Annotated in this window: 49 protein-coding genes, 3 pseudogenes and 1 riboswitch (1 of these 53 running past the window's edge); of the genes and pseudogenes, 34 read left to right on the top strand and 18 right to left on the bottom strand. The window is 55.5% G+C overall.

The window, feature by feature from the left end:
- From A6F49_RS02735 to A6F49_RS02705, 7 genes are all read left to right on the top strand, one after another.
- On the top strand, window positions 1-253 hold the end of the coding sequence (locus tag A6F49_RS02735) for a DUF1028 domain-containing protein (protein ID WP_043056897.1). 419 nt of this gene lie to the left of the window's left edge; the window shows 253 of its 672 coding nt (coding positions 420-672); the start codon falls outside the window, past its left edge; it ends in the stop codon at window positions 251-253.
- 3 nt (window positions 254-256) lie between these two features.
- The gene (locus tag A6F49_RS02730; protein WP_327019933.1) at window positions 257-1,417 is read left to right on the top strand and encodes a M20 family metallopeptidase; all 1,161 of its coding nucleotides are present in this window, start codon (window positions 257-259) and stop codon (window positions 1,415-1,417) included.
- A 365-nt stretch (window positions 1,418-1,782) separates the two neighbouring features.
- Window positions 1,783-1,883, top strand: a riboswitch (SAM riboswitch).
- 5 nt (window positions 1,884-1,888) lie between these two features.
- Window positions 1,889-2,743, top strand: a complete 855-nt coding sequence (locus tag A6F49_RS02725; protein ID WP_043056899.1) for a methionine ABC transporter ATP-binding protein — start codon at window positions 1,889-1,891, stop codon at window positions 2,741-2,743.
- Entirely contained in the window at window positions 2,743-3,405 is a 663-nt protein-coding gene (locus A6F49_RS02720) for a methionine ABC transporter permease (RefSeq protein ID WP_043056900.1), read from the top strand. The genes A6F49_RS02725 and A6F49_RS02720 overlap by 1 nt, the downstream gene beginning before the upstream one ends.
- Window positions 3,406-3,451: 46 nt before the next feature.
- On the top strand, window positions 3,452-4,369 hold the full coding sequence (locus A6F49_RS02715; RefSeq protein ID WP_043056901.1) for a MetQ/NlpA family ABC transporter substrate-binding protein: 918 nt from the start codon (window positions 3,452-3,454) through the stop codon (window positions 4,367-4,369).
- 17 nt (window positions 4,370-4,386) lie between these two features.
- Window positions 4,387-5,286: a MetQ/NlpA family ABC transporter substrate-binding protein gene (locus A6F49_RS02710; RefSeq protein ID WP_043056902.1), complete on the top strand. Its 900-nt coding sequence runs from the start codon at window positions 4,387-4,389 to the stop codon at window positions 5,284-5,286.
- A gap of 43 nt (window positions 5,287-5,329) precedes the next feature.
- Complete coding sequence (locus tag A6F49_RS02705; protein ID WP_043056903.1) at window positions 5,330-6,787, top strand: NtaA/DmoA family FMN-dependent monooxygenase; 1,458 nt, start codon at window positions 5,330-5,332, stop codon at window positions 6,785-6,787.
- A 57-nt stretch (window positions 6,788-6,844) separates the two neighbouring features.
- Here the strand turns inward: A6F49_RS02705 and A6F49_RS02700 are convergent, their stop codons facing one another.
- Window positions 6,845-7,912, bottom strand: a complete 1,068-nt coding sequence (locus A6F49_RS02700; RefSeq protein ID WP_161485763.1) for a helix-turn-helix domain-containing protein — start codon at window positions 7,910-7,912, stop codon at window positions 6,845-6,847.
- A 283-nt stretch (window positions 7,913-8,195) separates the two neighbouring features.
- Between A6F49_RS02700 and A6F49_RS02695 the strand changes: the two genes are divergently transcribed.
- From A6F49_RS02695 to A6F49_RS02685, 4 genes are all read left to right on the top strand, one after another.
- Entirely contained in the window at window positions 8,196-10,076 is a 1,881-nt protein-coding gene (locus tag A6F49_RS02695) for an FAD-dependent monooxygenase (RefSeq protein ID WP_043056905.1), read from the top strand.
- A 102-nt stretch (window positions 10,077-10,178) separates the two neighbouring features.
- The gene (locus A6F49_RS17220; protein ID WP_043056906.1) at window positions 10,179-10,424 is read left to right on the top strand and encodes a hypothetical protein; all 246 of its coding nucleotides are present in this window, start codon (window positions 10,179-10,181) and stop codon (window positions 10,422-10,424) included.
- A 226-nt stretch (window positions 10,425-10,650) separates the two neighbouring features.
- Complete coding sequence (locus tag A6F49_RS02690; protein WP_043056907.1) at window positions 10,651-11,535, top strand: polysaccharide deacetylase family protein; 885 nt, start codon at window positions 10,651-10,653, stop codon at window positions 11,533-11,535.
- A gap of 144 nt (window positions 11,536-11,679) precedes the next feature.
- The gene (locus A6F49_RS02685) at window positions 11,680-12,483 is read left to right on the top strand and encodes an aldo/keto reductase (RefSeq protein ID WP_043056908.1); all 804 of its coding nucleotides are present in this window, start codon (window positions 11,680-11,682) and stop codon (window positions 12,481-12,483) included.
- Window positions 12,484-12,509: 26 nt separating this feature from the next.
- Here A6F49_RS02685 and A6F49_RS02680 read toward each other — a convergent pair whose 3' ends face one another.
- A complete protein-coding gene (locus tag A6F49_RS02680; protein WP_043056909.1) occupies window positions 12,510-13,337 on the bottom strand; it encodes a hypothetical protein in 828 nt (275 codons plus the stop codon).
- A complete protein-coding gene (locus A6F49_RS02675; RefSeq protein ID WP_043056910.1) occupies window positions 13,334-13,855 on the bottom strand; it encodes a hypothetical protein in 522 nt (173 codons plus the stop codon). Before A6F49_RS02675 ends, A6F49_RS02680 begins: the two co-directional genes overlap by 4 nt.
- Before the next feature lie 832 nt (window positions 13,856-14,687).
- Between A6F49_RS02675 and A6F49_RS02665 the strand changes: the two genes are divergently transcribed.
- The 4 genes from A6F49_RS02665 (at window position 14,688) to A6F49_RS02655 (ending at window position 20,474) form a co-directional block, all read left to right on the top strand.
- Window positions 14,688-15,023 (top strand): aldo/keto reductase, encoded by a 336-nt coding sequence (locus A6F49_RS02665; RefSeq protein ID WP_268751162.1) that lies wholly within the window; start codon window positions 14,688-14,690, stop codon window positions 15,021-15,023.
- 198 nt (window positions 15,024-15,221) lie between these two features.
- On the top strand, window positions 15,222-15,362 hold the full coding sequence (locus A6F49_RS17975) for a hypothetical protein (protein ID WP_161485762.1): 141 nt from the start codon (window positions 15,222-15,224) through the stop codon (window positions 15,360-15,362).
- Window positions 15,363-16,112: 750 nt separating this feature from the next.
- Window positions 16,113-17,771 carry an amidohydrolase gene (locus A6F49_RS02660; protein WP_043056911.1) on the top strand — a complete coding sequence of 553 codons (1,659 nt, stop codon included), beginning with the start codon at window positions 16,113-16,115 and terminating at the stop codon, window positions 17,769-17,771.
- 1,215 nt (window positions 17,772-18,986) lie between these two features.
- Complete coding sequence (locus A6F49_RS02655) at window positions 18,987-20,474, top strand: peptide MFS transporter (protein ID WP_052504682.1); 1,488 nt, start codon at window positions 18,987-18,989, stop codon at window positions 20,472-20,474.
- 1,006 nt (window positions 20,475-21,480) lie between these two features.
- Here the strand turns inward: A6F49_RS02655 and A6F49_RS02650 are convergent.
- Window positions 21,481-21,798: pseudogene (locus A6F49_RS02650) on the bottom strand (integrase core domain-containing protein); the annotation flags it as partial.
- A gap of 150 nt (window positions 21,799-21,948) precedes the next feature.
- Between A6F49_RS02650 and A6F49_RS02645 the strand changes: the two are divergent.
- From A6F49_RS02645 to A6F49_RS18795, 5 genes and pseudogenes are all read left to right on the top strand, one after another.
- On the top strand, window positions 21,949-23,154 hold the full coding sequence (locus A6F49_RS02645; protein ID WP_043056912.1) for a tyrosine-type recombinase/integrase: 1,206 nt from the start codon (window positions 21,949-21,951) through the stop codon (window positions 23,152-23,154).
- The gene (locus tag A6F49_RS02640; RefSeq protein ID WP_043056913.1) at window positions 23,151-24,104 is read left to right on the top strand and encodes a tyrosine-type recombinase/integrase; all 954 of its coding nucleotides are present in this window, start codon (window positions 23,151-23,153) and stop codon (window positions 24,102-24,104) included. Before A6F49_RS02645 ends, A6F49_RS02640 begins: the two co-directional genes overlap by 4 nt.
- A complete protein-coding gene (locus A6F49_RS18270; protein ID WP_201120217.1) occupies window positions 24,101-24,370 on the top strand; it encodes a site-specific integrase in 270 nt (89 codons plus the stop codon). The genes A6F49_RS02640 and A6F49_RS18270 overlap by 4 nt, the downstream gene beginning before the upstream one ends.
- A 3-nt stretch (window positions 24,371-24,373) precedes the next feature.
- Entirely contained in the window at window positions 24,374-25,141 is a 768-nt protein-coding gene (locus A6F49_RS02635) for a tyrosine-type recombinase/integrase (RefSeq protein WP_201120216.1), read from the top strand.
- 289 nt (window positions 25,142-25,430) lie between these two features.
- A pseudogene (locus A6F49_RS18795) lies at window positions 25,431-25,568 on the top strand (IS3 family transposase); the annotation flags it as partial.
- A 54-nt stretch (window positions 25,569-25,622) separates the two neighbouring features.
- Here the strand turns inward: A6F49_RS18795 and A6F49_RS02625 are convergent.
- The 7 genes from A6F49_RS02625 to A6F49_RS02595 form a co-directional block, all read right to left on the bottom strand.
- On the bottom strand, window positions 25,623-25,817 hold the full coding sequence (locus A6F49_RS02625) for a hypothetical protein (RefSeq protein WP_052504683.1): 195 nt from the start codon (window positions 25,815-25,817) through the stop codon (window positions 25,623-25,625).
- A 232-nt stretch (window positions 25,818-26,049) separates the two neighbouring features.
- Window positions 26,050-26,493, bottom strand: coding sequence for a hypothetical protein (locus tag A6F49_RS02620; RefSeq protein WP_052504684.1), 444 nt, complete (start codon window positions 26,491-26,493; stop codon window positions 26,050-26,052).
- Window positions 26,494-27,140: 647 nt separating this feature from the next.
- Window positions 27,141-28,586 (bottom strand): aspartate ammonia-lyase, encoded by a 1,446-nt coding sequence (locus tag A6F49_RS02615; RefSeq protein ID WP_235604832.1) that lies wholly within the window; start codon window positions 28,584-28,586, stop codon window positions 27,141-27,143.
- A 97-nt stretch (window positions 28,587-28,683) separates the two neighbouring features.
- Window positions 28,684-28,998, bottom strand: coding sequence for a hypothetical protein (locus tag A6F49_RS02610; protein ID WP_043056916.1), 315 nt, complete (start codon window positions 28,996-28,998; stop codon window positions 28,684-28,686).
- A gap of 39 nt (window positions 28,999-29,037) precedes the next feature.
- Entirely contained in the window at window positions 29,038-30,345 is a 1,308-nt protein-coding gene (locus A6F49_RS02605) for a flavin monoamine oxidase family protein (protein ID WP_043056917.1), read from the bottom strand.
- A gap of 367 nt (window positions 30,346-30,712) precedes the next feature.
- Entirely contained in the window at window positions 30,713-32,155 is a 1,443-nt protein-coding gene (locus tag A6F49_RS02600) for a purine-cytosine permease family protein (protein ID WP_043056918.1), read from the bottom strand.
- 214 nt (window positions 32,156-32,369) lie between these two features.
- The gene (locus A6F49_RS02595; RefSeq protein ID WP_043056919.1) at window positions 32,370-33,326 is read right to left on the bottom strand and encodes a LysR family transcriptional regulator; all 957 of its coding nucleotides are present in this window, start codon (window positions 33,324-33,326) and stop codon (window positions 32,370-32,372) included.
- Between the two features lie 106 nt (window positions 33,327-33,432).
- Between A6F49_RS02595 and A6F49_RS02590 the strand changes: the two genes are divergently transcribed.
- Genes A6F49_RS02590 through A6F49_RS02570 form a run of 5 tightly spaced genes read left to right on the top strand, consistent with a single transcriptional unit; the run spans window position 33,433 to window position 38,473 of the window.
- Entirely contained in the window at window positions 33,433-34,749 is a 1,317-nt protein-coding gene (locus A6F49_RS02590; RefSeq protein WP_082911551.1) for a flavin-containing monooxygenase, read from the top strand.
- Window positions 34,746-35,177 (top strand): RidA family protein, encoded by a 432-nt coding sequence (locus A6F49_RS02585; RefSeq protein WP_043056920.1) that lies wholly within the window; start codon window positions 34,746-34,748, stop codon window positions 35,175-35,177. Before A6F49_RS02590 ends, A6F49_RS02585 begins: the two co-directional genes overlap by 4 nt.
- Window positions 35,174-35,845, top strand: coding sequence for a DUF1028 domain-containing protein (locus A6F49_RS02580; protein ID WP_043056921.1), 672 nt, complete (start codon window positions 35,174-35,176; stop codon window positions 35,843-35,845). Before A6F49_RS02585 ends, A6F49_RS02580 begins: the two co-directional genes overlap by 4 nt.
- Complete coding sequence (locus A6F49_RS02575; RefSeq protein WP_052504685.1) at window positions 35,838-36,995, top strand: M20 family metallopeptidase; 1,158 nt, start codon at window positions 35,838-35,840, stop codon at window positions 36,993-36,995. The genes A6F49_RS02580 and A6F49_RS02575 overlap by 8 nt, the downstream gene beginning before the upstream one ends.
- On the top strand, window positions 36,992-38,473 hold the full coding sequence (locus tag A6F49_RS02570) for an aldehyde dehydrogenase family protein (protein WP_043056922.1): 1,482 nt from the start codon (window positions 36,992-36,994) through the stop codon (window positions 38,471-38,473). The genes A6F49_RS02575 and A6F49_RS02570 overlap by 4 nt, the downstream gene beginning before the upstream one ends.
- A gap of 296 nt (window positions 38,474-38,769) precedes the next feature.
- On the opposite strand, the gene A6F49_RS02565 is transcribed toward A6F49_RS02570, so the two are convergent.
- Together A6F49_RS02565 and A6F49_RS02560 are read right to left on the bottom strand one after the other, a co-directional pair.
- Window positions 38,770-40,017: a M20 family metallo-hydrolase gene (locus A6F49_RS02565; protein ID WP_043056923.1), complete on the bottom strand. Its 1,248-nt coding sequence runs from the start codon at window positions 40,015-40,017 to the stop codon at window positions 38,770-38,772.
- Between the two features lie 13 nt (window positions 40,018-40,030).
- Entirely contained in the window at window positions 40,031-41,686 is a 1,656-nt protein-coding gene (locus A6F49_RS02560) for an amidohydrolase (RefSeq protein WP_043056924.1), read from the bottom strand.
- A gap of 106 nt (window positions 41,687-41,792) precedes the next feature.
- On the opposite strand from A6F49_RS02560, the gene A6F49_RS02555 reads away from it, so the two are divergent.
- The 4 genes from A6F49_RS02555 (at window position 41,793) to A6F49_RS02540 (ending at window position 46,212) form a co-directional block, all read left to right on the top strand.
- The gene (locus A6F49_RS02555) at window positions 41,793-42,998 is read left to right on the top strand and encodes a helix-turn-helix domain-containing protein (RefSeq protein ID WP_043056925.1); all 1,206 of its coding nucleotides are present in this window, start codon (window positions 41,793-41,795) and stop codon (window positions 42,996-42,998) included.
- Between the two features lie 92 nt (window positions 42,999-43,090).
- The gene (locus tag A6F49_RS02550; protein ID WP_235604831.1) at window positions 43,091-44,449 is read left to right on the top strand and encodes an MFS transporter; all 1,359 of its coding nucleotides are present in this window, start codon (window positions 43,091-43,093) and stop codon (window positions 44,447-44,449) included.
- 173 nt (window positions 44,450-44,622) lie between these two features.
- On the top strand, window positions 44,623-45,012 hold the full coding sequence (locus A6F49_RS02545; RefSeq protein WP_043056926.1) for an MmcQ/YjbR family DNA-binding protein: 390 nt from the start codon (window positions 44,623-44,625) through the stop codon (window positions 45,010-45,012).
- A gap of 267 nt (window positions 45,013-45,279) precedes the next feature.
- Window positions 45,280-46,212 carry a DUF368 domain-containing protein gene (locus tag A6F49_RS02540; RefSeq protein WP_043056927.1) on the top strand — a complete coding sequence of 311 codons (933 nt, stop codon included), beginning with the start codon at window positions 45,280-45,282 and terminating at the stop codon, window positions 46,210-46,212.
- A 7-nt stretch (window positions 46,213-46,219) separates the two neighbouring features.
- Here the strand turns inward: A6F49_RS02540 and A6F49_RS02535 are convergent, their stop codons facing one another.
- A complete protein-coding gene (locus A6F49_RS02535) occupies window positions 46,220-47,074 on the bottom strand; it encodes a pyruvate, water dikinase regulatory protein (protein ID WP_043056928.1) in 855 nt (284 codons plus the stop codon).
- Entirely contained in the window at window positions 47,075-49,483 is a 2,409-nt protein-coding gene (gene ppsA / locus A6F49_RS02530; RefSeq protein WP_043056929.1) for a phosphoenolpyruvate synthase, read from the bottom strand.
- Between the two features lie 163 nt (window positions 49,484-49,646).
- Between ppsA and A6F49_RS02525 the strand changes: the two genes are divergently transcribed.
- From A6F49_RS02525 to A6F49_RS18370, 3 genes and pseudogenes are all read left to right on the top strand, one after another.
- Complete coding sequence (locus tag A6F49_RS02525) at window positions 49,647-49,883, top strand: hypothetical protein (RefSeq protein WP_043056930.1); 237 nt, start codon at window positions 49,647-49,649, stop codon at window positions 49,881-49,883.
- Window positions 49,884-49,926: 43 nt separating this feature from the next.
- Window positions 49,927-50,271, top strand: a pseudogene (locus tag A6F49_RS18375) (NUDIX hydrolase); the annotation flags it as partial.
- A 105-nt stretch (window positions 50,272-50,376) separates the two neighbouring features.
- Window positions 50,377-50,718 carry a metallopeptidase family protein gene (locus A6F49_RS18370; RefSeq protein ID WP_043056948.1) on the top strand — a complete coding sequence of 114 codons (342 nt, stop codon included), beginning with the start codon at window positions 50,377-50,379 and terminating at the stop codon, window positions 50,716-50,718.
- A 71-nt stretch (window positions 50,719-50,789) separates the two neighbouring features.
- On the opposite strand, the gene A6F49_RS02515 is transcribed toward A6F49_RS18370, so the two are convergent.
- Both A6F49_RS02515 and A6F49_RS02510 read right to left on the bottom strand, forming a co-directional pair.
- A complete protein-coding gene (locus A6F49_RS02515) occupies window positions 50,790-52,361 on the bottom strand; it encodes a GMC family oxidoreductase (RefSeq protein ID WP_043056931.1) in 1,572 nt (523 codons plus the stop codon).
- A gap of 157 nt (window positions 52,362-52,518) precedes the next feature.
- Window positions 52,519-53,448, bottom strand: coding sequence for a helix-turn-helix domain-containing protein (locus A6F49_RS02510; protein ID WP_052504686.1), 930 nt, complete (start codon window positions 53,446-53,448; stop codon window positions 52,519-52,521).
- Between the two features lie 169 nt (window positions 53,449-53,617).
- On the opposite strand from A6F49_RS02510, the gene A6F49_RS02505 reads away from it, so the two are divergent.
- Window positions 53,618-55,969, top strand: coding sequence for an alpha/beta fold hydrolase (locus A6F49_RS02505; RefSeq protein WP_067605498.1), 2,352 nt, complete (start codon window positions 53,618-53,620; stop codon window positions 55,967-55,969).
- Between the two features lie 32 nt (window positions 55,970-56,001).
- Window positions 56,002-56,850, top strand: coding sequence for a 3-hydroxyacyl-CoA dehydrogenase (locus tag A6F49_RS02500; protein ID WP_043056932.1), 849 nt, complete (start codon window positions 56,002-56,004; stop codon window positions 56,848-56,850).
- A 313-nt stretch (window positions 56,851-57,163) separates the two neighbouring features.
- On the opposite strand, the gene A6F49_RS02495 is transcribed toward A6F49_RS02500, so the two are convergent.
- Entirely contained in the window at window positions 57,164-57,523 is a 360-nt protein-coding gene (locus A6F49_RS02495; RefSeq protein ID WP_043056933.1) for a hypothetical protein, read from the bottom strand.
- Window positions 57,524-57,671: the final 148 nt, after the last annotated feature.

Genomic DNA, 57,671 nt, shown 5'->3' with positions numbered 1-57,671 from the left:
AGAAAAGCTTCTCGCGGGGCTATCAGCCGGAGAACAAGCAGGTGGCGAGGAAGGTGAAGTCCGATCCGCAGGGCTGGCTGTGGTCCATAATGTCGGCTGGCGAGTCACCGATCTTCGTGTTGATGAAGCCCCCTGCCCAATTGATGAACTAGGGAGGATTCTCACTGTCTGGCTACCTCAACGAGATGATTACATTACTCGAGGTATCAACCCTGAAGCGGCACCATCTTACGGGGTCCCGGGAGATGAATGATCTGTGACTAATACCTTGAAGCGTCGTGCTCAGCAGGCAGTAATGGCCCAACGACATGCACTGGTGGAGTTATCGAGAGAACTTCATGCCGATCCGGAGCTCGGGTGGGCAGAATATCGCTCATCGGAACGAGTGTCTGATGTCCTCAAGCATGCCGGATTTAGCGTCGTTAGGCCATATTTGGGTCTGGAAACTGCGTTCCATGCCAAGGCTGGCGCAAAAGCGCCGAGCATGCGAATAGGACTCATGGCTGAGTACGACGCGCTGCCTGGATTGGGGCACGCTTGCGGTCACAATTTAATCGCCGCGTCTTCTGTTGGGGCTGCGATCGGACTCGCCCAGGTGGCAGAAGAGTTGAATATAGGAGTCGAGGTTTTTGGTACACCTGCAGAAGAAGGCGGTGGTGGAAAAATAGATTTACTCGAAAGAGGTGCATTCGACGGGTTGGATCTTGCCATGATGGTACACCCTGGACCTGTTGACGTTGCTCGTGCCTCACCCCTTGCCGTTGCTCATTGGGCGGTTCAATTCACAGGAAAGGCAGCGCACGCAGCGTCTTTTCCTACAGAGGGCATTAATGCTGCTGACGCTTTCACAATCGCCCAAGTTGCGATTGGATTACTTCGCCAGCATCTACCCACCACGTCTCGGGTTCATGGCGTCGTTTTAGACGCTGGGACTGCACCTAATTCAATACCAGCATTTGCGCGCGGCCGATGGTATGTACGAGCACAGACACTCGAAGAACTACATGAAATCGAAAAGCGGGTTCTTGCATGTTTTGAAGCTGCGGCATTAGCTACCGGTTGCAGTTTTGACTGGGAACTAGAAAGCAAACCGTACGCAGAATTTCACCATGATGAGCAGGCGCTGGAATTCTACTCGCGAAATGCTGAATCACTCGGGAGGGTGTTCCAACCCGATAGTCCTGGAGCCGAGATGGCAGCAGCTTCTACAGATATGGGGAATGTGTCTCACATCGTGCCTTCAATTCATCCTTACATCGGGTTAGACAGTTTCCCTGTACTAAACCACCAGCAAGAGTTTGCCGATCACACGATCGGTCCTACAGCTGAAAAAGCACTTTTGGATGGGGCCATTGCGCTGGCGTGGACTGCACTTGACGTGGCGACTCATAGGAATTTATGTACTTTTAGTCCGTGAATTTGAAACCGTAAAGCTTGCTGGAGCGTTTCGACAGGACCGAAGAAATCGCCCACGCCAACTTGTGGCTAGCATCTGATCAATCATCCGGCTACGACACCGGCACGATAATTCACGCTGACGCCGACTACGCTTGGACGCTAGATCTAGACCAACCAGTAGGCCACAGTTCTTAAAGTGAAGGCTGACCGCACGATTCGTGCGGTCAGCCTTCATGATGGTCACTTTCATGAGTAACACCCGCACAGGCTGCACCCCAGTTGCGCTGCAACCATGCCGTTTTGTGTCCTGCATGACACTTTATGACTTTCTGATGAGTTGGCTCCTTGTGGCTTTCCACAAAGGTCGGGTAGCCTTTCACATGCAAACCATTTAGAGCGACTGAGAGATCTGGCTCGTTGACGTCGCAGCAACCACCACCTTGTTTCACCAAGTTGGACGGTGCTACTGCCAGGACCAATGGAGTGATTGATGATTTCTTTGTGCAATGTTTCAACCGTGTTTACCGCGCGTGGAAAAGATCCTGTGACAGCGGTTGACGACGTCAGCTTAGACATACCGCGGGGCAGTATCCAAGGCATTATCGGATTCTCCGGCGCCGGAAAATCCACCCTATTACGCAATATCAACCTGCTGGAACGTCCCACCCAGGGACAAGTCATCCTCGATGGCACGGACTTGACTCAGCTGAATGACGAGGAGCTCCGACAGGCTCGTCATCAGATCGGTATGATTTTTCAGGGCTTCAACCTGGTTAATAACCTCACCGTGGTACAAAATGTCGAGCTGTCACTGAAATTTGCGGGTGTCAAGAACAGTCGTGACCGCCGTGACCGTGCCGCCGAGGCGTTGAGAATCGTTGACATCGTGGAAAAAGCAGACGCGTATCCGGCACAGCTATCGGGCGGACAGAAACAACGGGTGGCTATTGCCAGAGCCCTGGCTACCCGCCCGCGCGTTTTGCTGTGTGATGAGCCAACCTCAGCACTGGACCCATTTACCACAGCGACGGTGCTGCAATATCTTGCCGATATCAATCGTGAACTAGACATCACCGTTGTCGTCGTGACTCACGAAATGGAAGTCGTTAAAGCACTGACCGATCACGTGGCAGTGATGGAAGCTGGCAGGATCGTCGAACGGTTTCCAGCACACCAGCTCCACGACCCAGGATTCGAACCGGCTACCGCCATCGGCAAGTACCTGGTCTCGGACGGCATTCGGGTGGACCGTGGCCCGAAAGGTGCAGCCACCTCGACTGCTAAGGCTCCCGTTGGGCATGTAATTGATCGTGAACCAGTTGCGGTTGCAGGAGGCCAGGCCTAATGGAACGGATTATCGAACTTCGTCCCGAACTTGTCCAAGCCCTGCTTGAGACCTTCGCGATGATCGGCGTGGCCATCCCCATCGCCGTATTACTCGGCACCCCGTTAGGTATCTGGCTTTTTGTCCACGCACCCGGCTCGATTGCGCCGCAACCCAAGTTGCATGCGTTTGTCAGTGGCCTGGTGAACATGCTGCGATCATTCCCGTTTCTCATCTTGCTGATCGCCATCATTCCGTTCACTCGGTTCGTTGTGGGCACGACAGTCGGTACCGCGGCGGCTATTGTGCCGCTGACCATTAACGCCATCCCGTATTTTGCTCGACTGGTGGAACAAAACATCACCCAACTGGGCACGGGAGCAGTAGAGGCTTCGCGAGCCATGGGTGCAACGCGCGGCCAAATCATCCGCAACGTCCTGCTCGTCGACGCAAAACCCGGCATCATCGGTTCCATCACCATCACTACCGTCAGCTTCATTTCCTACTCGGCAATGGTCGGATTAGTCGGAGGCGGCGGGATCGGTGACTTTGCAATTCGCTACGGCTACTACCGCTACGAAACCCCGGTGATGATCATCGCCGTCGTGCTAATGGTCCTGCTTGTCACCATGGTGCAATGGGGCGGCAATCGGCTAGCCCGCGTGACTGACAAACGCCTCTAAACCACCCCAGCTACTCATACTTTTATCGACCTCACGAGGATTTTCCATGCCATTTTTCGCTACCCAAACCACTTCCAGCTTCCGTCGTAAGATCACGGTTGGGCTGGGCGCACTGGCCGCACTTGCGTTAACAAGTTGCGGTTTGACTCAAGCTAGCTCCACAGAGGGCGACGCATCAGATAAGACCATCACCGTGATCGTCACCGAATCTGCCCCTTACCAAGAACCCACGGAAATTGCCCGCGAACTGCTAGCGGAAGACGGTTGGGAACTCGAGACCACCTACGTCACAGATATTGTGCAGCCCAACCAAGTGGTTTCCCAGGGTGAGTATGACGCCAACTATTTCCAACACCTGGCCTATCTACGACAATTCAACGCAGATAATGGCACCGAGGTGGAACCTGCATTTTCTACCTACTACCAACCCTCCGGGATCTTCTCATTACAATACGACTCATTCGAAGAGCTACCTGACGGCGCGGAAATCTCACTGGCCGTGGACACCGCCAATAACGGGCGCGGCATCAAGCTGCTGGCCGATCACGGTCTTCTCGAAATCGATGAGTCCGTGCCTGTCACCGAGTTATCGCAAGCCGATATCATCGATAACCCCAAGAATTTTCAGTTCATTGAAATTGATCAGCAGTCTTCAGCCCACACACTCACCGATGTGGATGCTGGTTTCGCGTTCGCTCGTCTTGTTGCCGAGGCAGGCCACGATGTTCACGACGTCGCACTGGCACTAGAAGAAGATGACGACGTGCGCCGTCCCTACACCAACGTGATCGCTGTGCAGCCTGGTGAACAAGACTCTGAAAAAACCCAAGCACTCCAGCGCGCGTATCAGTCACCCGAGGTCCAAGAATGGTTTGCCAAGTATCTTGACGGCGCCATTGAATACAACGATGACATCACCACCGAAAATGCCCAGGAAATCTGGTCAGAATTCACCGCCGAGTGACTGAAAGAAAACTTCTCATGCAAAATATTCTTCCAACCAAGCGTCACTTTGGGACCATCAGCCTGACCCTGGCAGCATTTGCACTGGGTGGCTGCGGATTGACCCAAGCGGCTCCGACCGTGCAAGAATCTGAGGACCGTACGATCAAACTTATTGTCACCGAGTCCGCACCGTACCAAGAACCAACCGAGATTGCTCGTGAGCTATTGGCAGAAGATGGCTGGGATCTGCAACCGACATATGTGACGGACATTGTGCAACCGAATCAGGTCGTCTCCGAGGGCGAATATGATGCGAATTTCTTCCAGCACGCAGCATATCTACGCCAATTCAATGCTGATAACGACACCGCAGTTGAACCCGCATTCACCGTCTATGACGCACCATCCGGTATCTTTTCTCTGAAACACGATGCGCTTGCCGATTTGCCCGAGAGAGCAACCATCTCACTGCCCGTGGATCGTTCCAATAATGGGCGGGCCATCCACTTATTGGCTGCAGAAGGGCTCATCAGTATTGACGAATCGGTTCCGGTGACTGAACTATCCCAGGATGCCATCACTGACAACCCAAAGAATCTGCAGTTCGTGGAGATTGACCAGCAGTCGTCAGCCCAAACGTTGCCCGATGTTGACGCAGGATTCTCCACGATCCGCTTTCAAACCGAAGCCGGGTATGACGTCGAAGATACCCTCCTGGCATTTGAAGATTTCGAGGACCCTTTTGACTTCACCGTCGTCGTCGGAGTTGAAGAAGGCCACCGAGACAGCGAAAAGATTCAAGCTCTAGAACAAGCCCTGCATTCCCAAGAAGTCCAAGACTGGTACACGGAATACCTTGACGGGGCGATCGCATTCAACGGTGCCTACACCACGGAAAATATTGAGCAGCGCTGGCAAACCTACCTAGCCGAGTAGCGCACGACAACACGTTCGAAACCCCTCGAAGCAAGGAGCCCCCATGTCACGTCCACGCCGTCCGCTGATCCTGTCGGCATTCATGATGAATACCACCAGCCACATTTTGGGCGGTGCTTGGCGACGTGAAGAAGCCCAACAGCACCGCTTCAACGAACTCCAGCACTGGGTGGAACTGGTACAGACTCTCGAAGACGGTGGGTTTGATATCGCCTTCTTCGCCGACGTCGTAGGGGTATATGGTGATCACGAAGGTGGTTGGGCCTCGCATGTTCGCCGTGGGTTGCAGATCCCGGCGAATGATCCACTGGTCTTATTGTCTGCCCTGGCCGCGACGACTCAACGGATCGGCTTGGCCCTGACGTCTTCGGTTATTCAGACCCATCCGTACACCTTTGCTCGGCAGCTGAGCACTCTGGATCATCTGACTGGTGGCCGGGTCGGATGGAATGTCGTGACCTCAGCCCTGGAGAACGCACACCGCAACTACGGTGGGCCGGGGCTGGCACGGCATGATGATCGGTATGATCTGGCCGAAGAATACCTGGAGGTCTGCTATAAACTTTGGGAGGGTTCTTGGGAAGATGACGCTCTGCTGGCGGATAAAACGCGAGCACATGACCGTGGGGTTGGCCTGCATGCGGATCCGGCGAAAGTCGCCAAAATTTATCACCGCAGCGATAACTATCAGGTGGATGGACCGCACCTGTCATCACCCTCACCCCAGCGCACCCCGTTGCTCTTCCAAGCAGGCTCGTCACCGCGGGGGCGTCAGGTTGCCGCCGAACACGCGGAAGCGACGTTTTCGATGGCCCCACGCATAGAACAGGCCAAGGAGCACGCGGCTGATGTTCGTCGTCGTGCCGCCACATTTGGCCGCGACCCGCAGGATGTGAAATTTATTCAGGGCCTCTCGTTCGTCGTAGGTTCCACGGAGGCAGCGGCTCGCGCCCAAGCTGCCGATCTTGACGAGTCGCTGGATGATCACGCATTGATCGCTCACACCGGTGGCAGCTTGGGTGTTGATCTAGGCTATTTGCCACTGGATACCCCGATTGGTGAGCTCACAACCGAAGGCTCTCGTGGGCATCTGCTGGAGCTGCAAAACATGACGCCGGATCGGAACATGACGGTGCGTGATCTGGCACGTTTCCGGGCGCAGGCAACACGGATCACCGGAACCCCGGAGCAGATCGTGGATGAACTCGAGCGGTGGCAGGACGCGGGCATTGATGGCATCAACGTCATCAATGCAACATTGCCCGGGAGTTACGTTGAATTCATTGAGCACATTATCCCCGAACTACGTCGTCGAGGAATGGCTCGATCTGCCGATGAATTGCAAAACAACAATGCGAGGACTCTGCGCGGCCGACTCACCGGTGAAGATCGCTTACCCGCAACGCACCCGGCGGCAGCGTTCCGCGGAGCGTTTGGGCAATACAGTGCGGCTGCTACGGAACGCTCAAAGGCTGAAGTGCTGGAGCAGGTTGCTGGCTAAAGCAGGGGCTTAGCGGCTTGATCAAGTGTCGTGGCCGGTTGACCAGGGCAGCGGGCGTTAGGAGATGTGTATGCGGGCTTCACTTGGCGAGTAGCCAACCATTTCGCGGAATGTGCGAGAAAAATGGGCCGTAGAACCAAAACCGCAGCGTCCAGCGATGTCGGCAATAGGCGTGTGGAGCTCGGTTGTGAGTAAATGTTCAGCTGCCCGGATGCGCTTAGACAGGAGCTCCCGCGAAAAACTCGTATCATTTGCCGCAAAAAGGCGGGCGACCTGCCGCTCACTCATATGCAACAAATTGGCGATATCGGCGCGCCGAAAATCCGGATCCTCAAGATGCCTATTCATGAAATGTTGTGCTTGCTCGTATAACTGGCCTGAGTCATTGCCGCTGCTTTGGAACAGCATCTCTAGCAGTGTCAGATGAGTGTCCGTGGTATTTATGCACTCCTGGTCTGAAACAGCCAGGGCTTGGTCGACCCATTGGGCAATTTGCCGGGCCGCTGCACTGGGTGGTCGGTGGTCAGTGGCATGGCCGAAGATGAACTTTTCGGCCTGCTTGAGGGATTTTCCGCCGGATATCTTCAGGAACGCATCCATGTGCACCGTCATCACCATTTCGGACACCCCAACACCAAAGCCGCGCACAAAAGTGGTGTCCGCATCGCAGGCAAGCATTTGGCCCGCCTGTAAGATGTGAGAGCCATTCTCGTCGGAATAAAACGAATCTCCCTGTGTGCAAAAAAATAGTGCCACGGACTCGGTGGGATGCTTCCTGATCATCTCGGGGGAGCGCTCAATCAGCTGCGAGGACCCGCGAACTTTTGCAAGTCGAGTTGTTGGAGATTCCCGGTTATGTTGCTGCGCTACCAATGCTTGGGCATGAAGGGGCCGAATATCTAGGCCAATGAGAGCTTCTGCGTTATGAGCTTCCCAATATTCCAGTCGTTCGTGGTGTGGAATATTTTTCGTGGAGAAGGATTTGAAGTTATCCTGCATTGCACTGCTGGTGCTGTTTCTCATCGCCACCTCACTTGCTCTGCCCACGTTTTGACTGAGTCGCCTGAAGAACTTTTCTGCGAGGCAAAAGCCGGAACCGCTTGTTTTCGCGAGTACGCGGGACACTAGCATCAATGTTAGCGGTGTCACAAGTGTGAATTAAATACCAGTGGTGCCAGCATTGATATCTCGAGCATATCTATCCCACGACCTGTGCTGTGATCTTGAACGATTGAGGTTTCAGGACAGGCCGTTGTTCTATTCGGCCATAGTTGAGGGTTTGAGTTGTGAAGTGGCCTTGGCGCGGATAGCTTGTGTGACACATCACATCCAAGCATTGCTCAATGACGAATGCGTTCCTTGAGTCTCAGACAAGAGACTTACCCGGTGTCACTACAAAAGGATTGATATGCAGTTTCATGTTTCTGGTTACCAGACCCAAGACCCGCTGACCATGCCCGCAGAGGGGACCGGCATTGACCGCCCAACGGAACTTCCAGAAGAAATGGACGTCCTGATTGTGGGCTGTGGACCGGCCGGTTCCATTACCGCAGCACAGCTGTCGAGATTTCCGAATGTTAACACTCGCATGATTGAACAGCGGGGCCACCGTCTAGAGCTGGCGAACGCTGACGGCGTGCACTCCCGCACCATGGAAACCTTCCAAGCATTCGGCTTCGCTCACGAGATTTACGAAGAAGCGCATACCATCACGGACATGGCCTTCTGGAAGCCCGACCCAGACAACCCACGCAACGTGATTCGCGAAAAGAGTGTTCGTGAACTGCCCGAAGAGCACAGCGAGTGGCCAATGATGCTCATTACCCAGGTCAGAATCATTGACCACTTCAATCGGTTCATGAAAAACTCACCGACGCGAATGGAACCAGACTACGGTTACGAGTTCGTCGATTTCGTTGAATCAGATGACCCCAATGCGCAATACCCGCTGACTGTGACCCTGCGTCGCTCAGCCGGTCCAAATATCGGTGAAGAACTCCAGGTTCGTACCAAATACGTCGTTGGTGCCGACGGCGCTCGCAGCAATGTGCGCAGGTCATTGGGTTATAAATTGCGTGGCGACCAGGCAAACCACGCGTGGGGTGTCATGGACATCTTTGCGGACACCGATTTCCCTGATGTTCGCAAGAAATGCACCGTCAAGTCCGGTATCGGCCGCAACATTTTGCTGATCCCACGTGAGGGTGGCTTCCTGTTCCGCCTATACGTTGACCTGGGTGAAGTGCCCGAAGGCGATGACCGTGCCATCCGCAATACCCCGGTGGAAGACATCATTGCCCAAGCCAACGAGATCCTGCATCCGTACTCGATCGACGTCAAAGAAGTCGTGTGGCACTCGGTCTACGAAGTTGGCCACCGCGTCACGGAGCACTTTGACGACCGAGCCTCAGACAAAACCGGCACAGATGACCCGAGCGTCTTTATTGTCGGCGACGCCTGTCATACCCACTCTGCTCAAGCCGGCCAAGGCATGAACGTTTCGATGCAAGACGGCTTCAACCTCGGTTGGAAACTCGGCCACGTGTTATCCGGCAACAGTCCAAAAGAGCTGCTGCGCACCTATGCCGACGAGCGCAAGGACATTGCGCATAAACTGATCGAATTCGATAAGCAATGGTCAGCTCTTATGGCGCAGCCAAATGACGAGTTCGAAGACCCAGCCGAAATTGAGAAGTTCTACCAGCAGACCGCTGAATTCAACGCCGGCTATCTCACCGATTATGACCCGTCGATGATTACCGCCGATGAGCGCCATCAGCACCTGGCGGCTGGGTTCCCGGTCGGTCGTCGCTTCAAATCTGCAATGACAGGACGAGTTTGTGATCTGGTACCCACACACCTCGGTCACGAGCACACGGCAGACGGCCGCTGGCGCGTGTACGTCTTTGCTGACGCGGCTGCACCAGGTGAATCAGAGACTTTGCAGGCCTGGGCAGACTGGGCGGGTGAAGCCCTGTCGCATGAAGTATTTGACCTCAAACTCATCCACCAGCAGCACTACACCGATTTCGATATGTCAGATATTCCTGCGACATTCAAACCGAAAACGGGACGTTTGGGGCTAACTGACGTCGAGAAGGCCTTCGGAATCCTTGAAGACCACGACATTTTCGAGCAGCGTTCTATCTCCCGCGACGGCGCAGTCGTGGTTGTACGCCCCGATCAGTATGTTGCCGGAGTCTTCCCACTGGATGAAACGGAAGAACTCGAAGCGTTTCTCAGCGGAGTATTCCCTACGGTTCGCTCTGCCAGCCTTGTGGCTTCATAAGCTCAGGCATGAGAACACGCTGACGGCCAGGGCTCATTCCTGGTCGTCAGCGTGTTCCCTGGACCCCTGTTGGAAACCGGTGGCTCGTTCTATAGTTTAAATATGCCTGACCACAAAGGTACGCCGCGAATTGCCTCTGGTGTGGAGGCTGCCTCGAGAGGTATATCCAGTCTTATGCGCTCTGTCGAGCAGGGTGAAGACCTGCATGACGGTATCCTACTGTTGTCTCGCCTAGCGAGGGATAGCGGTCAACGGACGGATCTGGATGATGCCATCTCGTCGTTAGGCTTCGACCGGGAAGAGTTGGAAGCAGAGCTCAGGGCAGACTTAGCTGCCGGTCGGGAATGACGACGTCCAGCACCCCGACGCCTCGCGACCAAGTTGAGCGTCTGAGTGCTCAACAAGCTCACACATTTGCTATGGCTACATTTACGAGCCGAGGGGTTAATAGCACCGGGAAAGCCGTGGATGCAGAAAGCGACCGGCCAGACCCCATGGCCTACCACCCGACATGCTGATTAGGCTAAGAAGCGTCCTACTTAAGGCGCGACTACCTAAGGAGTCGAAGTAGATCATGGCAAAGAAAATCTATATTGCAGTCGGTGTGGATGTTGACGCCGTCGGAGGTTGGTTAGGATCCTACGGCGGACAAGACTCTCCCAATGACATTTCTCGGGGCATGTTTGCCGGCGAAGTCGGCGTCCCGCGGCTGCTGCAACTGGCCCAACGACGCAATATTCCATTCACTTGGTTCTGGCCAGGGCATTCGATCGAGACGTTTCCGGAACAATTTGACCAAGTCGTGGAAGCCGGTCACGAGATTGGCCACCACGGCTACTCGCACGAAAATCCGTTGGAAATGAGCCCGCAACAGGAAACCGAGGTCTTTGAATATGTCTACGAGCTGATTGAACGCCGTGCGGGAACACCACCCGTGGGTTACGTGGCTCCGTGGTCGGAGATCTCAAACTACACGGCCGAGCTGCTGACCAATGCGGGCATGCTGTACGGCCACTCTTTCATGCACCGCGACTTCACCCCGTACTATCTGCGGGTAGGCGACTCATGGACCAATATCGACTACGAGGCTGACTCCGCGAAGGAATGGATGAAGCCATTAGTGCGAGGTGAGGAAACTGACCTGGTGGAGATTCCGGCGTCTTGGTACATCGACGACCTGCCACCCATGATGTTCATTAAGGCAAGCCCCAACTCGCATGGTTTTGTGAACCCACGCGATATTGAAGAGCTGTGGCGCGACCAGTTCGACTGGGTCTATCGAGAAATGGATTACGCGGTTTACCCGATGACTCTGCACCCGGACGTTTCCGGTCGGCCGCAAGTCCTGTTGATGTTGGAACGGCTCTTTGACCACTTCGCATCCCATCCGGGAGTGGAGTTTGTTTACTTCAAGGACGTCGCGCAAGACTTCAAACAGCGTTTCCCGCGCGATACATAACTTCTGCCACTACTCAGGCCGCCGGTACCGTGATGGCGTCGGCGGCTTGAGTAAAGCTCAAAGGGAACCGAGGGTGACTACGCGTTTTACCCTTGAAGAAGTCAAAGTGTGTGCGCTTGCAGTTGGGCACTTAGACTGGGCCGTATGCGCTCAGAACTTATTGGTTTCGGAACCCTTGTACAAGCCGGCAGAGACAACCCAGATATTTACCGCACCGCGACTCTTTCGGCACTGGATGCCGGGTATCGTATTCTCGATACCGCGCTGCGCTATGAAAACGAAGTCCAAGTTGGCCAGGCGATTGCCCAGTCGGACGTGCCGCGCGAACAGATCAAAGTGACCACGAAGATCCCGGGCCGTTTCCAGGGATACCATGAAGCGAAAACTTCGATCATTCGTTCGCTGATTGACCTGGATCAGGCTTATGTTGATGCCGCACTGATCCACTGGCCGCTGCCACGTCACCACAAATACGTGGATACTTGGCGCGCGTTGATTGAGCTGCGCGACGCCGGACTGGTGCGGACCATTGGGGTGTCGAACTTCTTGCCCGAGCACCTGCAGCGATTGGCGGATGAAACCGGTGAGATGCCGGCGATCAACCAGGTTGAGATGCATCCGTACTTCGGCCAGGCCCAGCTGCGCGCGTTCCATAAAGCACACGGCATTCAAACTCAGGCGTGGTCGCCACTGGGTAGGACCACGGATATGATCAAGGATCCCGTGCTGACCAAGGTTGCCGAGAAGCACTCGGTTACGCCGGTTGAGGTCGTGCTGGCGTGGCATGTGCACCACGGGTCAGTACCGCTTCCGGCGTCGTCGAACGCTGAGCGCCAGCGCGCGAACCTACACTTCATCGTTGAGCTGGATGACCAGGATATAGCTGAGATCGATGGCCTGGAACGTGGCCGGATCTATCAGGATCCGGCAACGCACGAAGAGTTTTAGCCCACGAGGTCACTGGCATCCGGCGGCTAGGTCGTGGATTCGAAATTGACCCGCTCGGTGGCGGTGGCCTCAGCCAGGTCGTGCCAGAGTTCGATATCTTGGGTCCCGGGGAGTTGTTCTAGGATGTTTTGCCATGCAGCCCAGGGGTTTATGACCGCAAGCGCGTGTTTGGTCCGGGAGAACACACCGCCCGAAGAGACCGGGGCAAGGATTCCTGCTGGTGTATCAATCCAGAACATTTCGTGGTCAACGATTCCATCCACACTGAACAGTTTGATACTCAACATCATGAAACGTAGACGACCAGCAGCAAGGTGTGCTGAGATCTCGGGCAGGGCTTGGGCGGTCAGCCTGGTCAATTCATCGTGGGCCTTGCGGCGTTGTGTATCGTTCATGCCCGGAGCGATGTCGGTGAGCAGTCGAGGCTTCACCGGAACCTGAACTGTGTCCGAGACAGGAGACCGTGGGCCTAATTCCGTGGCGTCAAATACTTGCTCGTATAAAGTGCCCCTACTCGTCAGCTCCAGTGTGGTCGTTTCCAGTGACGTGTCATGCATGGAAATGATGCCGTGGCGACTGCCCCACAGCACGGTAGTGGAGGATGGTTCTTGTTCCAAACCGTCCCACAGCATGACGCTCAGGGTCATCGCTGTCTCGGCAAGAGCTGAAAACAGGAGACCATACCCGGGACCAGGTTTGCCGGAGGCGATGATCGGTCGTCCATGGTGGTCGGCAACGGTGGCGGTGTCATCAATGGCACGGCGCCCGTACCCGGGCCCGTCTGGCAGGGTTGCCTCCAACAGTTCCATGATGTGATCGTTATTCAGAACGCACACCAGGTGTGGCTGGGTCATGGTCGGATTTTCCGTTCTAAACAGTATGCGATGGCCTGGCTGTTGCCGATCCAGTGGGCATCGGCAGTGGCCCAGGTGACCGTTAGGGTGGATTCTTGGCCGTCGGCTCGCGAAATAAACTGTGCCATCGTCACCGGGACACCTTCAGCGGTGGTGTACATCGCTAATCGATAGACCGCAGGCTCTGGCGTCAGACCCATGTGCTGGACCGCAAGATCGATGAGCCGGTATCCGGTCATTTCCTGATGGTAATACGCATCAACCTGGTGCTGGTCTGCAAGCACTTCCTCCACGGTCATCCGAGTGAAGCCCTCCGGCAAGGCCGCAGTGAGCAGCGTCAGATTCGGGTTGAAATCCAATGTTTCGGCCTGATCCGCACGAGCTACTAGTGCCCCGTCGTTGGCGCCCGAGGTGTCAACGCTCCAACCCTCCGGAACCCGCAAGACCCAGGGCATACCGGGTTCATCAACGACCAGAGCGTTACCACCCAAATAGTCAGCCTCGTCGTGTGGCGTCATCAGCTTCCTCCATTTGCAGACATACTCCAAATGCCGACCACCAAGACCACAGCCACAGTGCCGACGGCGATGAGGGTTCCCGAAACATTGGCCGATATTTCAGATTTCTTGACTTCGGGATCTTGCCATCGGCGCTTCCGGGCGACACGTTTCAGTCTGCGGTGTTCCCGGTCTTGGGTTCGAATCCACTTTGGTACAAGGAATGGGGGCATCGGCACGCCAAACAACTGCAGCAGCCAGAGTGGACCCCCAATAAATATTGCGAAAAGCATAGGAAGCCCTAGGACCAGCAAGAGCGCATCTGGGAGGCCATGGTGCTCAGCGAAAGTGGCTACGCCTGTCGTCCCGAGCAAGGTGAGCGAAATTGGGATGGCATAGAGGAGCGATGCTCTGGCCCAATTGTTTTCTGGCCAATTGGCCGATGCGTTGGGCTTGAGAAGCCATCTGATCCAGAAGACCAGGACAACTATTACTGTCAACCCGCCAAGAAGTTCCCAAATTTTCATGATTTCCCGAACACCCCGCCAAAGAAGTCGCCAACCGCTTTCGCGCCATCGGCTGATCGCAGCTTACCGGTAGGTGTTTCAGATTGAGAAATCCTTCCGAAAGCCCACATACGATCTCAAAGCCTGATAATTAATTTGTGCTTACATAAACCAAGTGAGCAGGTGATGGGCCCTCGTGGTGCCCTCCTCAGGGGGTCTAGACGGGTGGCATACGATCAGCTCTTATTGGATTCGCAATACTTCTACAAACTTGAAAAGACAACCGCGATATACCGCGCAGCGGACTGTCTGCCTTAGAAATTGGGTAACGAACCTTTGAGGCGGTTTTGGGATATGTAAATGAAGAGCAAATTAGGCAAGCCTTTGCACAGACAGAGATGCTACGCGAAGACATCAAGGTCACCACGAAAATCTCCGGTTGCTTCCAGTACCATCAGGAAGCGAAGACCTCGATCATTCCCTCACTGAATGGTTTGAAACTGCCCTCCGTTGATGCCGCACTGATTCGCTGGTCGGTGCCTCACCAATACGTGGACACCTGGCGTGCGATGATCGAAATGCGCGACGCCGGGCTCATTCGCTCCATTGATATGTCGAACTTCTTACCCGAACACCTGCAGCGCTTGGCTGATGAAACCGGCGAAATGCCCGCCATCAACTAGGTCGAAATGCACCCATAGTCAGGTCAGGGCGAACCCCCAGACATTCTATAAAGAACATGGCATTCAGACGCAAGCGTAGTCGTCGTTGGGGTGCACCGCCGACATGATCGATAATCCGGTCTTAGCCAAGGTGGCATAAAAAACAGGAGACCACACCGGTCGTAGTGCTGCTGGCAATGGCATGTGGATCATAGTTTAATGCCATTGTCTGATTCATCGAATCCAGGGCGCCAACGCGAGACGCTGTTCTTCGATGTCCAACTCGACGCCGACGATATCGCGGCGATTGATGGTCTGGAACCTGGCCGGATCTATCAGGGCCCAGCCGTCCACGAATAGTTCTAGACTTCTCGTTAATTGGACGAACACGACGCTCTCTCCGTTTTTCTGGCAGAATGCCCTTTCACATTGGAATGGCGACTATGGTTCGGTGTTGGTCGGTTAGATACTGTGGTTATGAGACAGATTTGAGATATTGCCAGGAGAGCCATTGCTGCATTCTGGATGAGTCGATAGTTCAGGACATACTGCCTCACAATAAAAAGCTTTGGCTCAGACGGATAGTGGATGACCGAGAAATTCAAGCGGCAAGGAGTTGTGGAATCTCAAGACCATGGCGACGTCGACGCTGAAAATTTTCCTCAGGTGCTCAGGACTAGAAGCCAATAACAACCCGCGCCTACTGCCTGAGACCACGTGAGTCGGCACCGACGTCATCGCAGTCGTGCCACATGTCGATTAGCAATTAACAGGCCACTACATGAAAATCGACCTTACACCCCATTACACACGCACTTCGAGGTTGTGTCGCACATTGTGCGACTCTTGGATGGTTGACATTATCAGTAGAACCTCGGCCAGGGGGCGTTCAAGCATTAGCATATAAAACCAGTTGTTTGCGCTTCAATGACGCCCAAGTATGATTCTATATCCGCCCCGTTCATCACTTTTTATGATGTACATCATCCAAAGATACCTGTTTCATGTTCCTGAACTTTCTGGCAACCTAGGAATATTGAAAGATATGTCACATATTCATGGGTGTCAGGAGTGACTGCGCATGAGCGTTTTGAATAGAGCGGTACGACTATGAGCGATTTGATAATAACGAATGCCCAAATCTGGGCCCCGGAACTCATCGAGTCGGACAGCATCCTGATACGAAACGACCGGATTGTGGTCGTGGGTAATCTTAGTGAAATTCACGATAGAAATCCTCACAGACCAATTTATCTAGACGTTCACGGGTCAGCCGTCTTGCCAGGTTTCCACGATGCGCACGTCCACCCTTTGGGCGGAGGTCTCGACAAATTGGGCTGTGATCTTACGACGGAGCATTCGCTCGAAGGTTACGAACGGCTCATTTTAGAATTTGCTGACGCTCATGAAAGTGAATGGATCACGGGTGGAGGCTGGTTCGGAGATGTCTTCCCGGGTGGTTTTCCACATCGGGAATTCATTGATCGGATCCTACCGGACCGCCCCGTGGTGTTGACCAGTCATGACGCACACGGTGTCTGGGTTAACAGCGAAGCACTAAAGCGTGCTGGGATCGGTCAAGAAACCCCAGATCCAACTTTCGGTATCATCCAGCGAGATGAGAATGGAGAAGCGACAGGAGTTCTCTTGGAGGCAGCCAGCGAACTCGTTACAGGTCATTTGCCGAAACCATCACCAGATCGCTTAGTTCAAGCTATGGCAGCTGCTCAGGAGTATCTATTTTCTTTGGGTATTACCGCATGGCATGACGCGATCCTGGGCGAATATCTAACTATGCCGAGTGCCATAGAAACTTATCAGCAAATGTTAAGTGATGGCACACTTAGTGCACGGGTTAGTGGCTCAATGTGGTGGATTCCAGGGAACGGGCCCGAGGATGTTTGCGAGATCCTTCAACGAGTCTCCGAAGCCAAGGTCGGAGGATTTGAAGTAACCAGCGTCAAAATCATGCAAGACGGCATGTGTGAGAACTGCACTGCAGCTATGCTTGCACCGTATGATAACGTGCACCCCGAAATTAGTGGTGATTCGGTCATTCCGCCGGAAGATCTATCAAGAATTGTTACCGCACTCGATGCGCATGGTTTATCCGTGCATTTCCATGGTGTTGGAGACAGGGCAGTCCGAGAATGTCTAAATGCTGTCGAAGCCGCGCGCATCGCCAATGGTCCGGAGGGACCTAAGCATCAGATCGCTCATCTGGACGTAGTCAACCCGGAAGATTTTTCGCGATTCGCCGAGCTCAACGTGACAGCAAATTTGCAGCCGTTATGGGCCAGGGCTGATCAAGAAATTCTTGAACGTAAGCTGCCTCTAATCGGAGAACGGGCAAAGCATCACTTCCCATTTGGATCATTGCAGCGGGCTGGGGCCCACATTGCATTTGGTAGTGACTGGCCGGTTTCTGACCCAAATCCTATCTGGGGCTTGCATACAGCCTGTACACGAACAGCACCCTTGGATGACCCGCATGCACTCAACGAAGAGTCGAGAGTCGCAATGACACCAGAAGAATGTCTCGGTTTAGAGGTTGCCGTCCGTGCATACACCCTCGGTCCAGCTGAAATAAATAATGTTGATCACGAGATGGGCAGGATTCAGGAGAGCTATTTGGCAGACCTTGTGATCCTGTCTGGACCGCTCAACGAAGTAGCAGATCTCAACACGTTGTCTGTAGCGAAGACACTCGTGGGAGGCGTGCTCGTATATGAAGCCTCAAGCAGCTCAATCGGAAAAGCTAGAGTTTAGTCGTACAGGATACGAGGTGTCTGGTTAAGTCCAACGGTGTGACAGCGACCGTGGTAATTTCTATTTGGTGATGATTAATGTCAGTCTAGGCCAGAGGTTCAAGGACATGACTGAGTAAGCGGGTGAAGGTCGTTCGCGAGGTGCTAGAGACTCAGGCAGCTGTGGTCATCAGAATTTGATACCCGACGGTGTATCAGCTGGCGTGGCAGCCTGGGTGATCCTAACCGCATTTCAAACTTCACGAGCTTGGGTCCAAAACGTCAAGGCGACACCGTGCTCTCCATTTCTATTCGAGTTGGGGAGCCTAAGAGTAATGCGGGGGATTGGTGTTGAACTCGCGCGTTCAGCTGGGCTTAATGACCAGCTGGTTTATCCGTAACGCCCGGATTTTTTTGGTTGACTCACACATAGCGGTTGTCTCCGGGATTGATCTCTCAAGCCACGGCCTCAATCGACCGAATCGCGTCAAATCGTCAGCCAAGCCACCTTACGTGGTTACCCCACAGTATAAGACTGACGATGTTTCTTCTGTTTGTTCATATCTGAGCATCCTTCTAGCAGGGCCGGAATCCCACTACCCAAGATGCCCACTTTGCAAAGGCTAACCGGCTAATATTCAAAAATAACCATGTCCGCGGTATTGCTTCAGTTAGCAAGGCCATTTTGACTTCCAGCGCGTCGCAACAGGGACTAGTTTATTCGTCGTTAGTGGCTATTAAATCAGAGAGGCATAGGGTCAGGCGCCAGTGGGGCCTCATTTAGTGTTCACTGTTTTACTAAGAAGCCCTGTGCTCGCAGCCCCATTTTTTATCAGATCTCAGTGTAGAACGGATTCGCAGCAATGCTCTCACCGGTGATGCTTGTATCATTAAGTCCTTTGTGAGGGATAACCGTTGGCAGGTTCGCGGTCACCCGCGGAAAAGATCATAAGTCTTCCGGGATGAGCTGTCGAGAAGAAGTCTCCGTTTGTAGCGTCGGGTCGAAGAACAGTCGCGACTAATTCTCGTCTCGAAGCGCTGGTCACTCAGTGTAGCCCTCGATTCATCCGGCAACCCTACTATTGGCTATCTAATTAAGTTATGCAGTTGCCAAACAATATCTATTGGCTTTTAAATTAAGTGACGTGCATCATAATGGGTAGTATGATCGCTCCTCAAGCTGACCGTTGAAGGTATGTCCAGTGCAGTTTGGGGATTCTGAGTAGGGGAATTTTCAATGCAATACGTTAAGCAAGAAAGCGCGCCAGAGAGAAGGCGTGTGGCGGGCCCTCGAGTCCGGGCGTTCGGTCACCCACTTGGTTTGTTTATTGTATCTGGTGCTGAATTGTGGGAGCGCTTTAGCTTCTATGCGATTCAAGGCATCCTGCTATATTTCATCTATTATGGTGTGGCGGATGGTGGCCTAGGCTTGGACCAAGCTGTGGCCTTAGCAGTTGTTGGGAGCTATGGCGGCGTCGTTTACCTTATTCAACCTTTCGGTGCATGGCTTGCCGATCGTTTGATTGCCGTTCGATCCGTGATTCTTCTCGGAGCTGTCATAATTATGTTCGGGCATATCGCGTTGTCATTTGCCGTGGATCTATCAACCCTCGTTGTTGGCTTGGGATTGATCGCAATTGGTACTGGGTTGTTGATGCCCAATGCTCTTGCAGTTGTGGGGCAGATGTACAAGGGCGATCGAGCAAAACAAGATTCGGGTTATTCTCTATATTATGGTGCGATCCTGATCGGTGCGCTTGCTGGTCCAGTAATTGCTGGTTTGCTTCAGACTCGCGTCAGCTTTCAGGCTGCATTTCTTTCTGCAGCAGTTGGGATGGCATTTGGTATAATCGTGTACCTATTGGGATGGAAACACTTACCGACCGCTGCGCGTGAGGTGCCTTATCCAATAGATAAGCGGTCTCGGAACCAAGTAGTGATACTAGGCGCGGGCGCATTAGGCGTCGTATTTCTCGCGGTTTTTCTATTTGTTGATATGAGCAATGTCAACGCATTTATTGTCCTGATCACGGTAATTGCAGCAGCACTCCTTTTCCTCAATATATTACGTTCTAGTGGCACCACGCATGCGGAAAAACGTCGTGTTGTGATGTACGTTCCAGTGTTTATTGCATGTGTAATATTTTGGGCCTTGATACTTCAGCTTTTCACTACATTCGCGATATATGCGGATCAGAGAGTCAACATGAGTATTGGGGGATTTGAAGTTCCGCCTGCTTTCATTAGTACATTCGAGGTTATTGCGGGAATCTTGTTCACCATACCAATGGCAGCCTTTTGGCAAAGACTGCGTGCCCGTCAACCCAGCACGCCTGTAAAGATCGGGATCGGCGCTGCTGTGATGACCGTCGCTTTTCTTGGGTTTGCGGGGCTGTCCTATATGACTTCAGACTTACTGAGTATTTATCCTGTCATCATTATGATGATCATCTTCGGCTTGTCAGAGGTAATTTGCGCACCCTTATTCTTCTCTATGGCCGAGCAAGCGGCTCCAGAGAAACTTAAATCTCAAATGATGGCCCTAAGTGGGTTGGCCCTTGGCATAGGGGCGTCCTTGTCAGGATTTATCGGGTCGTGGTACGTCAATTCGTCAAGCGAATCAGCCTTCTTCCTAGGATGCGCGGGATTAGCTATCGCGATGGGAGCACTGGTGTTGGTATTCTTGCCTTTGTTCAAGAAGATGGGCCTGGACATTACAAAGTAAGATACTGAGCCTTCGTCCTACTACCACTTCTTATTAGAAGTGTGGTCTACACTTCGATCTGGATCGGCCCCATGGGAAGGGTTGTAAAACCCTCCTAGTCAACTGATATCAGAGTAGTGGTAGGAGAAGTGTGACAACCGAAAAATACAGCCAGACCGAATCGAGGACGGTAGATGCTCCTGCAGTGGCAATAAGCTTGGGGCAGATGGTCAATGCATGCTAATAATCTATACAGAGCATTTGATGAGCTCATGAGCCAATTGACTGCGGTGAGATCATATTCTCCGGGAAAGATGGGTTCATCCAGCAGGACATCCGAGCCGGGTTCGAACGCAGTCTAGAAGCCGAACTGACCGGGTTTTGGGTTACGAGAAACGCCCCGCAGAAGGCCGTGGGACCGAGAATTGCCGCCACAGGTTGCATCCGAAAACAGTGCCGGCGGTAGGCTAACCGAGTCTCCACGAGCATCACACCGCCCCCGATTAGTGTGGAAAGCCAGACTGCCCCTAAAGTCCTTTGACGGCTACGGCGGACCTGCATCAGGTTCACCACGGATTAGGGAAGAGACCAACAGGTCAGTTTGGATTTCATTGACCACGCCCAATGACCTTGTCTTGTATGGCGACGTCGTCACCGGCAAAACCCACCTGGCGATCACCATAGGCGTGGCATCAGGCCAATAAGGTATCGCTGCAAAATACTTCACCACCGACTCACTGCCGACCACCAAACTGGAATTTGCCCGCTGGGGCACCGTATTCATCGACGACATCATGGCCGATACCGTCCACTACTGCTGATTCCTACAATTCCGCAGTGAATCCTAACGCATGGAAAACGCCTTGATGACACCCTTCGCGCCATTGTGGCAGGAAACTCATGCCACGATGGCCGGATTCTTATCACTTTAATGGTCGAGATCTCATTGATAACCTCCACCTTAACCAAGCCGCTAACTCAGCACAAAAGGTTGGGCCTGCTGCACGGTTAGGTGACAGGTGTTGTGTCAGGCAGCGAGTACCACCTGGGTGTTCATCATGGCCTCAAATTCCACAGGGGTCAACCTGCCGAGCCGGGATTGTCGACGCCGACGATGGTAAGTGCGTTCGATCCAGGTGACGATCGCGATGCGAAGCTCGCCCCTGGTGGCCCAGGGTTTGCGGTCCAGTACGTTGTTTTGCAGTAGCGAGAAGAAGGATTCCATCGCGGCGTTATCGCCTGCGGCGCCGACTCGACCCATGGAGCCGACCAGCCCATGATGCTTTAGGGCGCGCACAAATTTTCGTGAACCGAACTGCGATCCGCGGTTGGAATTAACCCGAATTCGGGTTAATGCGGATTAAGCCGAGGTTTGGGTTAAGCCGAAGAATTCGTTTGTGGCGCATGTTGGTGCGGTTGTGTCAGGATTCCTCGGCTTAACATAGCTGCTGATTCTAAGGTTTGTTGTATCCGAAACGCTTGAAAGGAGCGGGTCATGGATATAACAATCAAACAGCTCGGCGGGGTCGTCGTGGTGGCACTGCGTGATGCCGGGTATATGGAATCCACGATCGGTAATTACCAGAAAACCATCAACGCCCTGGCTGAGTATGCCGGCGGTATGGACCAGCTTTATATTGTGGAGTTGGGTGCGAAGTTCGCAACGATGACCACCAGCCCTCGGACCGGGAAATTTAGTGCTGTGCGCAGATTTGATTACGGTCGGTTTGTGCGTGTGAGCAATTCGTATCTGGAAACTGGTGTGGTCTCCTTGGCCGTGACAAAGCGCGGTGGAGGTGGAGCACGGCCCGTGGGCCACGATTTCACAGCCTTAGCAACGGCGTGGGAACACGACATGGCCCAACGTGGCTTAGCGGCCCAAACACAAGATTACTACGGTCGATTGGCGCGGAGTTATCTGGTGTTTCTGGAAGACCAGGACATCGTTGATTTGGCTGATGCCGATGGTGCAAGTGTGCTGGCCTTTGTCGAGTCGTTGATGGGGCGGTGGGCGGCGACCACCCTGTATGGGATCGTGACGAATTTCCGTCCGTTTCTGAAATTCACTGGTCGCACTGATTTGGTCGCGGCCATCAATATGGTGCGTGCTCGACGGCAGGTCAAAACGCCACCGGTGGTGGATGCGGCCGATCAGCAACTGGTCGTTCAAGCGTGTGCCACCGGGGTGGTATCTGCCCGGGACGCGTCCATCACACTGCTGGCCTTGGTGACGGGGTTGCGAGCCTGTGACCTCATCGGACTGCGATTAGCAGATATTGACTGGCGTGGCCACCTGCTCCATGTGCTGCAGCAGAAAACTGGCAATCCTGTCACGCTGTCAGTTCCAGCATTGGTGATCACCAAACTGGCCCACTATCTGTTGCATCAACGCCCTGCTACCGATGATGATCATGTCTTTGTACGCTCGATAGCACCCCATACTCGGCTAGCCGATCATGCCTCGATCTATACCGTGATTGACAAGACCTTCCGGGCAGCCGGGGTCACAGGAGTCAAAGCCGGCACCCAATTACTGCGCCATAACGCTGTTGCGAACATGTTGCAAGCTGCCGTTGCGCTACCAACGATTTCGGCGGTGTTGGGTCACGCTCGTCAGGAATCGACCAACGTGTATCTCAGTGTTGATGAGCAACGGCTACTGCAGTGTGTGCTGCCCATTCCGGCAGGAGCGCGATCATGAACGATTATGGTTTTACCAGCGTATTTGCGCACCACCTCACCCAGTATCTGGAGTTCAAACTCCAGCTGGGGTTCTTTGGGAAATCCAGGATCTGGCATCTACAGAAATTTGATGCCTACTGCACCCAGCATGGCCGAACAGTGTTTGATCGTGACACGGTTGAAGGATGGGTGACCCATCATCTGCAAACCAATACCTACCGCTCGTGGTTTTCCTATATCCGAGATTTCGGCCGGTGGCTCCACACCCAAGGCCACGACACTGCCTATGTGTTATCTGATCGGTGGATAGCAGGCCGTTCCCAATCTCAGCCGTATCTATTTTCGAGCAGCCAGATTGAGCAGTTCTTTGGGGCAGCCACCCAGTTGACCGTGCATTCGCCGTGGCGGTGGCAAGCCGCAGCGTTTTTCGGGTTAATGCACTGCTGTGGACTCCGAACCGGTGAAGCCCGCGGTTTGAAAACAACCCATGTCGATCTGACCGATGGCTGGTTGGATATTGTGTCTGCAAAAAACAATCGGAGCCGACGGCTACCCATCACCGATGAACTCATCGACCTCTTGGCTGGCTGTGAGCGGGCCACTGCTGAGCAGTTCGGAGCTGACCGGGACACGTTTTTTGTCTCGGCCATTGGCACCCCGGTGAGCTCTGTGGCAGTCGGCGTGATCTTCAAGCACATTTGGGATCAAGCAGGGCTCGGGCGACCGATGCAGGCCAAACCTCCCCGTCCCTATGATTTTCGGCATCACTTTGCCTATGCCAATATTGAACGGTGGCGACACAACGGTCAAGATATTGGCGCGCTATTACCGTATTTATCACGGTATATGGGCCATGCCACCTTTGAATCCACTTACTACTACATTCACACCAGCCCGGATTTCCTGGACGCCTACGCCGACATCACCCAGCACACAGGCGAGATTTTGCCGGAGGTAGGTTTCCAATGAAACGCCACCCCAACACCGATACCTTAGCGTTCTGGCACGCAGCCCGAGATTATCTGCACGCCTATCTGCCAACGGTCAGGAAACTGGCCGTCAAAACGATCCAAGCCTACCGCATCAGTTTAGAATGCTTCATCACCTACCTCACCGACGACCAACATATCCCGCGCGAAGAGATCAGTTTCGACCACTTCCACCGCGACCAGCTGAAAGCCTGGCTGGCCTGGATGAACACCGAACAACACTACGCACCACGCACCATCGGATAGCGCTTGACCGCGCTCAAAGCCTTCTTAGATTACGCATCCCAAGAAGACATCCGACTGGTGGCGTTGGCCCAAGCCGCCAAAAGCCTGCGCCCACCCGTAGCACCACGACAACCCGTGGAATACCTCACCCAACCCGAAACCCGTGCCATCCTGGCGGCTTTTACCGGCCAGCATTCGAAATCCCGGCGCAACCGGATGCTGCTGATCATGCTCTACGACACCGCCGCCAGAGTCAGCGAACTGACCGGTCTGACGCTTCAAGACCTAGCGCTCACCGAGCCAGCACGGGTGACGCTGACCGGGAAACGCAACCGCACCCGAGTCGTGCCCTTGACAACCAAGACCATCGAACATCTGAAAGTGTATCTGGCAGAATTTCATCCCAACCCAGATATCCTGCCCGCAACCAGGCCGGTGTTTTATAGCTTGCACCGCGGTCAACCAACAAGACTCTCGACCGATACCGTAGCAGCAGTATTGAAAACCGCCGCCAAAACAGCTGCACTCGAATGCCCCTCGGTCCCAGACAACGTGTATTGCCATATGCTGCGCAAGATCAAAGCCATGGACCTCTACCAACAAGGTGTGCCACTACCGATTATCATGCGCCTGCTGGGTCATGAACATGCCTCCACCACCTCGGCATTCTATGCCTTTGCCACCGTTGACATGATGCGACAAGCCGTCAAAGCGGCCACACCGGCTATCACCACGGCAAGCACTCAACCGCTCACCAATGACCAGATTCAAACCCTCTACAGCCTGAGATAACTAAGATTGTTAAGCCGAGGAATTCTCGCACAACCGCACCAGCATGCGCCATAAACGAATTCTTCGGCTTAACCCAAACCTCGGCTTAATCGGAATTAACCCGAATTCGGGTTAATTCCGACAGAGGGTCTCAGTTCACCTCGGCGCAGTTTCAGGCGTCGTGTGCTGGCAATGGGGTGACTCAGTCCATGGGCCGAACTGGCGTGTGCTGGGATAATTCCGTGGCCGAAACTGGTTCTCACATTTCAAAACAGAGTTCTACCACCACCAACGCTTCGCCACCCACCGCGAAGCCGAAGCCGCCATCCTGAGGTACATCGAATCGTGGTACAACCGCCGTCGACCTAACCAACGAGCCGGTGGCTACCCACCGGTCCATGCCTGGAATGACTACTTCACCAGCGACCAAGAACTCTTGGCCGCATAACCAGAAAAACAATCAACAGAAACTGTCTCAAAAAGTTGACGAGCGCAAACAAACTTAGTATCCCGTTTTAGGTATTGATGTGGATCTGTTGGGTTTCAGCGGGGTGATGATCCGCTTCAGCGAGGCTCGGGTCTGGGTTTGCATGTATCGGGGCACAGCCAAGGCCATGAACACCACCGTGAGATGGGATTCAATGGCTTCGCGGGTGTGGTGATACATTGGCCGGGGAGGCGGGTCAGTTTTGGACATCCGAAAGGATTGCTCCACATGTCATAACTGGTGGGGGAAGCCACGACCCCGGCGGCGTTCCCCACGGTATCATCGAGGTTGGTGATGTAGGCTTTTCAGCCGGCAATCCGTGCGCTTCGGTTATAGATCGCCTGGTCAAAGACCATGATCGCGCCCTGAGCTGTGACAAACGGGGTCGAACTCACGGCCCGTTAACCCTTCACGACTCTCATCGCCCGTTGCTGTTGTGCTTTTAGGGTGGTGGCATCCCGGCTGGCGCGTTTGGTCTGGTATTGCCACTCGGCTCGGGAGCATCGGTGTCTGGATCCCACACCGGCACAATAATGGTGTCGAGCGGCTCATTGGCTGGTTTGAACCGGTCTCGGGTTGTCACGGTACTGTTGGTGGCAGTGTGAGTGTGATGGTGGAAACTCGCCGCCAGGTCCCAGGGTGCTTTGGTTTGTTTCGAACCCACAATAAAGCGCAGCCCGGCGGCATCAATGGCTGCCAAATTCGTGTCCGAGAGCATCCCAGCTTCGGTCACCACGACCGTGTCAGCGACCTGGTGACGAGCCTGGAGGGCTTGGATCACCAGCAGGATGGTGTGAATCTCAGCGGTGTGACCTTCAACGCTGTGGATTTCTAATGGAAACCCGGCCCGGTCTACGACTGAACCCACCACAATTTGCAGATCCACGCGGCGTCCTTTGAAATACCCGACCTTGCGGTAGTCATCTTCCTACCTGCCCGGCCTCAAAATAGCAGGTTGTGACATCATAGAGAGCAAGCAGACTCATGCCGGTGGTCGGCAGGCTGTGGTCAAAACAGGCCTGAGCAATGGGTCCACGTTACTCCCTGCTGCTAGGCACGCTTGAGCGCATTGAGCAAAGTGTTCTGATGCACCGCCTGAACGCCGAGCTTGGCCAGCACGCGCGATTTTTCTGTCCCCGAACCTCCGAACGATCTGCACCGGGATGGCCCCAGGTCCTGTTGTCACTCTGCTCAAAAACAAACAGATGTCCCCAACATAGTGCGCCTATTTAGACACCCAAAACAGCAACCCGAAACTAGCTGACATGGCACGACGCGACCACAACGCAAAAATCAACGCTCACTTGTGGAAGTCGGGTGCCACCCCCTTGCAGTGGGACTGGCCTGTGCATCACGATACGCTGCCACTGCATGTATCGTCGGTGACAGGGACCATTGCGCGAACCTGCGCTACAACATCGAACTCAATACACTTAGATATCGAAGGCATGGTGGTCTTGAATAAGGCCGATTTTTCTTTGACCAAGCTATCCACGAAGAGTCCTAGTCAGGTTGTTTGTTAATCTCTGGAATTTAGACTTTTTCAGACGCGAGGACGGTGTCGTCACGATCATGACCGGTTAGTTTTTTAATGGACAACAGCTCGGCGAGCTGGTCCTCGGTGAGTAAACCCTGTCTGCGGATATTCGTTAGCACGCTGCCACCGTGCTCTAAAGTATCGTGTATTAATTTTGCTGCAGCCATGTATCCCAGAGCTGGAGTGAGAGCAGTAATAATACTGACCGATTCGGCGATCCGTTCCTCCAGAACCGAGTTGTTAGCTTCAATCCCGTCAATGCAACGTTCACGTAGAGTATCGCAAGCGTGTGTCAGCCAAGTGAGGGATTCCAAGAGACTATGGGCGATGATAGGTCCGAAGGCGTTAAGTTGAAGTTGACCTGCCTCCACCGCCAGCGTAACGGTGGTATCTGCTCCTATGACATGAAATGCTACTTGATTGACCATTTCTGGGATGACCGGGTTGATTTTGCCTGGCATGATGGATGATCCCGGTTGAACGGCAGGCAATCTGATCTCAGCAAGCCCAGCTTGCGGTCCAGATGACAAAAGTCGGAGATCACTGGAGATTTTTGAGAGTTTCACTGCTGAGCGTCGTAGCGCCGATGAAACCGTTAAGAAAGGACTCGCATCCGAGGTCGCATTTATGAGATCTATGGACGACGTGATTGGTAAGCCAGTGATGTCAGATAACGCGGATATGACACTCTCGCTATAAGCGCTGGAACTTGTGATGCCGGTACCAATGGCTGTGCCACCGAGGTTGGTTTCAAGGAGTTTTGGTTCGAAAGTGTCGATTAGGTCAATTTCCTCTCGAACCGAAGAGGCAAACGCCTGAAATTCCTGGCCCAGGGTCATTGGAACGGCATCTTGAAGTTGTGTTCTACCAACTTTCAGAATCGAGGAGAAACGTTGTGCCTTCAAAGAGAACGAATCAGCCAATGCGCTATACGCTCTCTTAAGTTCTTGCATATCACGAAGCAATGCCAGTTTGAGTGCGGTGGGGTAAACGTCGTTGGTTGATTGACTCCGATTCACATGATCTAGTGCATGGATACGCTGCGCACCCGGTTGCATGTCGTTCAGCAGCTCAGAAGCCCGATGAGCAATTACTTCGTTGGCATTCATATTGGTGCTCGTTCCCGCGCCACCTTGGATTTGATCAATAACGAAGTATTCATCGAGGTCCCCATCCATAACTTCCTGAGATGCCTGTTGAATTGCGGCTGACGCTGCACCACCCAGCAGTCCCTGTTGTTCATTTGCTTGGGCAGAAGCTTTTTTGATCGCTCCAAGAGCCCAGATGAGTGAGCGTAATTTGCTGAGGGGATTGCCAGAAATTGCGAAATTCTCTAGTGCGCGCTGTGTGCTTGCGCCCCAGTAGGCGGTGGAGGGGACTTCTACAGATCCTAGACCATCAACTTCAATCCGGGATTGTTTATTGGTGTTATGATTCGCCAACGTGAAACTCCTCATTGGAATTGTAGGAACGCACCAGTGAACGGAACATTTGGGACGTGGCCAGAACATGGGTTCTGCCCACGTCCCAAGGTTTGGATTAATAGGTTCGGAGCGGATCTGCTGACGCTGAAGGCATTTCTTCGGCCGCGATTTTGAGATCGTGAAGCAGTTCTGCATATGCTGCAAAATCCGCAATGGAGCTACCAGCAGCGTTTGCGGCTTCCGCATCTTGTTCGCTCTGGTAAATCCAGATCTCTGTACAACCCCCATTTGAGTCGTGTGAAAACACCGGAACCTCAAGTAAATTCGGGTGGTTTGCTTTTATCGCTAGAATTGCTTTGCGGCGCAGATCTAGAAAACTCTCGTCGACTACATCGACTTTATAGGTTACATATTCTACGTAAGCGGTCATGTGTTGAGCTTCCTTTAAGGTTGTTTTAATGATTACTAGTTATAGAGTGCGGGAAATTCGTCGGGCGGTTCGCATACCGCTTTCAATAGCGCCATCAATGAAACTGGTCCACCCGTGGGCATAGTCAGCGCCGGCTAGCCATGTGCGAGTATGTTTCGTTAGCAAGGTTGTTGCATCCCCTGTGAGTTGACACGGGCGGAACATAGTCCACGTTTGCTGAGCGAATTCATCATTCACCCAGTCATGTGAGTCCACTGCCAAAACTTCGAGATCTGGCCGGTATTCGTGTAGTGCCTTCTGTACTTCAGCAACGTTATTGCCGTCCAAGCGTGACGCGTCAGGTGCGAACGCAACGAGGACACTGTCCCCATCCAAATCATTTTCATACTGGATCCAGTGCAACGTGTCCTGGCTCGTACCCAAACAATGGAACGGTTTGTGCTGGCCTTGCACTCGCATCCATACCTTCAGACCGTTGGACGCTTGACCCGCTTGGGCGATGCTGAGTGCGTTGGGATCAAACGGTCCATTGAATTCTAAGTTCTTCAGCGCATTGATCGGAACAGTAACGATAACCTGCTTGGCCGAGTAGCGTTGTCCGTCACGCGTGGTAACAACTACCTGGTCTTCTTGTTCATCGATTGATGTAACGGGGGAATTGAGCTTCACCTGGCTTTTCGAATCATTTTGGATGGCGTTGAGGAGTTCTTGGGTGCCGTTGACAAACTTATATCGTTCAGTGATTTCTGCCAGGTATTTCCAATCTTGGTTGGCTAGGGCACCCCAGCGTAGTGCTGTGGTGAAACCACCGCGTTCAGCGTCGCAATTGAAATGCAATGCCCAAATGCCGTTCAGGACATCCTTCTCTTCAGTAGAGACGTCCAGCTCATTAATGGCTTCTTCGATAGTTTTTGGATCGAGTTCATGAGCAAGGTCAGTGAGCGGAAATGGATCATGCGGTGTTGGGAATGCCTCCAAGGACCGTGACAGCAGTTGGTTCATGCCGTTATCAAGTACATCGGCCAGATCATCAGGCGTCCCAGTGCTCAAGCCGTTCCGGGTTTTCCAGTAGGCTTCCTCCGCAAACGGTGTGATATATAGGGGAAGGTCGTAGCGTTTCACTTCTGACCACACATACGGCATGGCCCAGTGCACCCACGTTCCGCCCATCTCAAGCGGTATGCCGATGTCGCTTTCTTTAGTCCAAGTACGGCCAGCAAGTCGATCGCGACCTTCCAAAATGATGGACTCCAGGCCCAGGTTGCTGAGCTCGCGTCCTGCTGTGACGCCAGCGAAGCCACCTCCGATGATGATTACATCGGTGGAATTACTATTTGCGTTACTCATGGGAGTGGCACCTCTATCTAGTAGACCGGAAGTAGTTAAAACACAGTTGTTTTAAAGATTGATTGCGTAGCTATTCGTATCCACACGAGCGGCGAGCCTTCTCCGTCGTTTGATGACTTTGGTATTCAGTGTGGAATGAAAAGGTAAAAGGTTCTATGCACTATTGTGCGAGAGTCAAGTCACATCAGGCAAATAGTTGAAACCTATGTTAGGTAACAAAAAATCAGATGCACCAGGTCGCGAAGCAGGCTGAGGTTCGTTGTGTATCTACTTTGTGATGTCCTCGTGACGTTGGAGGCTTGTATGTCAGATTTTCAATTGGCACGCACCGCGGACAGGGCAACAGCCCTGCCCGCGGTGGTAGACGCTATGATTTGAGGGTTTTGTCTGCTGCTTGCAGTACTTGAACATCAGATCCTGTGTTTACTGGGTCAGGTTTGGCGAAAAATCGTTGCAGTACCAAGAAGACGACCCCTGTAAAGATAAACCCGATGAGCCAGGAGATATCGATGTAGTTCAAGCTGGCTGCTAGCGGGCCATCGAAGAAAGGGCTCATCATAAATGGAATTTGAGAAGCGAGTCCAATGAAGTAGCTAACTAGGCCTACAGCGTTCCACTTGCCGTAGCGTCCACCGTCTCGTCGGAATAGGTCTGCGACCTCGTAGTCGCCCTTCTTGACGATGAAGTAGTCGGCTAAGTTGATCGCCGACCACGGTATCAGTGCATATAGGAGCAGGTTTAAGAAGCTCTCAAACCAGAACATGAAGTTGCCCTGCCCAAGAACCGCGATGATCGTTGAGACTACTCCTAGGACTAGGGTGGTAGCAACACGAGTATTCGTTGTAATGGTAAGTTTTCGGAAGCTAGAATGCATGACGGTCAGGCCATTCATCACTGCTGAGTACAGCTCAATTCCATTAATGATGGCGGAAGTGAGTGCAAAGATGATAAGTACTGCAAATCCGATGAGTCCGAGGTATGACGAGAGCCCTTCAAGTGGATTGGTGGGGGCCACGGTACCGAGAAGGACGCCGAGAATCATGACGAAAACTGAGCTGGCAACCAAGCCAATATAGGTAGACCAGAACGCGGTCTTCGGGCCGGTCGCCTTGGGTAAGTATCGTGTGTAGTCCGAAACGTATGGTGCATAGGCAAGCTGCCAGACCACGCCGATCGCCATCACAGCAAAGAATGCTTCAACTGAGAATGTCGCTTGTGCGGAATTTTCTAGCACTTCGGGACGGAACCACAGCAAGGCCATCGACACTGCAACGGAAATTCCAATGATCCAAGATAAATAGATCATCGTCTTACGAAGCAAATCGTAGCCGAAGATGCATAGTATGATCCCGATCGCTGCGAAGCCAACGATAGCGACCGTTCCGTCTATTGACGGAAGGACTAAAACGAGGGCATCTTTTGCTACGACAAGAATGCTGGCAAAGAAGCCGATAAACATAATCAGGGCAATCAACGCAAAGAGAGCTCCGCCATAAAAGCCAAACTGTCCGCGCGCTTGCAGCATCTGTGGAATGCCCAGGTGGGGCCCTTGGGATGCGTGTAGCGCCGATCCAAACGCACCGATGACATTTCCTGCGAGAATGGCGACAATACTCCAACCAATCGGTAGGTTGTAGGTGCCCGTTGCTACAGCTCCAGTGACGGCAGCCAGGGGCATCATATTGAGGCCCATCCAGATTGCGAAAACGGACCAGGTAGTTCCGGTGCGCGCATTTTCTGGAATGGGCATAATGTGTTGTTTTTCGAAGCGTACAAAAGATTTTGTAACGACGGGTGGTTCGTAACTCACGGAGAGCCTCCTCAGGGGCCCATTGGATCTTTGTCGGATCTACTATCGGGCCATCAAGTGCATTGATCGCAACGGATGTGCTGTATCTCACATGATTGCAGCTAGGGGTGGTTCCGTAAAATATATATAAAGCATTAGATCTATCAGTTAAGTAGATATTGATGGCTCAGGCGTGAATTTGCGATTGGAGATTTTGTCCTTCAAGGCAGTTTTGTCACTGGTGCGTGCCAGTCGAGGAGTTGCCTCCTTGCATGAGTTCGGTGGCGATTGTAGCAACGGCCCGAGTTCGCGCAGAGGGGCGCACATCGGCAGGGTGGGTGAGGCAAACGTCAAGCGACGGTGCGTAGTCATCGGCGATTGGAATTGCCCGCAACTGGCCCCCGTCATACGTGGAATTCGATTTTGGGATGTTGTTGAGTATTGAAAAACCATGGCCGCGTGCGACTAGTGAGCGTACCGTCTCGTAGCTGCGTGAGCTGTGGCGAATGTGTGGCTTAACGTTGGCGGCTTCTAGCATGCTCAGAAAGTACTCGCGTGAGTGAGGGATGTCGAGGAGGACCATGTCCCATCCCTGAAGGCTTGAAAGCGAGATCTTTTCCTGGCGGGCCAGGGCTGTGTCTGCTGGCAAGATGACATGTGGTGCAGAGTGGTATAGACGCTTGAAGGTAACTCCTTGGAATGCGCCAAAATCGTAGGTGAGGGCGGCTTCGACAGTGCCATCCAAAAGCATTTTTGATGTCTCATCGAAATCTGCTTCGAAAACCTCAATGCGTAAGTTTGGATGCTGGTTGCCGAGTTCCGAGATGAGCTGGGGCAGGATAAACGGCGCAAGCGTTACGAAGCAGGCCAGGCGAAGAACCCCTTCGACTGCTGTATCTTGGGTTCTCACGTTTTCAGTGAGTTCGTCCAGTTGTGCGAGCAATGATCGTGCATCCTTCAGTAACTGTTCGCCACTGATTGTTAGGGCCAGGCCTTTGCTCGGTTGTCGGATAAAGAGCTGCACGCCGAGGGTGTGCTCAAGCTGTGCAATGGCCGTGGATACAGCCGATTGCGCGATATATAGTTCTGCAGCTGCCCCGGTCATAGAGCGGTGAGCGGCGGCCGTAATGAAGTACTTCAGTTGTGTGAGTGTGACGTCTTTGCGGGCGGGTTTGTCGGAATTTGCAGGCACGGTATCACTTCTTTAGATGGTGTCGTTCTCTTTTATGAAGTTTACAGATGAATTCAGGGTCGGCAATATGGACGTGACAGACCTTACACATCCCGGAGGGAAGACAATGGTACAACCAGACGTAGAAGTCTTAGTGGTAGGTGGTGGCCAAGCGGGCATTGCGATGAGTGAGCACCTATCAAAAATGAATGTGTCGCACGTCGTCGTGGAGCGCGACCGTATAGCAGAACGGTGGCGTACTGGCCGGTGGGACTCCCTTGTAGCAAATGGTCCCGCCTGGCACGATCGTTTTCCGAACCTAGACTTTGATGTGAACCCGGATGCTTTTGCAACCAAAGATGAGGTCGCTGCTTATCTGGAACAATATGCGAAAACATTTGCGGGACGCATTGAAACCGGTGTTGAAGTGACGTCTGTGCGTCGAGCATCCCAGGATTCCCGATTTGAAGTACAAACGACAATGGGCGACTTCAAAGTTAACTATGTGGTTGCTGCCACCGGCCCCTTCCAAAAACCCGTGATTCCAAATGTCGTCCCAGCAGATACAAATATCCAGCAGTTGCACTCACATCATTACAAGAACCCTGAGCAACTGCCAGAAGGTGGTGTGCTGGTAGTTGGCGCTGGATCTTCTGGCGCTCAAATAGCTGCTGAGCTCACCAAAGTCGGCAGGGATGTTTATCTTGCGGTGGGTCCGCATGACCGCCCACCACGCAGTTATCGCGGCCGCGATTTCGTCTGGTGGCTAGGCGTCTTGGGTAAATGGGACATGACCACCCCGGGTCCCAATACCGAACACGTTACGATCGCGGTTAGCGGTGCAGAGGGTGGCAAAACGGTCGATTTCCGTGGGCTAGCCCAGGAAGGTATTACGCTGTTGGGTCGTGCAGCATCATTCGACTCAGGAACGATGCGCTTCAATAACGATCTGCAAGAGAATATTGCCAGAGGCGATGAAAACTACTTGTCACTCCTTGAAGAAGCCGACGCATATATCGAGCGTCACGGTCTTGATCTGCCGGAGGAACCGGAGGCCAAAATCCTCGGACCAAACCCACCGTCGTTGGAGAATCCGATTCTCGAGTTGGATCTAGCAGGTGCTGGTATCGCCAGTATTATCTGGGCCACTGGGTTTACCCAGGATTACAGCTGGTTAGAGGTCGACGCCTTCGATGCACAAGGACGGCCCATACACCAGCGCGGGGTATCTAACGAACCGGGTGTATATTTCCTCGGTCTACCCTGGCAGTCACGGCGCGGTTCTAGTTTTATTTGGGGAGTCTGGCATGATGCAAAATACCTGGCAGACCAGATCGATATTCAGCGCTCGTACGCCAACTACCGTCCGTCAGCAAAGCAGGATGAACGCTCGGATGAGTTGATCAAACACGTCGTTACGCAACCAACAGGAGTGAGCCAATGAGCACCCACACACGAATTCGGAAATTCAATACACGTGAAACATACCCAGAACAAGATCTCGATAATGATCTCTGCCAGGCAGTAGTAGCCAACGACGTCGTGTATCTGCGTGGACAGATTGGACAAGACCTGGACAGCCGTGAATCAGTTGGCATCGGTGATGTAGAAGTTCAAACAGAAAAAGCGATGTCGAACATCGCCATGTTGCTGGAAGAATGTGGGTCCTCATTAGAGGATATCGTCAAGGTAGTGGTGTATTTGACGGATATCCGGTACCGCGAAACTGTTTATCGTGTGATGGGTAAGTGGCTTACGGGCGTCTACCCTGTATCCACAGGACTTGTCGTTGAAGCGCTAGCGCGCCCAGAATGGCTCGTTGAAATTGATGCCACAGCGGTCATCAGTACGGAAGGCGGTCAAACTCTATGACCTTTTCTATCGTTGCTCGCGATAATACCGGAGCGTTTGGTTCTGCAGTTTGCTCATCATCCCCTGCGGTTGCAGCTCGATGCATGCATCTTCGAGACGGAGTTGGTGTCGTAAACTCTCAGAATGTGACTGATCCGCGATTAGGCGCAGTGCTCCTTGATCAGTTATCAGTTGGCAAAACGGCCACGGAAGCTGTGGCGGATGTTGCCGTCAGTACGCAACACGTTGAGTATCGTCAATTGTTGGTATTAGGAGCGGATCAACCTGGGGCAATATTCTCCGGAACTGAGGCCCTAGGAGTCGTAGGCGAAGCTGCTGGAGCCAATTCCTTGGCAGCTGGCAATCTCCTGGCAGATGCCAACGTTCCACAGGTTATGGTTGAGGCATTTGAGACTGCAACTGGGGATTTGGAGAGTCGATTAATGGCGGCGATGCAGGCTGCTAAAGCAGCCGGCGGGGAAGCGGGACCTGTACATTCCATCGGGATGGCGGTCGTTCGCGAGGCCGGCTGGCGGGTCACGGACCTGCGTATCGATTGGACCGAAGACGACCCGATTCAAGGGCTCCAGGATCTGCTAGAAATTTGGCTGCCGCAACGCGATGATTATGTAATCCGTGGGTTGAATCCGACCTTCGCGCCGTCCTATGGAGTGCCGGGCGATGAATGAACTAACGATCTTGAAGACTGCCGCGAAGGCATCAGTCGATGACGGAGCGGCTGACCTCATCGCACTTTCTAACCAACTCCACGCAAACCCAGAAATCGCATGGCAAGAACATCAAGCGGTGGACTGGGTCTCCGATGTGCTTGCAGCAAATGGTTTTGAAGTGACCAAACCTTACCTCGGGTTTGAAACCGCATTTTTCGCAGAATTGGGGACAGGGTCACGCAGGGTCGGCTTCATGGCGGAATACGATGCGCTGCCGGGTCTTGGTCACGCATGCGGCCATAACATTATCGCCGCTAGTTCCGTAGGCGCTGCACTCGCCCTGGCTCCGCTTGCTGATGAGCTGGACCTTACGATTCGCGTTTACGGTACTCCTGCTGAAGAAGGCGGAGGCGGGAAAATCGAACTCCTCGACGCAGGTGCCTTCCACGACTTGGATTTTGCGATGATGGTACACCCCGCAGCCGTGGATATCGCCGAAGCAGAACCGTTCGCTGTGGCACATCAGCACATCGAATATTCCGGTATTTCAGCTCATGCTGCCGCATATCCCGACGAAGGCGTCAACGCCAATGATGCCTTCGTGGTCGCGCAAGTGGCTATTGGACTCTTACGACAGCAATTGCCGACTGACACTCGTGTTCATGGGATTCAAACGGTTGGCGGGTTTGCTCCAAATGCGATTCCAGAAAAAACTGAAGGTCGGTGGTATACCCGTGCCAACAGCTTGACTGAGCTAGAACGGTTGGATGAGCGTGTTACTGCTTGCTTTGAAGCGGGCGCATTAGCATCAGGTACATCGTTGAAGATCACCCAAGAGTCTAAACCTTACGCAGAGTTTCGAACGTATCAGCTCGCGCTTGATGCGTATAAGAAAAATGCGATTGCACTGGGAAGAGTATTTGCGGATCCGATGACGGCCGGACGGATGAATCGAGCTTCAACGGATATGGGCAACGTCTCGCAGGTAGTACCTGCAATACATCCATACATTGGCGTCGATTCATTACCTTATACCAATCATCAAAAAGAGTTTGCCGACGCATGTATTGGCCCTCAGGCAGAGCGCGCCTTACTGGATGCAGGCGTATTGATGGCCTGGACCACGATTGACCTTTTCGGTACGACGGAGATGAAAGAAGAACTATGACTACGAAAAACTGGACTGCCTACGCTGCTGAACTGTCGATCGATGGTCGGGCATTTATTGATGGTCAACGCGTCGAATCACAAGACGGTGGCACGGTGCCCTTGATTAGTCCGGCCACATTGAAACCACTCACCGAACTCTTTAACGGGACTGACGAGGACGTGGACGGCGCTGTTAGTGTTGCCAGGAAGTCGTTCGATTCGGGGGAATGGTCAAAGCTGAGTGCTGCCGAACGCGGTGAGGTGCTCATCAGATTAGCCGACTTGCTCATGAAACATCTTGATGAGTTCGCCATGCTGGAATCATTGGACTCGGGAAAGCCCATTGGTGAGACGCGCAGTGTTGATATACCTGGTGCGGCTGCTACTTTCCGATGGTACGGTGAGCTTTCCGATAAGCACTATGATGAAATTCCAGCGACACCAACGGGTGCCACCGCATTAGTGCGTCGTGTACCGCTTGGGGTCATTGGTGCCATCGTTCCGTGGAACTATCCGCTTGAGATTGCGGCATGGAAACTTGCTCCCGCTCTGGTGACAGGTAATAGCGTCGTCATTAAACCGGCCAATGATACCCCGTTGACGGTGCTCCGATTGGCTGATCTCGCCATCGAAGCCGGAGTGCCCAACGGGGTTTTGAACGTGGTGCCGGGTGGCGGCTCCACGGTGGGCGCACGCATCGCGCGACATCATGGTATCGACATGTTGGCTTTTACCGGGTCAACGCCGGTTGCAAAGCAGTTGATGGTTGATGCTGGCCAATCCAATCTCAAAAGGGTGGCGCTTGAAGCCGGTGGCAAAAGCTCCAACGTGATTTTTGCTGACGCCGACCTTCGTAAAGCAGCCGAGAAAGCGGCCTTTGGCGCGTTCTACAACAATGGTCAGGTGTGCTCGGCCAACGCCAAAATTCTCGTCGAGCGCAGTGCTCATGACGAATTTGTACAGTTGTTAGTCGAAGCAAGTAGTGCTTTTGACCCGATTGATCCGCTATCCGGCGATGCTGGAAATGGCAGTCTAGTGAACCAATCGCATACCGATGATGTTGCCAGCGCTATTGAAAAGGCAGCGAATGATGGCGAATTGGTCAGGGGCGGCGAACGGATCACCATCACCGGGTCGGACGCTTACCTTCGGCCCGCCGTGGTCACCGGACTATCTGTTGATCACGAGCTACATCGCCGTGAAATTTTTGGCCCTGTGGTCGGAGTGTTACCTTTTGATTCCGAAGAAGAAGCTATCCAAATCGCCAACGATACCGAATACGGTCTGGCTGCTTCGCTGTGGACAAGTGATTTTAGCCGTGTCCATCGCGTTGCCGATCGACTGGTAGCCGGTACCGTTTCGGTGAATACCGTTGATGCGCTCGGACTCACCACACCGTTTGGAGGATTCCGTCAGTCTGGATTCGGCCGCGACTTATCGCGACACGCTATCAACAACTACACGGATCTTAAAACCACGTGGTTGCAGCACGACTAGGCAAGAACTAACCGTTCTTGTCGAATACGAGAAGTTCTAGTCGAGTCGCGCACCGGTCCTGAGGCACCGGTGCGCGACTGCATGTCCTGAGAGTATGTGCTCATCGGGGTGAATTATTGTTGTGTGGATTGCCATCTTGGTAGTCGAATTTACGAATCCCTTGTATCACGAACGCCAGCCCGCAACTTGGTAGGGCGGTAAAGGCCTAAGTCGCGGGGCTGCCCCTGACTACCACTTACATAATCGTGTTCCGGCCTTCGGTCAAGCATCAGTACCTATGGGGCATCGCGGCGGATTCATGCCTCATGGATATCAACGAGCTCGCCGGTGATCAGGCGTTCGGCCACACCGGTGAGCATGTCGACGCCAGCCAGCATGTCCGCATCGGTGGTGAACTCTTTTTCGTTGTGCGAATAGCCGTCGCGGCTTGGCACAAAGAGCATTACGGTGGGGACTTGTTCTTTGAGGTTTGTGGAGTCGTGACCGGCGACCGTCTTAATGTATTGGAATGGTTCGTCGAGCTCGCTGACCACTTCTTCGGCCAGTTCAAGACCGGCGGCGTGGTACGGCATCAGCCCCCACTGGTGGGTCAGTTCTTGAGTGATCTCGACGCCGGCGACGGCTTCAATCGCATTGCGCTGCTGCGCCAGTACGACTTCGGCGTCGGCGAGTACTGTGGTGTCAACCGAGCGCAGATCCAGGTTGATGATAACTTCACCGGCATAGGTGACCGGCGAATTCGGGAACAGCTCCAGTATGGACACCGAGGTGTGGAGCAGGCCTTCGGGGAACTGGTCGACAAGTTCTCGGGCTGCGACGATGAATTTTGCGGCACCGTACAGTGCGTCTTTGCGCTGTTCCATCGGGGTGGCGCCGGTGTGTCCCTGTTCGCCCGTGATGGTGACGGTGTATTTTTTGGCACCCCAAGTGGCATCCACAAGCCCGATGGTGTTGCCTGCGCGTTCCAGGATCGGGCCCTGTTCAATATGGATTTCGGCGTAGCTGGCGGCCTGCGGAGATGATGCGCAACGCTGGACCTCTTCGGCGGCAAGCGCGTCGGCAACACTGATGCCGGACTTATCCGTGACGGCGAGTGCTGCGTCGAGTTCCAGGTCGCCGGTGTAGACGCTGGAGCCCATCATCGACGGGGTGAAGCGGGAGCCTTCTTCGTTGAACCAATTGACGACCGCCAGGTTCAAGGACGGGGTGAGTTGGCCGGCGTCGATTTTTTCCATGATGCGGTGGGCAGCGTGAGCGGCGGCGAGTACGCCGTAGGCGCCGTCGAATTTTCCACCCATTGGCTGCGAGTCGAGGTGGGAGCCCAACAGAACGTAGGGGGCACCGGGAATGTATTCCTTGACGCCAAATTGGTTGCCGATAGCGTCCTGGTGCTCGGTGAGGCCTATGGCATGGAAGGTGTCGCGTAGCCAGGCTCTGGTCTGAAGGTCAGCGGCTGTGCCGGCCTGCCGGTCCACACCGCCGCCTGCGGTCGCACCGACGGCGGACATGTGCTGGAAGTCGGTCAGAAAATCGCGTGATGTCATGGGTTCCTGGGGGTTAGTGAGCGTCGAGTTGGCCGTATTCGATGACGCCGCCGACCATGGTGGCAACGATTGGGATGTGGGCGACCTCGGCGACGTTCACATGCAGTGGATGTGCCCCAAGGACGACCAGATCAGCGAGATAACCGCTGGCCAGCGTGCCTTTCTTGTGTCCCCACCCGGTTGCCCGAGCAGATCCAACGGTATACGCGTGCAGAGCTTCGGCAACGGTAATGCGGTCGTTGATCCCGTATGGGTTGCCTGCTTCGGTAAGTCGTTGGGCGAAAGCTTGGATGACAGCAAGTGGTGCCCCGTGGGCGACCGGACGGTCCGAGCTTCCAGGGAGGATCATACCAGCGTCGAGCAATCTTCGTGCTGGATACGACAGCGTGGCGCGATCTGGGCCAAGATTGTGGAACATCCCCTCGCCAAATACGGAAATGAAGTATGGCTGGGGGACCAGCACAATGTTCTGGTTGGCCATCAGGGTGATTTGGTCGTCGCGGACCACCCCGCCGTGTTCGATGCGGTCGGGTAGCGGGCCGGGGCCGTGGATGCGGCGGGCCTGGGTGATGGTTTCGATGGCAAAGTCGATGGCCGCATCGCCGATCGCATGCAGGGCCAGCGCCCAGCCGGCGCCGGCGGCGTCAATGACGTTGGCGCGCATGGTTTCGGGGTCGCCCTGCATATAGCCGTGGTTGTGCTGACAATGCGCGTATTCTTCGGTCATCGCGGCGGTTGCACCGAGCAGGGAACCATCGGTGAAGACTTTGACCGGTCCGATCTGCAGGCGCGCATCGCCCACCCCCGAGCGGATGCCTGCATCCAGGCCGCGGGCTGATGGGTCGTTGGTGTGGCCGGGCAATTCGTGCAAGGCATCCATGGTGATCATGGTTTGGGAGCGGTGTTTGAGCAGGCCACGGTCGGCAGCCAACTGATACGCTGCGAATTCTCGTGGAGTATGCCCGATCCAACCCCCGGCAATCCCCGCATCGGTCACCGACGTCAGCCCCTCGGTCAGGTAGTGCTGCGACGCCGCGGCAAGGGCATCTGCCACCGGTTCGAGCGCCTCGGGCTGCAGTAAATCCTGAACAGCGCGCATCGCGTTCTCATCCAGTAATCCGGTGGCTCGGCCCGTCTCATCCGTGACGATTTCGCCACCCTCCGGCTGCTCGGTGGGGCGGTCTTCAACGCCCGCAAGACTAAGCGCCACCCCGTTGACGGTGTACGCGTGGCCAGAGCGATGTTTGATCAGCACCGGGCGCCCCAGGGCAACCGTATCGAGACGATCACGATCCACACTGCCGGTCATCTGCAGGGGGTTGAAATTCGAACAGATCACCCAATCGCCACGCTCAAAGGAATTGATGCGCGATGCGATGGCGGCATAAACGTCGTCGGGAGTCTTCGCCTCGGCCAGATCGATTTCAATCAGCGTCTGCCCAAACCACACACTGTGGGCGTGCACATCGTTGAACCCGGCCACAATGCACGCACCTGCCGCATCAAACACCTGGGCAGGTGCCGCAGCGTCCGGGCCAGCCAGTAGCGGATCAAGTTGTTCATCAAGGCCCACGATGAGCCCCTGCCACATCCCAATCCGGGAGGCCGTGGGGCGGTTGGGATCACCCGTCACGATCTGTGCATTGTGAATCAGGGTATCCAAGCGCATAACCGCAGCATCCTTTCGACGTACATTACTCCTAGCCTGATTCAATAAAGGTTGGCTCTGCGCTGCAATGGCAAAATATGACCCTGAGCCCTCTAGAATTATGCATATGCCTAACGACACTCGCCCAGCAGAACCCGCCGACGACGCCGTAGCCCAGATTGCAGCTACGCCAAATGCGGCCAGCTGGCAGGCCATTTTGCAACGGGTTGCCGATGACCTGGATTCGATTGTCGACGATTTTCTGGCCGAACTGCACGGTCGCAGCCTGTACGAAGACGGCCTGGTGGAGCTCACCGATTTACGGCACACCGCGATCGAGACCTTTCGCTATTTATTAGACCGGATGATGGGCAAACCCATGACCGAGCACAAGCAGAACGCGGCGCGACGGCTTGGGGTTCGCCGCGCCCGACAGAAAATCCAGATCGAAGACCTCATGGCTGCGATCCGTTTAGACTTTGTGGTGCTGTGGCGTCGCATCCGAGCCACGATGAGCCCCGACGAGATGCCGGTGTTAGTCGATCACGCCGAGACCATGTTGACCACGATTGAGCGCTACATTCGCGAAGTGCAGCTGGAGTTCCTGGCAGAAACCGCACGGATTGCCCGAGACGCGCGGCTGGCCACCGAACGGCACATGGCCCGACTGCTGAACTCCAGCCAACTGACCCCCGCCAGTCTGGATACCATCGCCCAGGGACTCAACGTCGAAGTCAACGCAGAGTTCGAGGTCGTTGTCATTAATGAATCTGCGGTGCTTGAAGTCCAAGATGCGCTGGCCGAACCATTAGCCGCCGGCAAGATCCTGGGCTACCCCTACCGATCGGGCTACTGCCTGATCCAGCAACGCGCACCGAAGGCCACCCCGCTTGCCACACTGTGCCACGACTATGCCGGTGGCTACGCCAGTCGAATCACTGGCTTAGCAACCGTACCCAACGCCGTCGCCGCGCTCACCAGGCTCATGGAATACCAGCCGGAAGCTCCCGGACTGATGAGCATCGAAACCCTCTGGCCCGCGGCAATCTCAGACACGCTGTCCACGTTGCTGCCGGACTTTCCTGACAGCTATCTGGCCGATCTCGTGCAACTTCCAGCACCAGAGCTGCACGAAGTCATCACCACCATCGAACACTTCTTGGACACCGGGTCAATCAAAACCACAGCGTCGCGTGTTGATCGGCACCGGAACACCGTGATCAATCGGTTGCGCAGCTTCGAAGCGACCACTGGGCTCGACGTCAAAATTCCCCGCGACGCCGTGCTGGCAACCCTGGTCCTGGCCTCACCCAAAATGCAAATGCACAAATGACCTCGGTGTCCACAGTGCAAGCTTCCATTGCGTGTGGTGTGGGTCATGCCGAAATATTGGGGTAATCATTCACCCGTACAAGGAGGCTTCGCGTGAGCGACGATTCTCGTTCCCCCGTCGCGGCGGCAGACACGCCCCCGCCGAAGGAAGAAACCCTGCAGGTCAACCCCAAAGACGTCGCGCGCATTGCCCGGGCTGCCTTTGCCGGGACCGCACTGGAATGGTACGACTACTTTTTATTCGGCACCGCAGCAGCGCTGGTCTTCAATTTCCTGTTCTTTACCGAACTGAACCCCACCGCCGCCGTGTTGGCATCCTTTGCAACCTTTGGTGTCGGTTTTGCTGCGCGCCCGATCGGCGCATTCGTATTCGGTATTCTCGGAGACCGCTGGGGACGGCGTCCAACCCTGATCCTGTCGATTGTGTTGATCGGTGTGGCCACCGGCATTATCGGTATGCTGCCCGCCTACGACCAAATCGGTCTCGCCGCGCCAGTCCTGTTAGTGGTTCTGCGACTTTTCCAAGGTCTGGCCGTTGGTGGTGAATGGGGTGGTGCGACCACGATCGCCATCGAACACGCCCCACCGGAAAAACGTGCCCGCTACGCCGCGATGGTCCAGCTCGGCTCACCGGTGGGTACCCTGTTGTCCTCGGGTGCCTTCTCGCTGGTGTTGTTGATGCCAGAAGAAACCGTCAACTCCTGGGGCTGGCGCCTCCCGTTTTTGGCTGCCTTCCCCCTGTTGGCCGTCGCGCTGTGGATTCGACTCAAAGTTGAAGAATCCCCGGTCTTTGAGCAACTCGCCGAAATGGATGACCGACCCAAGGTTCCAGCAGCCGCGGTCTTCACCAAAGCCTTCGGTCGCCTCGTCGTCGCAATCTGTGCAGCCCTATTGGGTGTCGGCGGGTTCTACCTTATGAACACCTATGTCATCTCCTACACCACCACCGTGCTGGACGTCGCTCGCGGCGACGTCGTCAATGCCACGGTCATTGCAGCGCTGGTGCAGATGGTCGTCGTGGTGGTCTTCGGCCGCGTCGCCGAACGCCTCGGCCCGGGTCGCGTCACGTTCATCGGTGGTATTCTGACCGCGCTTGCCGCTTGGCCGCTGTTCATGATGATCGATACCGGTGAAGTCTGGGCCATCATCTTCGCAATCTCTGCCGGCATTGGCCTGTTGACCATCACCTACTCGGTCACCGGCGCGCTACTGGCCGAACTCTTCCCCGTGGAACTGCGCTACTCGGGCGTCTCCCTGGGCTACAACCTAGCCGGGGCACTCACCGGATTCCTACCGTTCATCGCAACCTGGATGACCTGTATCCAAGAAACCCCATCCGTTATGCCAGCCGTCGTCCTGCTGGTCATCGTCTCCCTGCTGACCGCACTGGGCGGGTTCCTTGGCGAACGACTGCGCGTTAAAGACGACGTCGTGATTACCGAAGCCAAATAAGACTTCCCAGCTTACGTAACTGTCTCAGCCCGGGTACTCTTTTTCCATGAAAAAGAGTACCCGGGCTGAGGCGTCATGCCTGCCTTGCTTGCACCACATTGACGCTGCGAAAATGGAGCTACCCTGCGACATGCCGTATTCGACAGGTCATCAGGAGTAGGAAGGCATCACATATGCGACCATCCCAGCTGCACGAATTGGCCAGATCCGTGGCCGACCAACTCCCGTCCTCACAATGGAGCCAGCCATTTGGGCCGGAGTCCGAAGTGTATAAAGTCAAACGCAAAGTTTTCATCATTTTGACCGAAATTGCCACTGGCCCCATCGTGGTGGTCAAAGCAGAACCCGAAGACGCTGCAGCACTCCGTCTGCAATATCCTGAGATCACACCCGGATATCATATGAATAAGCGGCACTGGATTTCGCTTGCCACCGGTACCAGTAACCATCCGGGACTCATCCAGGAATTGATCACTGATTCATACCGCCTCGTGGTGGCCGGACTACCACGTGCTCTGCGACCCATTGATCTCGATACTTTTGGAACTACCCCTCAAACTTGAGCCATCCAATATCGAAACAATTTACTAAGACCGGGATGTTGCCGTCCCTGACGGTGTCGTTTTTCGTGTCTGCGGCAGGCTCTTGGCGGTCAGGGCTTGGAGTGGAAATGTTTGTATGGCATCTCCTATTTGTGCATTCTGCAGGTATCCTGTTTTACATTCTGCAGGTATCCTGTTTTACATTTTGCAGATTTCCACTTGCGCGTTCGTGGAGCAGGCACTCAGGCAGCTACACTAATCTAGGCCTGATTCAAGGATTGTGAGTAGATGCGCCCAGACACCCCCACCCGAAAAACTTCGCTGATCGGCAACCTCATTCGCGGCGTGCTCATCGGCATTGTGGAAACCATCCCAGGCATCTCCGGCGGCACGGTCGCCCTGGTCGTGGGCATCTACAAACAACTCATCGAATCCGCCTCCGCCATGATCCACTGGGGCCTGTCGCTAGTCCGCGGACGGCGCGACGAAGCCCGCGAATACTGGAGCCATATCTCCTGGCGCCTGCTCATCCCCTTAGGCATCGGCATGGTCGCCGCAGTCTTCACCGTCGCCGGCCCGGTCGTTGACTTATATGAAACCTACCCCCAGCGTATGCGCTCGCTATTCTTCGGCATGGTCGCAGCCTCCGTCATGGTCCCACTGCTGATGGTCCGCGACGACGTCGCCTACCGCAAAAAACGCCTCGACTGGCGCCACCTGGCCATGTTCATCGCCGGGGCCGCAGTCGCTCTTATCGTGCTGTCACTGCCAGCCACCCTGGCGCTGGAACCGCACTGGTACATCGTGCTGCCCGCCGCCGCCATCGCCGTCTCCGCACTCGTACTCCCCGGGCTTTCCGGCTCGCTCGTACTGCTGACCCTCGGCCTCTACGAACCCACCCTGCGCGCAGTCGAAGCCCTCGACCTGGGGTACATCGGCGTGTTTCTTGCAGGCCTTGCCATCGGTGCAGTCGTGGTGGTCCAGTGCATGAAATGGCTGCTGGAACACCACCACGCCACCACCCTGATCATCCTGTCCGGAGTCATGATCGGTGCCCTGCGCGCCCTATGGCCGTATCAAAATGACGACGGCGTCCTGCAACCCATTTCCGACGGCGTTGGCCTGAACATTCTGCTGGCGATTATCGGTGCTGCGGTTGTCACCGTGATGGTCATCGCCGACCGAAAGATGAGCCGACATGCACCCCAACCCGTCCATTAGTAGAGCGCTATGATGATAAGTTCATCCGCTGCAGGATGGTCGCGGAGATCTCCTCGACCGACATAGACGCCGAGTTCACGTAGGGGATGCCGTGCATTGCGTAGAGATCCTGAGCGTTGCGCAGTTCCCAGCTGCACTGGGATAACGAGGCGTAGTTGCTGCCCGGCCGACGCTCCTGACGAATCTGGCTCAGCCGCGCCGGCAGGAACGTCAGTCCGAAGCATTTGCTGACAAAGGGGCGCAGCGGCTCCGGTAGGGTCTGGCTGGTAAAGTCCTCGTCGATCAGCGGGAAGTTGGCGGCCAGGACGCCGTGCTGCAGCGCCAGATACATCATCGTCGGGGTTTTGCCACATCGCGAGGGTGCAATCAGGATCAGCTCAGCCCGATCTAGAGCGCGGATGGACTGTCCGTCGTCGTGCTCGATGGCATACTCGACGGCGGCGATGCGCGACTGGTATCGGATGGCGTCGCCAAGGCCGTGGGCCCTGCCAGGTTCTGGGCTGGCCGTAGTCTGCAGGGCGTCCTCCAGCTGGGCGGTATGGCTGCCGAGCAGATCGATGAAGTGCCCGTTGCTTCGTGACAGCAGCGCACGGATGGCCGGGTTGACCACCGTGGAGAAGATGATGGGCCGCTTGTCTGTTAATGCGACAGTGTTGATGTCTTGGACTACGTTTTCGGCTTCCTCGACGGACGCGATGAAGGGAACGGTGTGGCGTTGAAATCTGTGGTCGGGAAACTGAGTCAGCAAGGAATTGCCCAGTGTTTCGGCGGTGACGCCGGTGCTATCCGATAGGAAGAATACCGCGGAGGCGGGCTGGCTGGGCCCGGCCGCCGCGGTGTCTAGGCTATGTGCGTCGGTCACTTAGAGTTCCGCACCGGTTCCGGCCTTGGCTAGGAGCAGCCAAGTGTCGATCACGGCGTCGGGATTCAGCGAGATCGAACTGATGCCCTGCTCCAGGAGCCATTGCGCAAAGTCCGGATGGTCGCTGGGTCCCTGGCCACAGATGCCCACGTATTTGCCACGGGCACGGCAGGCGGAAATGGCCATTTCCAAGAGCTTGGTGACCGCCGGGTTCCGTTCGTCAAACGCCCCGGCAACCAGTGCTGAGTCCCTGTCCAGGCCGAGGGTGAGCTGGGTCAGGTCGTTGGAGCCAATGGAGAAGCCATCGAAGTAGTCCAGAAACTCATCGGCCAGCAGCGCGTTGGTTGGCACCTCGCACATCATGACGATCTCCAGGCCGTTTTCGCCGCGGACCAGCCCGTTGGCGGCAAGCAGCTCGATCACGCCGCGCGCCTCGTGAAGGGTGCGTACGAAGGGGACCATGAGCTTGATGTTCGTCAGGCTCATCTCATTGCGAGCGAGCTTTAGTGCCTCGCACTCAAGCTCGAAGGCCTGACGGAATGATTCTGAGAGATACCGGGAGGCTCCTCGGTATCCGATCATGGGGTTCTCTTCGACCGGTTCGAAGGCGGGACCGCCCAGGAGGTTGGCGTATTCGTTGGACTTGAAATCCGAAAGCCGGATAATCACTGGTTCGGGTGCGAAGGCCGCGGCGATGGTGGCAATGCCTTCGGCAAGACGCTTTACGTAGTAGTCCCGCGGCCCGTCGTATGCCGTGATTCTTTCCTGGATTTCTCGCACGGTATCATCCGAGAGAGTGGCTGGACGCTCTATCTCACCGGCTACGGCCAGCAGCGCATTGGGATGGATCCCGATCTGACGGTTGATGATAAATTCCAAACGGGCCAGCCCGACGCCGCTGTTCGGGAGCCGGGAAAAGCTGAAGGCCTGTTCGGGGGTGCCGACGTTCATCATGATCTTCACCGGTGCCGGCGGCATCGTGTCTAGGGTGGTCTCTTGTAGTGAATAATCCAGCAGGCCTTCGTAGACAAAGCCTGCTTCGCCCTCGGCACAGGAGACGGTCACCGGCGTACCGTCGGCCAGAACCTTGGAGGCATCCCCGGTGCCGACTATGGCCGGAACACCCAGTTCCCTGGCGATGATAGCGGCGTGACATGTGCGCCCGCCACGGTCGGTGACGATGGCTGCGGCTTTCTTCATGATCGGCTCCCAATCCGGGTCGGTCATATTCGCTACCAGGACGTCGCCGGGCTGGAACGAGGCCATCTGGTCGATTGAGGTCAGCACACGGACCTGGCCGGAGCCGATGCGCTGGCCGATGGCCCGGCCCTCGGCCAGGACAACAGAGCGTTCATTGAGTGTGTAGCGGGAAACGGTACCGGTAGCCTTGCGGGACTCAACGGTTTCGGCACGGGCCTGCAGGATGTACAGTTCCCCGTCCATCCCGTCCTTGCCCCATTCGATGTCCATGGGTCGGCCGTAGTGGGTTTCAATCGCCACCGCGTGCCGGGCTAACTGCTGGACTTCCTCGTCCGTGAGACTGAAGCGACTGCGCTGCGCCAGGGGAACGGGCACGAAATCGACGGTCCGACCAATCTCCTGGGACTCGGTGTAGGTCATCTGCACGGCTTTCTCTCCAAGCCCACGCTTCAGAATCGCAGGACAGCCGGCCGCCAAGGCAGGCTTGTGAACGTAGAACTCGTCCGGGTTCACCGCGCCTTGGACCACCGATTCGCCCAAGCCGTAGGAGGAAGTGATAAAAACCGCGTCGGTAAAACCTGACTCGGTGTCCATGGTGAACATAACTCCTGAGGCACCCAGATCGGAGCGAACCATGCGTTGGATACCGGCCGAAATGGCCACATCTGCGTGGGCAAAACCGTGATGGACCCGGTAGGCGATGGCCCGGTCGTTATACAGAGAGGCAAAGACGTCCTTGATCGCGCGCAAGACATTCTCCACGCCCCGGATGTTCAGGAAGGTCTCCTGCTGGCCGGCAAAGGAAGCGTCGGGCAGGTCCTCAGCCGTGGCACTGGAGCGCACTGCCCAGGAGACGTCGGTATCCCCGCCGTGATTATCGGTCAGCGTGGCATAGGCGGTGCGGATCTGTTGGTCGAACCCGGCCGGGAATGGGGTCTGGACGATCAAGTCCCGAATCTGTGTCCCTGCCTGCGCCAAGGCTTCGACGTTGTCGCTGTCTAGACCCTCAAGGATTCCCGCGATGCGCGTGTCAAGGCCGGACTCTCGCAGGAAGCGCCAGTAGGCATCCGCGGTTGTGGCGAAACCGTCTGGGACTTTGACCCCAGCCGCGCTGAGACTGCGGATCATCTCGCCAAGCGAGGCGTTTTTGCCGCCGACTCGATCAAGGTCGTCGAGGCCAAGTTCGGAAAACCAAAGAACGTCGGTCATAAAGGGTGCTCCTTGCAGGAAACGCTCATAAAAGCGCCGGGACGAAACGTGCTGATACCCAAGGCTATATGATGTGACCCTAATCATGGAGATCTCGTTGTACGTTGAATTGGTAGTCCCATGGAACTGGTAAGCACAGGGTGCCGCTCGATGAGTATGTGTCATGGATTCCGGCGCACCGTTTATCGACACCTACGAAACCCCGGATTGCAAGTATCTCGCCGTCGTTGCGCTTGAGGAACCGTTCAATCAAGAATTTGTCAGTGTTGTAGGTATCGCAGACGCCATGCCGAACCAGCTCCGGCTCCCCGCGTTAGTCTCACGCAGCCTGCAACACCGGAAGCTCCCACAGTTGCCGGCGATGCTGACCCCGCAACGATCCTGGAATCATGGGGCGTGATATGGCACGCCCGTTGGTTGCGGCCTGTGATTAGATAAGTTCCATGACCGCGCATCGCTTGAACCCGTCCATTAGTGTTTCGGCCGTTGTTCTAACCAATGACGACGGTCAAGTCGCGCTGGTTAGGAAACGCGGAACCACCGCGTTAATGTTTCCTGGTGGCAAGCCTGAAGCTAGGGAATCCTATTTGGCTGCTGCGGTGCGGGAGGTCGGCGAAGAACTCGGACTGGTTCTAGCACCAGGCGACCTCGAATACCTTGGAGAATACGTCACTCCTGCGGCCAATGAAGCCGACACCGAGCTGTACTCCGAGGTGTATCTGGGCCACGTGCCCTCTGGTGTGCACGTGGCGGCACAAGCCGAAATTGCTGAGCTCCTTTGGGTTGTCCCGAACGACGTCGTCATCAACGATGGTCACCTACTGGCTCCGCTGAGCGCACAGGTGCTTGATGATCTCGTTACCGGGCGGGTGCCACAGGCCAAGCCGCTTGAGATGTCGCTAGAAGCATTCGAAGTCCTGGTTGGCGAAGAACTGGATGCCCTTCCCGACGAGATGGTGGGCGGCTTAGACAATGTGGTGTTTGCGGTGGAAGATCGACCCGAGGACGGTTCGCTGGATTTGCTCGGAGTTTATGAAGGCCACGCTTTATCCGGCCGCGCGGACTACGGATATATGCAGCTGCCGGACCGCATCGTGTTATTTCGTGAACCTTTATTGGCTGCGTGCACCGATACGGCATATCTGCGCGAAGAAGTCCGCGTGACACTGATCCACGAAATCGCGCACTACTACGGCATCGACGACGCCCAGTTGCACGAGCTGGGCTGGGCGTAAACAGGAAGCGGTGGCAGATCGGGACTGCATTTCCCCGAACTGCCACCGCTGTAGCCCTGAGCTACTGTGCGTTAGGCACGTGAGCTGAGAGCTGCTGTGACCTGGCTTGGAGCCTTGGCAATATCAACCCCGGTCAAATGAGCCGCGGCACGTTCAGCAATCATGATGGCTGGTGCATTGGTGTTGCCGGTGGGTACAGCAGGCATGATCGACGCGTCAGCAATCCGGAGCCCGGTCAGACCGTGTACCTGGAAGGTGCGGGGATCCACAACAGCCAGCTCATCGAGTCCCATTTTGCAGGTGCCTACCTGGTGGTGATACGTCACGGCAGTATCGCGCACGTACTGCTCGAGGTCTTCATCGGAGTCGGAGACTTCGGGGCCCGGGTAGACCTCTTGTGGTCCCCAATCGGCCAGCGCTTCGGTGCTGCCCAGTTCGCGGCACTGGCGAACCGACGCAACGAGTGAATCGACATCGGCTTGATCGCGCAGCGCGCCGAGATCAATGTTGATCGGGTCGTCAGGATTTGGTCCGCTCAGCGTGATTTCACCGCGCGACAGCGGACGCACGATCCCCGCGACCAGCGAGAAGCCATTGTCCGGGCCGCTCATCGAGTCCAAGAAGTACATGGGTAGCGCAAAGTGAATCGGCTGGGTGTCCGGGACAGCCAAATCCGGGCGGCTCTTCCAGAACAGATGGGTTTCTGCTGCGCCAACTTCGGAGGCCGGAACTTCGCGTTTGGTGGTCGTATAAATAACCGGCGAGAGCAGATGGTCGTGCAGATTCTTGCCCACCCCCGGCACATCATGCACCGGATCGATGCCGACTTCGCGCAGTTCTTCGGCCGGCCCAATACCCGAGCGCAGCAGTACTTCAGGTGAACCGATCGCACCGGCGGTCAGCACGGTCTCTGGCGCGCGCAGCGTCTGGGTCTGTCCCTCATAATCAAATTCGACGCCGACGACGGTCGCGTCTTCGACCAGCAGACGACGGACGAGTGCGCCAATGTAGATGCGCAGATTGGGGTGGTCTGCGATCGGTTTAAGGTAGGCATGCCAGGTGTTGAACCGCTTGTTATTGCGTACATTGAGCTGCATCTTCGAAACGCCGTCAACCACACCCGAGTTGTAGTCGTCGTTGCGTTCGATGCCCATTTCTTGGGCGCCTTCCAGGATGGAATCCTGGATGGGGTTCATCGGGAAGTCTTCCACCACATCGAGCAGGCCGTCGGCCCCGCGCAGTTCGGACTCGCCGCCGTCGAAGGCTTCGATGGCCTTAAAGACGGGCAGGACGTCGTCCCAACCCCAACCCGGACAGCCCAGGTAATTCCAGGTGTCGTAGTCTTGCTTCGCGCCACGTACCCAAATGGCCGCGTTCAGGGCGTGCGAGCCGCCCATGACCTTGCCGCGTGGCAGGTTGAGCTTGCGTCCGTTGCAGCCCTCTTGTTCGGTGGTCTGATAGGCCCAGTCTTCCGGGCCGCCCCACAGTGCGCCGGCTTCGGCAAGGTTCGGAATGATCGGGTTGGTGTCTTGTCCGCCGGCCTCGAGTAGGGCGACGCGGTGTCCGGCGTCGAGCAGACGGCGGGCGATGACGTTGCCCGCTGATCCGGCGCCAATGATGATGTAATCGAATGCTGAAGTCATGTGTTCCTCCATGTTGCTACGTGACGTGTCTCACGACTGGGCTTGTGCCCCAGGCTAATGCGAGGGGTGGGTCATGTGCTGGTCTAACTGTGCACGCCGCTTGCCCAAGTGTGCACGGCACAGTATCCGCTACGGTGGGGTCAGCGAGGAGTAGAGGCTACTGCGGCATGACTTCGGTTGGGGAGACCCCGAATTCTTGTTTGAACACCCGGCTGAAGTGCGAGGTGTCGCTGAATCCCCAGCGGAAAGCGATCTCGGTGACCGTGGTTGAGGCGGTTGCGTTGGACAGGTCGCGGTGAGCGCGTTCTAACCGTTGCTGTCGTACCCAACGGGCCACCGTGGTGCCCGATTCAGAAAAGATCGAGTGCAACGAGCGCACCGAAATCCAGTTGGCGGCGGCAATTGAGTTCACGTTGAGCTCTGGGTCGCCAAGGCGTTCGAGAACTGATTGCTGGATGTCGGCGAGTAGTTCGGTGCGTTGCCCGGCGTCGGCGTCAGAGACCGGGGCGATTCCGGCGTCGACTAGGTCGAGCAGCCCGGTCACGGCACGGTTGACGGCGTCGTCGTTGAGTTGATCCATCTCCCGGATGAGCGCTCGCAGCTGATCGGCGGCCAGCGACAGGATTCCGGCACCCGGTTGGGCGGCCAACGGATAGGTTAGCTCGGGTGTGGTGGCTACGGATTTTGGGGCGCGCGGTGCAGGAATGAGCAGTGACAGCTGCCGGTGGTGGGCCGAGGTGCTGAACGCACCGGCATCGTTACTATTCCAGACGAAAAGGTCCCCGGGGTGCAGCGTGAATTCTTGGCCCCGATACGTGCAAGTCAGCGTGCCTTCAACCTGCAGTTGGACGCCCACGAGGGGCGGGTCCTGGGGCAGAGCCTGGCGGTGGCCGTCAAAGGCGTCGCAGCCGACCTCGGCCAGACGCACAGTGCCGGTGCGGCGGTAACGGATGGTCGCACTATAGTCCTGCGGGCTCGGTGTTGTCAGGTCCCAGTCCAAGTGCAGTGACCGCGTCTTGGTGGTCCAGGCGGCGAAACGCTCGGCCGGTTGGACCGTATCGGTAGACCAGGTTTGCACCTGCGTCATCAACGGCTCCCTTCAAGTTTGCACAGTCAGGCCATCGGACGTGCACAGTTCGTCATGCGATCCACGTCACATCGCAATAGGCTGCTTTCTAAATTATATGCGATCCGAATCACATGACCCGCGGTGACGACGGGCATGGCGCCGGACCGCTCAGTTGTGAGGAGAGACCATGACTCAGGCTATTGAACATGTTGACGTATTGATTATTGGTGCCGGCCTGTCCGGTGTTGGTGCGGCAGCGCATCTGGTGCGCGAGTGCCCAGAGAAGAGTTTTACGATCCTTGAATCCCGCGACGCAATGGGTGGCACCTGGGATCTGTTCCGGTATCCGGGTATCCGCTCGGACTCCGATATGTACACGTTCGGCTACACGTTTAAACCGTGGGAGCAGCCCAAAGCGATTTCAGACGGCCCTTCGATCAAACGCTATATCGAAGAGACTGCCGAAGAATACGGGTTCACGGATCGCATCCGTTTTGGGCGCAAGGTACGCTCCGCGCACTGGTCGACCCCGGATGCTCGGTGGACGGTAACAGCCGAGCACGACGGCGAGCCGGTGACGTTCACGGCGTCGTGGGTGATTAATGCGACCGGCTATTACCGCTACGATCAGGGCTACCGGCCCGAATTCGCGGGCGAAGACCGCTTCACCGGCCAGATTGTGCACCCGCAGCACTGGCCCGAAGACTTGGACTATAGCGGCAAGCGCGTCGTCGTTATTGGTAGTGGGGCCACCGCGGTGACCCTGGTGCCGAGTATGGCCGAGGACGCCGCGCACGTGACAATGCTGCAGCGCACCCCGACCTATATTGCCTCGGTGCCCGGCGCGGAGCCGCTAGCTAAGGTGCTGCGGCGGGTGCCAAGTTCGATCGCATATCCGGTGCTGCGCTGGAAGAACATGCTCAGCCGGCAGTTGCAGTATTCTCTGAGCCGCAAGAACCCGGACATGGTGCGCAGCAAATTGCGCAAAGACGCCGTCGGGCTGCTACCGGAAGGTTACGACGTCGATACGCACTTCAATCCGCCCTATGATCCATGGGATCAGCGCATTTGTGCGGTTCCGGACGGGGACCTGTTTGAGGTGATCCGCGAGGGCAAGGCCTCGATTGTCACCGATCAGATTCGCACGTTCACCGAGCGCGGGATCGAGCTGGAATCCGGTGAGCACCTGGACGCCGATATTATCGTGACCGCCACGGGGTTGAACCTGCAGTGGTTCGGGGGCATGGAATTGGCCGTTGACGACGAGCCGGTCGACCTGGGTCAACGCTACGCGTATAAGGGCATGATGATTTCTGGGGTCCCGAACCTGAGCATGGTCACCGGGTATACGAATAACTCATGGACCCTGAAGGCCGATCTGGTGGGCCGATATGTGTGCCGGTTGCTCAACCACATGGATGCCAACGGGTATGCCTCGGCCACCCCGGTTACCCCGATCGGCGAGCAGCCCCAACCATTCCTGGATCTGGACTCGAGTTACATTCGACGTGGCATCGACACCATGGCCAAACAGGGCACCGAAATGCCTTGGCGGTTGTACCAAAACTACGTCAAGGATCGCAAAGTCTTTGGCACCCGAAATATTGCCGATGAACACATGACGTTCCAGCGCCGTGGCGAAACCGGTGTCGAACCGTTGCGCGCCCCGGACACCCGCGTAGTGAAAGTCAATGGCAAGAACGTGCGCTACCGGGATGCCGGCGACGGCGTGCCCGTCGTGCTGGTGCACGGGATCGGTCGCAGCCTGGAAGACTGGAATGAACAACATGAACTGCTCGAAGCCGATGGTCGCCGGGTAATCAGCGTGGATCTGGCCGGTTTCGGGGAATCCGAGCCGCAACCGGAAAAGAACACGTTGCCGCTGCTCGGCCGCTTCCTTGGCCAATTCTTAGACGCGATCGGTGTCACCGAACCGGCCCACCTGGTGGGCAACTCGCTGGGTGGTGCGGTCGTCATGCAGCTGGCTGCTCAACAGCCAGACCGTGTGGCCAGCCTCGTGTTGGTGGGCAGCGCCGGTTTCGGGCGCGAAGTCGCCCTGCCCGTGCGGCTCATGTCGGTCCGACCAATCGGTGCGGCCATGCTGGCCAAACCCAGCCGTGCCGCGACCCGTCGCCTCGAAGAAAGCCTGTTCCACAACCCGGCGTTCGTCACCCCCGAGCGCATCGAAGTGGGCTTTCGCCTGTCGGCCCGTCCCGGCGGCAGCGACGTCTTCCTCGACACCGCCGCCGACCTGGGCACAATTCGCGGCGCCCGCGATGAGTGGCGCCGCGAATTGATGACGACGCTGGCCGGATTGCAGATCCCAACCTTTGTGATCTGGGGTGAACAGGATCAGATCTTCCCGGTCGCCCAACTGGCCGCCGCCCGCGCGCACTTCCCGCACGCCCGAACACACGCGTTCCCGGCTACCGGGCACCTACCGCAGGTCGAACAGGCGGCCGAATTTGCGAACCTGGTGAGCGAGTTCTGGGCCGAGCTGCCCACCAGCCTCACCACCGCGCGCAAACACGTCGCCTAGATCCCATTACCATCACATAAGGAGCACGTAGCATGCAGCATCTGACCGTCCTGGGCGCCGGCGTCCTGGGATCCCAAATAGCCTTCCACGCCGCCTACCACGGTAAGCAAGTGGTCATCTATGACCTCAACGATGACGCCCTAGCGAAATTGGACGACCGGTGGGCGCACCTGGCGCCCATGTATCTGCGTGACCTCCCGGATGCCACCGAGGACCGCCTGGCTGCGGCGGTCCAACGGTTGGCAACCACCAGCGACCTTGCAACGGCGCTGAAAGATGCGGACCTGGTGATCGAAGCCGTCCCAGAAATCCTGGAAATCAAACGTGAAGTGTGGGCCAAAGTCGGGCAGATCGCACCCGAGCAGACGATTTTTGCGACGAACTCCTCGACCCTGCTACCCAGCGACATCGCCGAGGCATCCGGTCGGCCCGAGCAATTCTTGGCCATGCACTTTGCCAATGACATTTGGCGGTTCAACACCGTCGAGATCATGGGGCACGCTGGCACAGTCACACAAGCCATCGACGCCGCCGTGGCCTTCAGTCAAGAGATCGGGATGATCCCGGTGCGCCTGTACAAGGAACAGCCCGGTTACATCCTGAATTCGCTGCTCATCCCATTCATGACCGCCGCCGCCAAACTCTACCTGCACAGCGTCGCCGATATCGCAGACATCGATGCCACCTGGCGCAAAGGCACCGGTGCGCCAATGGGGCCGTTCGAAATCTATGATCTCATCGGCATGGAAACCCCATACAACCTCAACATCCAAAGCAATGACCCGGAGCTGCGCGCCTTCGCACAGTTACTGAAACGGGATTTCATCGACCAGGGCAGGTTGGGCCGCGCCGTCGGCCGGGGCTTCTACGACTACGACTGACTGATTCCAGCTAAATAAGCGTCCCTAGAACAGCGGCATCCGGAATATGCCGCTCCAAGGCACCAGATTTTAGCGCAGACATCGTAAATCAGCTTGACCACGCCGTTGGGGTACGCGGAGGGAAAGACCCGCTTGCCTGTACCAAGGACCAACGACGACGGTCAGGTAGCCCTGGTTCGCAAACGCAAGACCAGCGTATGTATGTTTCCGCGTGGACAACCGGAGCCTTCTAGACGACGAAAGTTAGCTCCGTGAGGTGTCGTATTGATGGCGTTACTGCTCCTGGGGCGGCGCGACGCAAAATACTGGAACTTTACCAGAACACAGCAATGGCGATGTTGATGAGAGTCAGGCCACCCACGCTGTGGGCCAAGCCGGTCGAGACTGTTTCATCGCGTTTGACTTTACGGCGGCCAAGAATTGCTGCGATGAGAATTGCGATCAGGACCACGAGCTTGATGCCAATCTTCATGTGATTGATACCGGCACCATCGTCACCCGCCGTCATTTCGGCGATCCCTACAAGCAAAAGACCTGTAATGAGCTGGATCCAAGCACCGACATGCTGCCAGTAACCTACCGTTGGGTTTTTGAATGACGCTAGCCAACCTCCAAGTAATGCTGCCGCGCCTACGATGTGAAGAAAGACAAGAAAAGTATAAAGAAAGTCCATGTCCGTCATCCTACAAAGATACTTGAAACTGGGCTGAGGTGAACTGAGCACCTCTATCCGTGTGGTAAATCGCCTGGTCAGGGTGGAGATACCCCTGATCACGGGCCATGGCCAACGCCCCGATGCATAGGTCGGTGCGCATGTGATT

The sequence above is a fragment of the Enteractinococcus helveticum genome, from assembly GCF_001657475.1.
In the GTDB taxonomy this organism is placed as follows: Bacteria; Actinomycetota; Actinomycetes; order Actinomycetales; family Micrococcaceae; genus Yaniella; species Yaniella helvetica.
This window is presented reverse-complemented; position numbering and strand designations above follow the sequence as displayed.

What these genes read in the sequence shown, in the direction of transcription:
- A6F49_RS02725 (WP_043056899.1), top strand. Translation starts at nt 1,889, where the DNA reads ATGATTTCTTTGTGCAATGTTTCAACCGTGTTTACCGCGCGTGGAAAA.
- A6F49_RS02720 (WP_043056900.1), top strand. Translation starts at nt 2,743, where the DNA reads ATGGAACGGATTATCGAACTTCGTCCCGAACTTGTCCAAGCCCTGCTT.
- A6F49_RS02715 (WP_043056901.1), top strand. Translation starts at nt 3,452, where the DNA reads ATGCCATTTTTCGCTACCCAAACCACTTCCAGCTTCCGTCGTAAGATC.
- A6F49_RS02710 (WP_043056902.1), top strand. Translation starts at nt 4,387, where the DNA reads ATGCAAAATATTCTTCCAACCAAGCGTCACTTTGGGACCATCAGCCTG.
- A6F49_RS02705 (WP_043056903.1), top strand. Translation starts at nt 5,330, where the DNA reads ATGTCACGTCCACGCCGTCCGCTGATCCTGTCGGCATTCATGATGAAT.
- A6F49_RS02695 (WP_043056905.1), top strand. Translation starts at nt 8,196, where the DNA reads ATGCAGTTTCATGTTTCTGGTTACCAGACCCAAGACCCGCTGACCATG.
- A6F49_RS17220 (WP_043056906.1), top strand. Translation starts at nt 10,179, where the DNA reads ATGCCTGACCACAAAGGTACGCCGCGAATTGCCTCTGGTGTGGAGGCT.
- A6F49_RS02690 (WP_043056907.1), top strand. Translation starts at nt 10,651, where the DNA reads ATGGCAAAGAAAATCTATATTGCAGTCGGTGTGGATGTTGACGCCGTC.
- A6F49_RS02685 (WP_043056908.1), top strand. Translation starts at nt 11,680, where the DNA reads ATGCGCTCAGAACTTATTGGTTTCGGAACCCTTGTACAAGCCGGCAGA.
- A6F49_RS02680 (WP_043056909.1), bottom strand. Translation starts at nt 13,337, where the DNA reads ATGACCCAGCCACACCTGGTGTGCGTTCTGAATAACGATCACATCATG.
- A6F49_RS02675 (WP_043056910.1), bottom strand. Translation starts at nt 13,855, where the DNA reads ATGACGCCACACGACGAGGCTGACTATTTGGGTGGTAACGCTCTGGTC.
- A6F49_RS17975 (WP_161485762.1), top strand. Translation starts at nt 15,222, where the DNA reads ATGCCATTGTCTGATTCATCGAATCCAGGGCGCCAACGCGAGACGCTG.
- A6F49_RS02660 (WP_043056911.1), top strand. Translation starts at nt 16,113, where the DNA reads ATGAGCGATTTGATAATAACGAATGCCCAAATCTGGGCCCCGGAACTC.
- A6F49_RS02655 (WP_052504682.1), top strand. Translation starts at nt 18,987, where the DNA reads ATGCAATACGTTAAGCAAGAAAGCGCGCCAGAGAGAAGGCGTGTGGCG.
- A6F49_RS02645 (WP_043056912.1), top strand. Translation starts at nt 21,949, where the DNA reads ATGGATATAACAATCAAACAGCTCGGCGGGGTCGTCGTGGTGGCACTG.
- A6F49_RS02640 (WP_043056913.1), top strand. Translation starts at nt 23,151, where the DNA reads ATGAACGATTATGGTTTTACCAGCGTATTTGCGCACCACCTCACCCAG.
- A6F49_RS18270 (WP_201120217.1), top strand. Translation starts at nt 24,101, where the DNA reads ATGAAACGCCACCCCAACACCGATACCTTAGCGTTCTGGCACGCAGCC.
- A6F49_RS02625 (WP_052504683.1), bottom strand. Translation starts at nt 25,817, where the DNA reads ATGTCCAAAACTGACCCGCCTCCCCGGCCAATGTATCACCACACCCGC.
- A6F49_RS02610 (WP_043056916.1), bottom strand. Translation starts at nt 28,998, where the DNA reads ATGACCGCTTACGTAGAATATGTAACCTATAAAGTCGATGTAGTCGAC.
- A6F49_RS02605 (WP_043056917.1), bottom strand. Translation starts at nt 30,345, where the DNA reads ATGAGTAACGCAAATAGTAATTCCACCGATGTAATCATCATCGGAGGT.
- A6F49_RS02590 (WP_082911551.1), top strand. Translation starts at nt 33,433, where the DNA reads ATGGTACAACCAGACGTAGAAGTCTTAGTGGTAGGTGGTGGCCAAGCG.
- A6F49_RS02585 (WP_043056920.1), top strand. Translation starts at nt 34,746, where the DNA reads ATGAGCACCCACACACGAATTCGGAAATTCAATACACGTGAAACATAC.
- A6F49_RS02580 (WP_043056921.1), top strand. Translation starts at nt 35,174, where the DNA reads ATGACCTTTTCTATCGTTGCTCGCGATAATACCGGAGCGTTTGGTTCT.
- A6F49_RS02575 (WP_052504685.1), top strand. Translation starts at nt 35,838, where the DNA reads ATGAATGAACTAACGATCTTGAAGACTGCCGCGAAGGCATCAGTCGAT.
- A6F49_RS02570 (WP_043056922.1), top strand. Translation starts at nt 36,992, where the DNA reads ATGACTACGAAAAACTGGACTGCCTACGCTGCTGAACTGTCGATCGAT.
- A6F49_RS02565 (WP_043056923.1), bottom strand. Translation starts at nt 40,017, where the DNA reads ATGACATCACGCGATTTTCTGACCGACTTCCAGCACATGTCCGCCGTC.
- A6F49_RS02560 (WP_043056924.1), bottom strand. Translation starts at nt 41,686, where the DNA reads ATGCGCTTGGATACCCTGATTCACAATGCACAGATCGTGACGGGTGAT.
- A6F49_RS02555 (WP_043056925.1), top strand. Translation starts at nt 41,793, where the DNA reads ATGCCTAACGACACTCGCCCAGCAGAACCCGCCGACGACGCCGTAGCC.
- A6F49_RS02545 (WP_043056926.1), top strand. Translation starts at nt 44,623, where the DNA reads ATGCGACCATCCCAGCTGCACGAATTGGCCAGATCCGTGGCCGACCAA.
- A6F49_RS02540 (WP_043056927.1), top strand. Translation starts at nt 45,280, where the DNA reads ATGCGCCCAGACACCCCCACCCGAAAAACTTCGCTGATCGGCAACCTC.
- ppsA (WP_043056929.1), bottom strand. Translation starts at nt 49,483, where the DNA reads ATGACCGACGTTCTTTGGTTTTCCGAACTTGGCCTCGACGACCTTGAT.
- A6F49_RS02525 (WP_043056930.1), top strand. Translation starts at nt 49,647, where the DNA reads ATGGATTCCGGCGCACCGTTTATCGACACCTACGAAACCCCGGATTGC.
- A6F49_RS18370 (WP_043056948.1), top strand. Translation starts at nt 50,377, where the DNA reads ATGTCGCTAGAAGCATTCGAAGTCCTGGTTGGCGAAGAACTGGATGCC.
- A6F49_RS02515 (WP_043056931.1), bottom strand. Translation starts at nt 52,361, where the DNA reads ATGACTTCAGCATTCGATTACATCATCATTGGCGCCGGATCAGCGGGC.
- A6F49_RS02510 (WP_052504686.1), bottom strand. Translation starts at nt 53,448, where the DNA reads ATGACGCAGGTGCAAACCTGGTCTACCGATACGGTCCAACCGGCCGAG.
- A6F49_RS02505 (WP_067605498.1), top strand. Translation starts at nt 53,618, where the DNA reads ATGACTCAGGCTATTGAACATGTTGACGTATTGATTATTGGTGCCGGC.
- A6F49_RS02500 (WP_043056932.1), top strand. Translation starts at nt 56,002, where the DNA reads ATGCAGCATCTGACCGTCCTGGGCGCCGGCGTCCTGGGATCCCAAATA.
- A6F49_RS02495 (WP_043056933.1), bottom strand. Translation starts at nt 57,523, where the DNA reads ATGGACTTTCTTTATACTTTTCTTGTCTTTCTTCACATCGTAGGCGCG.